The organism is Mycoplasmopsis mucosicanis (assembly GCF_006546935.1).
GTDB lineage: Bacteria > Bacillota_I > Bacilli_A > Mycoplasmatales > Metamycoplasmataceae > Mycoplasmopsis > Mycoplasmopsis mucosicanis.
This window is the reverse complement of the sequence record NZ_SMDN01000003.1, coordinates 1-57,671: the sequence shown is the minus strand read 5'-3', so window position 1 is coordinate 57,671 and position 57,671 is coordinate 1. Positions and strand designations below refer to the sequence as shown.

Here is a 57,671-nt window from a genome sequence, read left to right as displayed (position 1 = left end):
AGCAAAAAATTTATCTCAAAAACAAAGACATTACATCGCTAATTCGTGCAGACATTATCTCAAAAATTTCTTCAAACATTGCTGTTTATAAAAAAGTTCGTCAATATGTTGTTGATTTTGTTCAAAAAATCACCAAAGCAAATAAAGGTTACATTATGGATGGCCGAGACACAACTTATCGAATTATGCCTTATGCAGAGTTGAAAATATATTTGACTGCTAGTGCTCCTGAAAGAGCAAGAAGAAGAATTTTACAAAACTTAGAACTTGGATATAACACTGATTTTTATGAAGTTTTAGCCGATGTTGAAGCACGAGACCTCCGAGATTCATCAAGAAAAAATGACCCCTTAAAAATTGTTGAAGATGCACAAGTTATTGATTGCACACACATGTCATTTGAAGAAGTTGTTGAAGAAATAATAAGAAAAATCAAGGTAAAAGCTGATGAGAAATAATGTAATTGCAATAATTGGAAAGCCAAATGTTGGAAAAAGTACTCTATTTAATAGATTAATTGGCAAAAAAAGTTCAATAACTTATGATGAACCTGGTGTTACTCGTGATCGACTTTATGAAACCTTTGAGTGAGGCGGTAAAGAAATAAAAATTATTGATACTGGTGGTATTGAAATTGAAAATCGTCCTTTTCAGGAACAAATAAGATTGCAAGCATCAATCGCTATTGAAGAGGCCAATGTTATTATTTTTATGGTTGATGGTTCTAGTGAAATTACTAATGATGACCAAATGATTTTAAGTATGCTGCAAAAAAGTGGAAAACCTGTCGTTGTAGCAGCCAATAAACTTGATAACCCTGACAATTTTAATTGAGAATGATACTCACTTGGAGTTGACAATATTTTTAAAATTAGTGCTCAGCATGGTCATGGTGTCGGTGATGTACTAGATGAGTGTTTAGCAAATTTACATTTAGATGACCAAAAAAGCCAAAAAAACTTTAGACTTTCAATAATAGGCCGTCCAAATTCAGGAAAAAGTTCGCTTTTAAACCTTCTTTCAGGCGAGCAACGTTCAATAGTAAGTGATATTGCAGGCACAACTCGAGATGCAGTTAAAACTCTAGTAAAAATTCAAGACCATACATTTGAAATTGTCGATACGGCTGGTATTATAAAAAAATCAAAAATAATTGATGCTGTTGATAAATATGCATTAATGCGAGCTATTTCAGCACTTGAGGAATCAGATTTATCTTTAATAATGATTGATTCATCAAGAGAATTAAGTCATTTTGACTCAAGAATAATTGGTTATGCATTGGAAAACCAAAAACCGATTATTGTTGTTGTAAATAAATGAGATTTGATTACAAAAGAAACTAATACAATGAGCAATTTTGAAAAAAATATGAGAAACAAATTCCATTTTGTGCCTTGAGTACCTTTTTGCTTTATTTCAGTGCTCCATAAACAAAGAATTAACAAACTAATAGACACAATATTACAAGTAAAAAACAACCTTGAACGTGATATAAAACCATCATTGTTGTCAAATTTAATTAGAGAAACACAGTTAATTCAACCTGCTCAACCATATAATGGTGGAAGACTAAATATCTATTTTGCTCGTAAATACACAGACGCAAAAATTCCAACATTTGTTTTTTATGTAAACAACAAGAAGTTTCTTCATTGAAGTTATCAAAGATTTTTAGAAAACCAATTGAGACAAATGATAGATTTTACAGGTTGCCCGCTAAAACTTATATTTAAGAATAAATCAGGTCTTGAGTAATTTTTTGTGGTTATTTTTACCAAAACTACTCAAAAATGTGTGTAAAAAACAAAATATCTTGGTGTTTTTTACATTTCATACTAAAATATTTTCAATATAAATTAATTACTAGGAGAAAAATGACAAAAAAAGAATTTGTTGCTGAAATAGCAGAATTAATGAATGTTCCAGTTAGAAATGCAAGTGAGTTTTTCGACAAATTCATCTATGTATTACAAGATAATTTAGCTAAAGGTGAAAAAGTTCAATTAAGCACTCTCGGAACTTTTGAAACAGTTGAAAGAGCTGCTCGTGAATCGATAAATCCATTCACAAAAGCAAAAACACTAACACCTGCTAAAAAAGCTATTAAATTTAAATCTTCAAAATACTTAAAAGAAGCAATTAACTCTAAGTAAAATTGCTTAAGTAAGGTAAAAAATCAATAATTCCTGGATATGTAAGTTCAATTTCATATCCAGTATTTTTTATTTCTTCATATGATCAGGATTTTTTTCAATGCTCTGCAAAATAACTGGCTTTCACTAAATAAAACTCATCAACATTAGAAAAAAGTACTATAAAAAAAGCTATTCCTCCTTGTTCATAAACTCTCTTCAAATATTCAATCTGATGACTTAAAATATTGCTTGATGGAAGCCGATTTTCATTTGTCGTTTTGGCCTCAAAAGCAACAAAACTACCGTTTACACAACCTATATAATCTACTGTACTCTTTTTAAAAACATAAGCATTAATCAAATCTTTTTTGTCTGAAATCTTTTGAAATTTCACTGGCAAAGACTTCTTTTCAATCAAAGCTAAATTATTTTTGTCATAATACGAGATTGTTTGATTGATAATTTTTTCTAATAACATTCCGCGATTTTTATTCATGCTTAATATTAAACAAAATGAAACATAACTCCATAAAAAGGAAAAAATTATTAAATCAGTGTGATTTTGATTAATTTTATATTCTTTTATTAATATTAAAATTAAAATTTAAGTTATATATTAAAATTGAATAATATAATTAATTTATGATTTTTTTGAAGAAAAATAAGTTTTCAAAACGGCAAATTGGTGTAGATATAACAACAATTAGCCGTTTTGAGAATTGTGAATTAAACTTTATAAAGAGATTTTGTTCACCAGAAGAAGTAGCAGAATTAGAAAAACAAGTTGATAAAGCAACATATTTAGCAAGTTTATGAGCAATTAAGGAAGCTTTATTTAAAGCAAATAATTCACTAAGCAACTTCAATAAAATTACCATTCAAAAAATAGACAAAAAATGAACGTATAAAAATTATGCAATTTCAACCTCTCATGAAGGTGACTTGCTGATTGCTTTTGTTTCAAATTAAAAAGGAGTGTTATGAGTTTTACTTTTAAAATGATCTTTCTTTGATGACATTTTCTTTGATGTATGTGAAGATTAAATGCAAACGCTAGAAAGTATCGACGTCTAAATGATGAATTTCCGCTTCAAAGAAGAAGTGATTATTTACTCAAAAGGGTTAAGCAATTATTGTGATATTTCAATGTAAAAGTTGATGTTAGTGGTCTTGAAAATCTACCAAAAGCGCCAGCAATTTTGATGCCAAATCATAAATCAAATATTGATCCATTACTAATAATTGCTGCTTTGGAAAAGAAAGATTATTCACGTCAAGGTGGAAATAAAATTGCTACTTTTTTAGCAAAAATAGAGTTACAAAAAAGAAGAATTGTTAGAAACACATTAGAATTAATTGACACAGTATTTATCAACCGTGCAAATCCACGTCAGTCTGTATTAGCAATCAAAAAACTAGGCGACTTTGTAAAAACAAAAAAAACTTATGGAGTAGTATTTCCGGAAGGCACTAGAATTAAAGAAGATGGTTTAGGCGAATTTAAAGGTGGTGCAGTTGCAGTTGCTCAATCACATTATTTACCTATTGTTCCAGTTGCAATTTCCGATACTCGTGATGCGCTAAATAAACACAGACACAAAAAATTAATAATAAAAGTTGAATTCTTAAAATCATTAAAACCTGTTGAATTCATCAAAATGGAACGTCAATCAATAGCAAACAAAGTCAAAGAATCTATAGAAAAGGTATTGAAAAATGAGTAATTTATACTTAAACGATGAAGAAAAATTCAAAATAAATATTGATAATTTTGATGGACCTCTTGATCTATTGTTGGCATTGGTTCAAGATAAACATAAAGACATAATGGACGTTGATGTTGCTCAGTTAGCGAGTGCTTATCTTGAAATTATTCAAAATTTACAAGACAATGAAATCGATCTTGCTGGTGAATATCTAGTTATGGCTGCTACACTTCTAGCACTCAAAACAAAAATGATGTTATACACACCTGAAGAAAAACCAGAAATTGAAGAAGACAAACGAGAAATTTTACGTCGTCTTTATGAATACCAGCAATTCAAAGAAATTTCCAAAACATTGCGTGAACGCGAAGCGGCTAGAGGTGATATTTTTATCAAAACTCCAAGCGATATTGAACCATTTTTAATTGACGATGACAAAACTCAACTTGATGGCCAATCAAATCCACTTAAACTAATCACTGTCTTAAGAAAAATGTTCGAAAGAACATATGCAATTCAATTAAGAAAAACAAAACTTGAACATTTCCACCTTACACCTCAAGACCAAATGCCTTTCATAATGGATTTATTTAAGAATAATGATGAGGTTAAATTTGAACAAGTTTTTAATCAACCAACAATGAATCACTTTGTAATAACTTTTTTAGCACTCTTAGTTCTTGTTAAAACTCAAAAAATAGTGCTTGAACAAAAAGAGCAATTTGGCACAATAACATTTAAAAAAGGACCTGAATATGAAAAATAATATTTTGGAAGCATTGCTTTACATTCAAGGAGATGAAGGTTTAACCCTTGAACAAGTCAAAGAAATTTTTAATTTAAACACAATACCTGAAGCACGAAAAGTTATGAACGACTTCACAAAAGATTACAATATGCGTGATACTGCTTTAAAAGTTGTGAATTTTAATGAAATTTTCAAACTTGCAACACGTGAAACATACAAAGAATACATCACAAAAATGGTGCAAGTAGTCAAAAAACACAGACTTTCAAATGCTGCAATTGAGGTCGCTGGTATTGTTGCATATAAACAACCCGTCACACGTTCAATGATTAACAATATTCGTGGAGTTGCTAGCGAGCAAGTTATGAACACATTATTGGCTAAAGGTGTTATTGAAGAAGTCGGAATTTCAATGAGTCCTGGAAACCCTGTTTTATATGGAATTACAAACAAATTTTATGACTACTTCAGAATTAGAACAATGGCTGACCTTCCAAAATTGGCCGAATTTAATTATGTAGACGGAATTGAAAATGATACTGCTGAAGAGTTAAATTTCTTTGATTCTCAACGTGGAGATCAACTTTAATAGTGGTGTAGCCACTATTTTAGTTTTTTATGCAAAAACAAAGATATATTGCAACAAAAAATGACCACAATCGCAAAATACTTAAATTCATTCAATCAATTTATGCAAACACACCTATGTCTAAAATCTACAGAACATTTCGACAAGGTGACATCAAGGTTAATAACAAAAGAGTCAAAGACTTCAACTATATTATCCAGCCAAACGACATTATTGAAGTTTATGGAATTTCAACACTTGTTGAAGCTATCCCATATAGTTCTTCAACAAAGTTGCAAGCAGATATAATTTATGAAGACAACAACATTTTAATCGTCAATAAACCAAATAATATTGCAGTCCATTCTGAAGCTAACTGTCTTGATGAGCAAGTTCTCTCTTATCTAAATGTTGAATTTGAGAATGCATTTAAACCTAGTCATGTTGGACGTCTTGATAAGGCAACGAGTGGTCTTATGTTATATGCAAAAAATTACTCTTCTTTGGTTCAACTAAATAAAAAACAACATTCATTCACTAAGCAATATATATTCATTCCTGAGTGTGATATTAAGCCTAATATTTATGAGTTTTATATCGAAAAAGACGAAGTCAATAAGCGAATGAAAACTACTCAAAAATCAGTGTTTTCGCAAAAATCAATCACTAAAATTGAATACATAAACAACACATATTATGCAACACTACTTACTGGAAAAAAACATCAGATTAGGCTCTGTTGTGCTACACTAAATGCTCCAATAAAAGGTGATGTAAAATATGGTGCAAAAAGAGACAAAAGACTATACTTACACTCATATTTATTGAAGTTTGACTCACTTGAAGCAGATTTAGAATACCTTAACAACAAGGAATTTAGATCTCTACCAAATTGATAGAAAGGAAATTATGAAAAATATTACAAAGGAACAACTAGTTAGTATTGTAAAGAGACTTATGCTTGAACCTAGCAATGAAGTCATTGACCAAATCCTTGCAGAATGAAACTCAATTCAACGTTCGTTGGAATTTATGAATAAATTTAATACTGAAAACATAAAACCACTAACACACATAAATGAAAATTTATTCGTTGATTTTTTACGTGAAGATATTGTTAGCGAAGCAGATAGCATCACTAAACAACAAGCATTAAGCAACGCAGGTGATTTTGACAACGACTTCATCATCACTACAAAGGTGGTAAGATAATGGAATTGATTAATAAAGGTTACTTTATAGGTGCTCAAAAAGAATTAAAAAACAATAAAAATAATGCTGTTGCTTATGTTTATGAAAATTCATTAAAGCAAGGTTCAGGAGTACTTAGTGATGCAGTATTTACTATTAAGGACGTTTTTGCAACAAAAGATGCAAAAACTACTGCTTCAAGTAAGATTTTAGAAAACTTTAAACCCGGTTACAATGCAACATGTGTGCAAAAATTACTTGACGCAGGTGCTGTACCTGTTGCAAAAGTATATAACGATGAGTTAGCACTTGGCGGAACTGGCACATATAGTGCATTTGGTTTAATTAAAAATGTAAATGATCCTCAAAGACTTGCTGGTGGTTCTTCATCAGGTTCAACTGCAACACTTACCAAAAATATTTCCTTTGCTTTAGCTTCAGACACTGGTGATTCAGTTCGTCTGCCTGCTTCATACAATTCTCAAGTAGGTTTCAAACCAAGTTATGGAGCAATTAGCAGATATGGAATGTTTGCTTATGCTTCCTCAATGGATACAGTCAGTTATTTTGCTCATAACGTGAATGATATAGCAGTTGTTTCACAAGTTTTATATGGCAAAGATAACAAGGATTTTACGTCAGTTGATGTTGAAATCAAAGACATTGCACCTCTAAAACCAAATAAAATTGCTTTCCTTGATATTGATAATTCATTGCTTAGTGATTATGTTGCTCAAGAGTACAAATCATTGCTTAAATTTTTCCAAAATACACAAATTTCAGTAAGTTTGGTAAAACCAGATGTTGATTTACTCAATGCAGTTAAACCAGTTTATGACATAATTTCATACTCTGAAGCAAGTTCTAATTTGGCTAATCTCAACGGTATTGCTTTTGGTTCAAGAAAGAATGGTCAAAATTGAGAAGAAATTATGACAGCTACACGATCTCAAGGATTTGGCACAATGGTGCAACGTAGATTAACTCTTGGAAGTTATTTCTTGTTTTCAGAAAACCAAAAGGAACTATTCATTAAAGCTCAACAAGTGCGAAGATTAATCAAAGAATATTGAGACAAACTCCATGAAGAATACGACCTTGTTGTTTTTCCAGCAAGTGGTGATATTGCTCCTTTTATTGATTCTTCTAAAAATAAAAATTATGGATTTATGGAATATATTTTAACCACATCAAATCTTAGCGGTAATCCTTCTATTACAATTCCTTGAATTAAAAATATCAATAATTTAGGTGTGAATATTGCATTGCAAACTCCAATTTATCAGGATAAAAAACTACTTTCACATGCACTTTGATTTGAAGAAATTTTAGGAGGCAAAAATGAATAGTTTTGAAACAATTATTGGTATCGAAATACACCTTGAACTCAATACAAAAACCAAAATGTTTTCGCCTGCTAAAATTGACTTTAACGCAGTACCAAATACAACAATCAATCAAATTGATCTTGGATACCCTGGAACATTGCCTTTAATCAATAAACAAGCAGTCATTTTTGCAATAAAATTAGCAAAAGCACTAAATATGAATATCGATTCAGAAATGCACTTTGATAGAAAAAATTACTTTTATCCTGACTTGCCAAAAGGTTTTCAAATCACACAGTTTTTTAGACCAATTGGTTCAAATGGCGAAATTATTATTGATTTAGAAACCAATAAAAAAGTACAGATTGAGAGAATTCATCTTGAAGAAGACACAGCACGACAGCATCATGGAACACACACAAAATTAGACTATAATCGTGCTGGAACACCCTTAATTGAAATAGTAACAACGCCTTGTATTCGCAGTGCAAAAGAAGCAGTTGCTTATGTTTCGATGATACGTCAGTGTGCTCTTGCTCTTGGAATTTCTGATGCAAAAATGGAAGAGGGTTCTTTGCGTGCTGATATCAATATTTCATTGCGTCCTAAAGGTGTTGAAAAATTTGGTACAAAAGTCGAAATTAAAAACATAAATTCGTTTAGAAGTATTGCAAAAGCAATCGAAAATGAGATCGAAATTCAAACCAAAAAGCTTAGAACAGGTGAAAAAATACTACAACAAACTAAAAGATTTGATTTAGATACTCAAAGCAATATTGTAATGCGAACAAAAACTGGTGAAGTTGACTACAAATACTTTCCAGAGCCAAATATTCCATTCATAAAATTGAGTGATAAATTTATTGAAGATGTTAAACTTAGTGAACTTCCATGAGAAAAAGTGAAGAGATATAAAGAAAGCAACATTCAACAAATTTACATTAATTCTCTAGTTAATGACATTGATTTAGCTCAATATTTTGATTCAATTCAATACACCGATCGCGATAAATTGTCTAAATTATTCTTTGCTGAAGTTGTCTCACTAGCAAACTCATTGCAAAAAAATGTTGTTGAATTAGGAATAAAAACAACTGATTTAGAACAAGCAATCGGTTATCTAGATGAGGAATTAATTAGTGGTCGCTCATTTAAGAAATTAGTTCCTCTACTGCAAAATAACTCAAAAAATGTTTTAGAATTAATAAAAGACAACAAACTAGAACAAATTTCAGACACCTCTACAATAACAAAATGAGTAAATGAAATAATAGAACAAAATGAAAAAGTTGTTAGTGAATACACTTCAAGACCTGAACGTGTTCTAAAAATGATACAAGGATCATTAATGAAAATTTCAGGTGGTCAAGTAAATCCAACTAAAGCTATTCAAATTGTTGAACAAATATTGCAGGCCAAATTTAAATAAATTAAACACACACAGAGAAAACTGTGTGTGTTTTGATAATTTTTTCCTTTTTTTGATTAAATTAAACAATCGCTTTAATAATAGTTATGAAAATAAAAAATCTGTTTATTTTACCTACAATAACTGCTTTGCTCGTCTCAAACTCATGTGTTTTGAACTTTGAAAGCAGTCATCCAAGTTTTGAAATAACTGAATACCATGTTGCAGATGGAGACACAATTTATTTTAACGATAATGGACAAAAAGTTGGAATTAGAATACTTGGAATTGATACACCAGAAACCAAGAAAAAAAATAATAAGGTCGCAAAATATGAGAACTTTTTTGCTCAAAGAGCTGCTCAATTTATGCAAAACATCCTTAAAAATAAGCTAATAAATGTTAGAAAATTAAGCTCAGATAAATATGGCAGATGAGTTTGTGTTGTTAGAAATTATCAAGGAATTGACGTAGCAAAATTGCTTCTTGGTGCTGGTCTTGCTCGTGTTAAATATATTTCAAAGACAAGAAGCAATTTTGCTTATTGAGTAAATGACGAGTGATCTCAAAAATATTATGATGAAATAATAAAAATCCAAAACGATGCAAAAAGAAGTCGAAGAGGCTTTTGAATTCATAATGAAAAAGATGTATTTTGAAAAAAATAATTGATGATAGACGTAATAATTATGCTCATTTTTTTACCAATATACACATTTTTGAGTACTTTTGGTTAATTTATGTACTCAAAAAAGCATATTTTTTAATTTAACTAATTCTAATATAATTAAAAAGCAATTTATTAATTGCCTCTAAACTAGTGGGAGATATAAATCGCTAGAACCACATTTATCGAAAGGATAACTTACAAATGGCAAAATCTAAAGCTGATATTGTACGTGTTCGTAAATTACAATTTAAAGCTGGCCAAGCTAAACCAGGTCCAGCATTAGCTGGTGTTGGTATCAATATGCCAGAATTTACACGTGCTTTTAATGATGCAACACGTGATAGAGGGGATGAACCAGTTCCTGTACAAATCACTGTATATAATGACAAATCATTTGAATTTAAACTTTTTTCAGCACCTGCAAGTTACAAACTTATTAAAGCAGCTAAACTTGAAAAAGGAAGTTCAAATGCAAAAACAACAAAAGTTGGTTCAATAACTGTTGAACAATTAAAAGAAATCGCTGAATACAAACTTCCTGACCTAAATACTAATGATGTTGAAGCTGCAATGAAAACAATTGCTGGTACTGCAAAAAATATGGGTATCACAATTGAAGGATATGAAGAAGTCAAAGGAGACAAATAATGGCTAAAATTGGTAAAAAAATTAAAGCTGCTTGAGAATCATTTGACAAAACTGTAGCTTATGACCTTCCAGAAGCAATTGAATTAGTTAAAAGAACTTCATATTCAAAATTTGATGGTTCAGTAGAGTTAGTATTCAAACTAAACCTTGATGTTAGAAAAGCAGATCAACAATTACGTGGTGCTGTTTTACTTCCTCACGGTACAGGTAAAAATGTTACAGTTTTAGTTGTAACAAACAACCCTGAAAAACAAAAATTAGCTAAAGCAGCTGGTGCTGATCAAGTTGTAGATGGTGCAGCATTAGAACAAAAAATCAAAGAAGATGAATTTGACTTTGATGTTATGGTTGCTGACCCTGCTATGATGCCAATTTTAGGTAGATATGGTAAAAAACTTGGACCTAAAGGTTTAATGCCTAACCCTAAAACTGGAACAGTAACTCCAACACCTGAAAAAGCTGTTGAAGAACTTAAAAAAGGTAAAGCAAACTATAGAACTGATAAAGCAGGTATTGTACATACACTTATTGGTAAAGTTTCAATGGATAGTGAAAAACTAGTTGAAAATGCTCAAACAATTATTTCATTAATCAAAAAACTAAAACCTACCGCTGTTAAAGGAACCTATATGCAAAACTTAGTTGTTTCTCCAACTATGGGTCCTGGAATCAAAGTAAAAATCGAAAAATAATATTAAATACTGAACCTCATAATTGGTTCAGTATTTTTTTTGCTTTGCACTAATTTACTTATTAGATGCAATGTACTGAAATACCAGTGTATTTCAATATTTTTTTGTCTTAGTACTAAGATTCATAGTTTATAATTTTATAATTATGGAACAAACGATGTATAAATCATTACTTGGTATTAAAAGTAAATACGATGAATTCTTAAAACAATTATCTGAAGATAGCATAATCAATAACATCAAAGAATACACTAGAATCAATAGAGAAATTGGAAAAATTAAAGATATTGCCATAACTTTTAGCACATATTTAAATCTTGAAAATGATATAAAAGATGCTAAAGAAATGTTAAATTCAAAGGATGCTGATGAAATTGCATTTGCAAAAAGCATTATTGAAGAAAACGAACCAAAATTAATTCAATTAGAGTCAGAATTAAAAATTTTAATTTTGCCAAAAGACGAAAACGATGATAAAAACGTTATTATTGAAATTAGAGGTGCTGCGGGCGGCGATGAAGCCAATATTTTTGCAGGTGATTTGTTCAGAATGTACACAAAATATGCTGATGAAATTGGATTTAAATACAAAACAATTTCATCATCTCCTGCATCAGCGGGCGGTTTTAGTCAAATTGTTTTTATGGTCCGTGGTGAAAATGCTTATTCAAAACTCAAATTTGAAACAGGTGTTCATAGAGTTCAAAGAATACCAACAACTGAGTCATCAGGTAGAATTCACACATCAACAGTTACTGTAACAGTAATGCCTGAATTAGATGATAGTGTTGATATTGAAATTAAACCTTCAGAATTATCAATTGATACATTTCGTTCATCAGGCGCAGGTGGTCAAAGTGTTAACACAACTGACTCTGCAGTTAGAATTACTCACATACCAACAGGCATTGTTGTAACATCGCAAGATGAGAGAAGTCAGATTGCTAACCGCGAGGCTGCTATGAGTGTTCTAAAATCAAAACTTTATGACTTAGAAATGCAAAAAAAACTTGATGAAGAAGCTGGTTACAGAAAATTAGCAGGTCATGGTGATAGAAGTGAAAAAATTAGAACATACAATTATCCTCAAGATAGAGTTACTGACCATAGAATTGGTTTTTCAACATCATTAAAACAAATAATTGAAGGCAAACTTGAACCTATAATTCAAAGTCTGCTGACTGAAGAACAAAATCAAAAAATTGCTGCAAGTCAAATGAAATAATGCCTACAAAAGAAGAATTATTACAAGAAAAAAAACGATATGGTTTACCATTAACAATATCTTTTGAAGAAGAAAAAAAATTGGATTTAGGGATGCCTATTCAACAAATTATGGGTTTTGTTGAATTTTTAAATACGAGAATTAATCTCAATCACAAGGTTTTAATACCGAGATATGAAACTGAAGAATTGGTTGATTATGTTCTAAAAAATTTTATTAAAAATGATGCAAATTTTGATATTTTAGACTTGTGTTGCGGATCTGGTTTTATTGGTTTGAGTATTAAAAAAAATGCACCAAAAGTGAATGTTTCATTAAGTGATATAGATCCTGAAGCAATTAGTCAAACTAGAGAAAATGCGCTGATTAATTTCAATAGTCTTAAAGACATTGAAATTTACCAAAGCGACTTATTTAGCAATATTTTGGGCAAATTTGATCTGATTATTTCTAACCCTCCATATCTTGATGAAAACATAATTTTAGACAATCATAGTTCATTATTATTTGAACCACAACATGCTCTTTATGCTGGTGATGGCGGTCTATATTTCTATAAAAAAATACTTGCGGAGTATAAAAAATTTCTTAAGCCTGGTGGCAAATTAATTTTTGAAATCAATCCGCTGCATATAGAGTTTTGACGTCAAATTCCAGGTGCATCAATATTAAAAGATATTAATAAAAAAGACCGTTTTGTTATTGTATAATAACATTATGCAAATTAAAGATTTAGTAATTGAAAAAGTTCAAAAACACACAAAAATTAAGGTGCATTTGGACTCACAACTTAAAGAATTAAAAATCGATTCATTGACCTTGGCAGAATTAATTTTTGATCTTGAAGACCAATTGAAAATCAGAGTTAGTGATGAAGAGCTAATGAAAATTCAAACCATTCAAGATGTTGTAAATCTAATTGAAAATAGCAAAAAATAAGTCAATGACTTATTTTTTTATTTCTCTTGTAATTTGACCAAAACATTGAATTATGAGTACTTTTTGTCAATAAAATATTGGAGATAATAATTGCTTGTATTAAAAAGTAATGAAAGAAGAATCGCAGCAATACCGCTTTTAACAATCTCAATATAAGCGTATGAATTTCCTTCTTCTAGAAGATACATCATTCTTGTTGTTAAAGTTTGTTGTGGTTCTAATAGAGAAAATGAACCTGAAAAACTATTACCAACAGTAAGCAAAAATGCAGAAGTTTCAGCTACAAAGCAAGCCATAATCAAAAAATATGCGCTTGCAAAATTAAGTAATAATTTTCTAATATACTCATTTTTGAGTACTTTTCGTTCACTATTTGTGCCTTCAAAATATTTGTTTCAATGATTTATCATAAAAGGAGTCAATAAAAAGATAAAAGCTATAATACCAGCAAACATTGATAAATTATTTGCGTGAGAATTTCTAAATTTAAATATTTCAACAATAACAAAATATGCTACAAGACCATGAGTTAAAGAAGGCACTCCATTATTCAATGTTTTTATCGTATTGATTATTCTGCTTATAATATTATCTTTTGAATTTTTATGAATAAATTTAGCCAAAAGAAAACTTATCGGCATGATAATAAACGCACAAATTGAACCACTGATCAATGTATTTATCAATGCTTTTGTAGTCGAATCATCAAATACATATTGACTTGCATAACTATTAGATAAACTATATGCTGTGCTACCAAAAATTATTGTGAGTATTGCACCTATACCTATAAAAAGCAATGATGCAGAGAATGTTTCTTATCAAAAAAAGCGAATATCTGAACGTTGATATTTTTTATTGATTTTGCATTCTTTAACTATCTGTGTGAGTAAGAACAAAGAATTATCATTTGTTGAAGCATATTTGCTTATTCTGTCAATAATTAAATTAATAAAACCTATAAAAACAACCAAAAAGAAGGCGAGAGTAAATAAATATTCTCTTGAGCCTTTCAATGAATCAAAGCTAAAAAAACTTGTTGTGATACTTGAAGCAGTTGTTCTTACATTGGAACTTAAAAAATTATGTCCAAAGACATCTAATGTTTTGTTTGAAAACATAATAAAAGTTACTGCACTTGCTTCTCCTATTACTTTAACAAATGCAATAAAATAATCTTTCAACAAGTTGCTTCTTTGATTTTTCAGAATATATTTATAAATGATAGTAGAGGTTGAAATATTGTATTGTTTAAGAATATTTTTCTCTTTAAATTCAACTTTATCCAATGTTTTAATTAACAGTTTAGTAAGTACTACAGAATTGTATATAACAAACATCAAAATCAAGAAAACAAAGTTATACTCATGAGACGAATTTACAGAAATATGAGTATTTTTGGTCAAAAATATGTATATACCTAGAGCAAAAATTACACTAGGTAAACCACCAAAAATATTAAATATCAATGATAAAATGTGTTTAGTTTTACCATCACATCTAAACACAATAAATATAGAGGTCCGTAAAGATAAGCGAATACTGAAACACAGTGTTATGAATGCAACAATTATTGAGTAAAAAATACTCAACAAAATACCACCATTGAAGTTTTCAATTGAAAAATTTCAAAATAAATGATGAGTGCCCCATAATTTAAACGATTTCAGAGAGGCAAAAACAAAAATAACAACGAATAATAAAGAGGCAAAAACAAAAATAATACTAGCAAATAATGCTAGAATTCTGTCTTTTCTCAACATTTTAAAGGCATTTTTATTCATTAATATAAGTATAAAACATTATAAAATATTGATAATAAAATTGGGGGATAAATGGAATTAGTTGATATTTTTAACGATGATAATAAAGTTGTTGCAATTGGTCACGATCGGTGAGAAAAGTTAAATGCAAATGAACATCAAAAATTTGTATTTCTATGTTTATTCAATAAAAAAGGGCAATTATTGATACAAAAAAGAAATAAATTAAAGAAAATGTTTCCTGGAATGTGAGATTTGAGTGTTGGTGGAGCTGTACAAAGCGGTGAATCCTCATTTGAAGCAATACAACGTGAAACAAAAGAAGAAGCAGGCATTGAATTAATCACCAAATTCAAAAAACCATTTATTACTCTCTATCTAGAAAATTTTATATGTGATTATTATGTATTGCAGTCAGACATAGGTATTGACGATTTAAAGATGCAAATTGAAGAGATAGATGAATTTAAATTTGTTTCTCTCGAGGAAATAAAAACAATGATTGATAAAGGTGACTTTATGCCTTATCATTTAAGTTTTTTAAATTTTATTTTTGAAACTTATAAAACACCATACACAAGGTTGAATCACAAGGATTGAGTTTAAGCATGAAAAACAAAATAATTAGCGAACTTCAAGACATTGAACTATTCTATAAAGGTTTTCACAACACAACATATAAAGCAATGTATAAAGGTAAACAGGTTCAATATAGAGTTCCATTAAATGAACTGGCTGACCATTCTGTTGAAAAAGAGGTTTTATCAAAGGTGCCTAAAACAATTTTCTATGAAGATGGCTACTTTATTCGAGAATGATCAGATAGTAAAACAGCAGAAGAAGTTGAGTTAAACAATTCAATACAAAAAGCGATAATTAATAAAGTAAAAGAGTTTCATAATCTAGATGTAAGGGTTCCAAATATGGACTGATTTTACTATAAAAAGGGGTCAAAAAAATATCAACAATTAGTCCAAAAATACTCAAAAACGTGTGATTTGGTCACGGGACATTGTGATTTAGGACTTAAAAATATTTTAATAAGCAAAGACAACGAAGTTGAACTAATTGATTTTGAATGAGTAAGGAAAGTGCATCCATTTTTTGACGCAATAACACTTTATTTAAATGGTGGTTTTAGCAAAAAACTACTTCAAAATGAGTTTAAAATCTCATCCACTGAATTTAGTGAAATGGTTTATATTGCTAAGAAATTTAGAGAATATGCATATGAAAAAATATATAGCTCTAAAGAATTTTATAAGGATGCTAAACCTTTATCTGAGGGTTATACTAATAAATCGTTTGTTAAAAATGATATTTTTATGCAACAGAAAATAAAAAATGGTTTTAATCATCGTATTTCTTCAAAAATCTTCAATAAATTAGATTTTGTTCAGCCTGTAATCTTTGAAAACAAAGATATTGTGATTCGTAAATTCATTAAGGGATCGACACCTAATTTTAGCAATGCAAACATGCGTGGTGATTTAGCAAAAGTTATTGCTAAATTACACAAATCAAAAATAAAGCTTCCTAACAACGAAATTGCAAAAAGAATTGAACATTATGTATCCAAACTTCAAGACCATCAAAAATTCAATGAAACATTCGACAAAGAAACACAAAAAATAATAATCCAAAACTCTATGCTTTTACCAAATGAAGTACCAAGTCACAACGATTTAAACAGAAATAATATCCTGTGTGATATAAATGGAAATATTAAACTTATTGACCTAGAGTATGCGTCAATGAATTCAAAATATTTTGACCTTGCCTATCACTGCGCGGACATGGATTATGGTAAAAATACTGAACAAGATTTCTTAAACAAATATTCCGAATATACTCATTTTTCAGTAGTTTTAGAAGATTATTACCGTGTAAAAGCTATTGTGTGTTTTTATGGAATTTCTTGATCTTTAACTTATAACCCTAACTTTGATTTTGAGTGATTAATCAAGCATGTTAAGGATAACATTGGTTATTTAACAAAATAAAAATTACAGTAAAACTGTAATTTTATTTATATTTACCTGTAACTACATATCGCAATTCTTCACAGATGTTAACAACGTGGTCACCTGCTCGTTCAAGATTCTGAATTAATTTTAGCAAATGAACACGTTCAGCATTTTCGCTTTGAGTGTGCTTTGAGTTTGTAAATGAACGAATTAACTCTTCAATTATTTCATCAGTCATTTTATTTATGTGTACATCATATGCTGCAGTTTGATTGATTTTTTCAATATCTTCGCTCAATATTATCTCACTCAACATATTCATATTTTGCATAACGTCTGTGTATAATCGTTTTATTCTGTCTATAGAAGTGTTTGCGGGTTCAATATAAATCAATAAAAATCTGCAAATTTGTTTAGCATAATCGCCAATGCGCTCGAGTTCTTTTACAATAATAAAATACGATACACATCTACGCAGGTATCTACCTAATGGCTCTTTTGTAAGCTCAAAATTTATTTGTTTTTTAATTTCTAAATACTCATTATCAAGCTTCTGATCATCATTTATTATTGAGTTTAAGACGTCTTTATCAATTGAATTTAGAGCATTGTAGGCTCTTAGGTGTTGTTGAACTACTCGTTTAGCCATTTCAACAACAGATTGCTTGATAGCAAATACAGATTTAGTTAATATTGTGTTCATTTATTCCATCTTTCCGTTTATGTAATCAGAAGTCAATTCAACTTTTGGTCGTGTAAACATTTTTTCAGTCGTGTTGTATTCAATCAATTCACCTTTGTAAAAAAATGCAGTATTATCTGAAATTCTAGCTGCTTGTTGCATTGAGTGAGTAATAATTATAATTGTATATTGTCCCGAAAGTGAAGCGATCAGTTCTTCAACCTTGGTGGTAGCAATTGGATCAAGAGCACTTGTTGGTTCATCCATTAAAAGGACATCAGGACTAAGAGCAATAGCTCGAGCAATACACAATCTTTGTTGTTGACCACCAGAAAGTCCTTCAGCATTATCGTGTAGTCTGTTTTTGACTTCTTCTCACAATGCAGCTTTTTGCAATGATTCTTTTACTATTTTTTTAATTTGTTCTTTGTCTTTAATTCCATTAGATTTTAAACCGTATGCAACATTTTCAAAGATTGACATTGGAAATATTGCAGGTTTTTGAAATACCATACCAACTTTTGTTCTCAATTCAATGCGCGAAATGTAATTTGAACTTTTTGACTTTTTGCGAAAAATTTGTTTTAGTCTCTGTAGTCAATTTTGTTTATTTTTTACAATATTAAAGCCCCTAAATAGCAAATCTCCTTGCATAAAAACACCATCAATTTCAGCATTCATCATATTAAAACAACGCAGAAGAGTACTTTTTCCACAACCACTAGGTCCTATAAATGCTGTTACTTTATTCTCTTCAATATTTATATTTATGTTCTTTAATGCTTGCTTGTTTTCTGGATAAAAGAAGCTAAAATTTCTAATCTCAAAAATATGCTTACTCATAGTTGTACCTTCTTTGCATTGATTTTTTGTGCGCTTTTTTAACTATTTTTACTATTGGATCAATTAAGTATATACTGATTGTTAAGATAATAATTATTGATATTGTTATGAATGCAAACTTATATGAAATTGCAATTTTGTTGTTATATGACTCAGTTCCAAATAATTGATTGGCCAATATTGATGTAGTCAATGTTTGACCATATTGAGTTAGTCCAAAATTTGGATTAAAGTTCATTCCGAGTGTTAAAAACACAGGAGCAGTTTCGCTAATAATTCTACTGATTGCAATTATTGTACCAGTGATTATTCCGTTTAGTGCAGCTGGTAAAACAATTTTTCTAATTGTCTCAAATTTTGAAGCACCAAGAGCCATTGAGGCATTGCGTAATTCATCAGGAAATTTACTCAAAACTTGCTCTATTGAACGAGTATATGAAGGAATAATAACTAAAACCATTGTTAAAGCACCCGCAATTAAAGATGTTTTGCCAGCACCATAAAGATTAAATGTGTTGAGAAATACAACCAAGCCAAACATACCAAAAATTATTGAAGGCGTTGAACCTAAACAATCTAAAAAGAACTGAATCAATCGTCCATATCATTTATTTTTTGCGTATTCTGAAAGAAATAATGCACCAAAAAGTGAAATTGGAAATGCAATTATTAATGTTGCTAAAATCAATAATAATGTTCAAACCAGTGAGTTAGCAACACCATTTTTATAGACGTATAGATCATTAATATTGAAGGCTTTTGAACCTCAAAAAACAACATCATATAACAATCACCCTATGAATAAAAACACTAATAAAAGTTGAATTCATTCCATTGCTTCTCTATAAATATCAACACGCATTGATAGAGATTTAATTGTTGATGGTTTAATTTTGAACCAGTTGTTTACTCGCTGCTTAATAGTAACAAAAAACACTTTTATTGCATACACAATTAATAAGAATAAATAACTAAATATACTCAACAATAAATTTAACGTAAATACTGAAAAAGCAATAGTTTTGGTAAATTTTGCTCTATATATTTTGAGTTTATTTAACTTATTTTGATGGTACATAATTAAGTCAAATTTATTGTATGTTTTATTGCTTGAAATTTTATATACAGCAAGCACTAAAAACATAACCACAACAAACAAACTCAAACCCATAGCAAACGCAACTTGCACTGTACGAGGATCAGAACTATCAGTAAACATTAATGCTGCTATTGTTGTTGCTAGAGTCATAAAACTTTCACCAAAAAAGTTACTTAGAAATATATTTTTTGGAGCAAGTCTATTCAATATCATGGCGGTAGCCATTGTTTCACCAATTACTCGTCCAAAAGAAACAAGAACAGCTATCCAAATTCCACTTTTTATGTATTTTAAACCTACTTTATAGATTGAGTATGTTTTTGAATTTCCAAGAGCAATTGAAGCATCTATTAGGTGATTAGGCAATGTGAAAAGTTGATTAACAATTAAAGAAACCATTGTTGGAATCGACATAATTGCAAGCATAATAATTGCACTAATTATATTCAAATTTGTGTGTATACGTAAAATTGTTGATGTCAAAGGCCCTAGAGAATTAAGTGTAAAAACTCCAAAAATTATTGAAGGTACTCCAGACATAACTTCAATTATTGAGCGCACAATTTTTGATGTTTTTTTCAATCTAAATCGAATAACTACTGCAATTCTAATTGCAATTGGCAAAGCTAAAAATACAGCTCCAAAAGCAACAATTATTGAAATTAATAATGAACTTCAAATTCCGTAATTATTAAGATTTGAAGAGAGCAAAATATTTTTAAAACCACCATTTTGCAATGCTGGAAAAGCCTTATAAATAATGAATCCAAACATTGAAATGAGTGCCAAAACACTCAATGAACCAAACGAAAATATAATTGCTTTTGCAATATGGTTAGCAACTTTTTTTGACTTAATTACTGAATTCATCAGTCAAAAAATAAAATTTCGATACTAAAAAATTAGTATCGAAACTGTCGTAAAAATACACATCACACGAGCAAAATTGTGTAGTGTCCATTGAAATAGTATTGATTTGTTTTGCTAACCTAACATCAATCATATTTAAGTTTATAATACCACGAATGATATAAATAATTTAATTATTTTTTTAATAATTTATTTTATTATTTATATATGTTAAAGTTAGAAGTTAAATATAAAGAAAGAATAGACAAATATATTGCAGACAATAGTGATTTATCACGAAATGACGTAAAAGAACTCATTTTGCAAGGTGCTGTGTATCTTGATGACAACAAAATTCCAGTTAATAAACCAAAATATATTGTTCAGGAGGGCTGAAACATCACAATCACCAGACTTCTTGATAAACAAACTGATGTTGTTGCTACTGAAATGGTATTGGATATTGTTTATGAAGACGACTATTTAGTAGTGATAAATAAACCCTCAAATCTAGTAGTTCACCCTGCTCCCGGACACCATAACGACACACTAGTCAATGGACTTTTGCATCATTTTAAAACGCTTTCAAATGAAAATGGATTGCTTAGACCAGGAATTGTGCATCGTATTGATAAAGACACATCAGGCCTATTGATCATTGCAAAAAACAATGAAACACACATAAAATTGGCCCAAATGTTGAAAAATCATGAAATTAAGCGTTCTTATATTGCTATCTGTGATGGCTTAATCAAAAACAAAACCACTAAAATTAATCTTCCAATTAATAGACAAAGCAATGATCGCAAAAAAATGACTGTGCATAAAGATGGCAAAGATTCAATTACAACAGTTTATCTTCTCAAACACTTCTATTTAGATAAAGAACCTAAGTCACTAGTTCGTTGTGAACTACAAACAGGACGAACGCATCAAATTAGAGTGCATCTTAAATACATCAATAACCCTGTGTATGGCGATCCTGTTTATAATAAAAAAATTGATGATTTTAATCAAAGATTGCATGCATACAAACTTGAATTTATTCATCCGATGACTAATGAAAACATTAAAATTTATGCACCAATACCAAAAGAATTTAATGTTGCTGATTATGACTTTAATCAGTTGTTTATAGAGTAAAATATTAATATTAATAAAGGAGTACAATGTTTGACTTTTCACCAAATCAGGAACTAAACTCAAAAATTCTTTGAGAAAATGAACCAACAAAATTTAGAAAATTTATAATTGGTTCTACAGTTAGCTCAATAATAATTTCACTATTCTATTTTTTAAATTTTTTATTAGGGATTATTGACACATTCTATTTTGAGGGTAAATCATTCAAAGATTTAACTGGTGCAAATAGTTTTGACTTATTTTTTAGTATCTTATTAGTAGGCGCAGTTATTTATTTTTCAATAGATTGAGTTATAAGTGTTTTTAAGAGCTACAAAAACAAATCGTTTAGATTTTTGAGTAATAATACCTTAATTTTCTATGGCATTCTTTCATTTGTAGCGGTTTTACAACTAATTTCTCTTTTTTTTACTAAACTAAATAACTCAAATCAACAATTGAACCCTGTTCGAATAATCAACCTAGTTACACAAGTATTTTTAAATGTTTTATTGGTAGTCTTCTATTATGTGTTCTTTAGAAAAACTAAAAAAATCTATGTTTTGTTTGCTCAAGTTCATCAACATGAAGAAATGATGAAGCAACCTGAATACAAACAACTTGTTGAATCAGTACAAGATTTAATTAATAATGCAAATAATGCGGCTTCATCAAGCTCGGCTTCTCAATCTGAGTCACAACAAAACCAAAACGATGAAGAAGAAGCAATAATTGTAAATGCAGCAAAAGAAAAAGAAGATAAATATTACAAACGTCTTCTTGAATTGCCGAATGAAAAGCTTTTTGAAATTGCTAAAAAACTTTCAATTAGCGGATATGAAACAATGGAAAAAGAAGAACTTGCACGAACAATTATTACAATAACTCAAAATTCAAACAAGGAGAATCAATAGTGGTTTAACCACTATTATTTTTATTTATGTTCAATTTAGATATTGAAAAAACATTAAATAAATACAACTTTATTATCGGACTAGATGAAGCAGGACGAGGTTGTTGTGCTGGACCTCTTGTTGTAGCAGGTGTTGTGCTTCCTAAAAATTATCAAAACTCTCTTATCAATGATTCAAAAAAACTAACTCCAAAAATGCGTGAAGTAGCTTTTGAGCAAATTATCAATGATGCATTAGAATACAAAATTCTTTTTGCGTCAGCAAAAACAGTGGATTTGTTAAATCCAAAACAAACGTCAAGACTTCTAATGGAACAAATAGTGAAGCAAACCAAAAATATAGACTTCATAATCACTGATTTTGAAAAATTAAGCATTGAAAATATTCCACAACTAAATTTAGTCAAAGGTGATTCTCAATCATTGAGTGTTGCAGCTGCTTCAATATTGGCTAAAGTAAGTAGAGATAGATATATGTGTGAAATTGCAAAAATTTATCCTCAATATAACTTTGAAGAACATAAAGGTTATGGAACACAAAAACATCAAGCGCTTATTGAAAAATATAATGTGTGTCCGGAGCATAGAAAAACGTATAAAAATGTTAAAAAGGTATTAAATTTGCAATAAAAAACTTGTTTTTTGTTAGCATTATTAAAAGGAGAAAAAATGAATTTTGCAGATAAATTAAAACAAAGATATACAGTCAGAGAGTATGACACAACCAAAAAAATATCTTCAGAAGACTACAAAAAAATAATGGATGTTATTAATTCAGCACCAACATCATCTAATTGACACTCGTCAAGTGTTATTGTAGTAAGGGACAAAAAAATCCTTGAAAAATTAGGACAAGCAAATAAATACACTGGTTCAATTAAGACATGTGATATGTTTCTTGTTTTTGTTGCTGACTTCAATAGAATGCAAATTGCTCATAGAGATTTCAGTGAATATGAGTATGATAAACATTCAAGTGAAGCATACACTGTAGCAGTTGGAGATGCATTTATTCAAGCAACAATGGCTCAAGATGTTGCACAGGAATTAGGCCTTAGTTCATGTTTTTTAGGTCTTGCTCGAACAATGGAAAAAGATCTAATTGAAGCATTAAATATAAAAGGTCAAGCATTTCCAGTTATTGGTTTATCAATTGGTTATCCATTGAATAAAGGTGAAATCAAACCAAAAATGAATAGAATTTTTTGAAGACAAATATGACATCAATAGACTTGAAAGCGATATCAATTTATACGACCAAGAATTAGCAAAATATTTTGCTAAAACCATGCCAGATAAAAAACCATGAAGTTGAAAAGAAGCTACAATTAAATCTGCATCAAGTTATAGAATGGACACTAAATTAATTGAAGAAATTTGAGGATTAAAACTTCAAAAATAAGCTAAAAGGCTTATTTTTTTATAAAAAAACGCCTAAAAATAGGCGGTACATTTGAAGTTATGCTTCAATGGCGGCTCATCGCTATAAAAGTATATCAAAACTCAACATATCAAGACAAAAAATCCTAATTTAAAGCTTTGATATTTTATCTTGGTAAAATTAATCTGTGAGGTGAAAAATGAAAGAAATAATATATGACTATCCATATGTTTTTAAGGACAATGGAAACGATTCTGAAAATATTGTGTTTGTACACGGGTTCAATTCAGGACCACATACATTCAGTATTTTCGAAAAATACTGAACAAAATGCAACTATTATGCAATTCAATTCCCTGGAAACAATGGTGTAAAAGCAGTTAAGGGACATGATTTATCAGTACCACAATTTGCTAAATTACTAGTTGAATTTGTTGAGAAAAACAATCTAAAAAATGTAACATTAATAGGACACTCGATGGGTGGTGCAACAATTTCTCTTGCATACAAAATGAAGCCTAATTTATTCAAAAAAATGGTTTATATTGCTCCAATGAATAAAACTTCTTTATCAACTGCACCAACATATGAAAAAACCTATTTCCCAAAAACATTTGATGAATTTTTAGTGTTTTTAAGTGTGCTTTACTATGATATTTCTAAGTTTACATCAAATGAAAAATGAATGAGATTAACTAAAGCAACATTCGATGCTGATTCATTCAATAATGCAGATGTAGTTAGATTAGGTAAATCACTACCTGTCCTTGAATTGCATGAAAAAATTGAAGAAGGTTTAAAATCAATAACAGCGCCTACATTATTGATTTTAGGAGAAAAGGACGGTGTTATTGATCGTGATAATTGTCTAAAATATTTCAATGAAGTTGTTAAGGATGTAAAAACAATTTATATTCCGAAAACCGGACATATGATGTTTGAAGAAAACTGAGATGAATTTATTTCAATTTTGGAACCATTTTTAGATAAGTAATTTTACCAATATACACATATTTAAGTACTTAACGTAAAAAAGCTAGTTTGTATACTAGCTTTTTTTATTGCTCATTTTCAATTCTGGATACTGCAATATCAAAGTATTTTTTGTCTAACTCACAACCTAAAAAATTCCTGTTATTTCGTATTGCTGCAACACCTGTTGAACCAGAACCCATAAAACAATCTAACACTGTACAGCCTTCATTAGAATACATTAAAACTAACTTTTCCATTAATTCAACCGGTTTTTGTGTTGGATGTAAATAAATGTTTTCTTTAGCGACATTTAAAACATTGTTCAATGTATTGCTATACTTTGAACCTTCAAGTTTAATTCCCGAAGAATTCTTTTTTTCATTGTTTCAGATTTCTTTAAGATGCGAATAAGAAACAAAATCTTTTCATTTGTTAATTTGATATTTATCTATAAGTTGATTATAAAGTACTTCACTCAAAATACCAAAATGTTCGCCTGTATAATAGAATCAGAATTCAAGTTTTCTGTGACCTAATTCACTATGAATCTTCCTTCTCGGTTTATTGATGAATTTAAGCATTTGTTGCGCATATCATCGACAAAAATGGACAGACTTATCAATCTCAATACTTTGTGAAATATTGTTAAATATTCTTTTTGAATTCGCTTTTTCGTTGTGAATAAAAATAGCGATATTTTCAGTGAAATTAAGGGGCATTTTACTTGCATGAAAACCTTGTGCAGCATTGTTTTTAACTCAAATTAACTCATATTTGTAATCTTTGGTATTTGATAATATCATATTTGAATAAGTAGGGTTTTGACCAAAACACGCTATTGTTCCGCCATCTTTAATTATTCTATTAAAACGAGCAAACAAATCGACTCAATCAATGTTTGTATCTCAATCAATCTTTTTCTTTTGACCAGATAAAATCATTCCATTTATTTTTCCATAAGGTGGATCAATACATATGAAGTCAATGCTTTTGTCCGGGATTTCGTCTAAAAATACTCTATAATCAATATTTTTTATATTAAATGTTGGTTTCATATTTAGACCTTATCTAATGAAAATATTTTTTTTGGTAAATTTAATAGATGAAACACTGTAATTATCTACAATTTTTTGAACGTCATCCACCTGAATTTTAAATGTTAAAACAGAACTAGAATTCTTTCCTTTTTGTTGTTCAATAATGCCTAAATTTCTCATTAAAGCTTCAGTACCATTATTTAAAACAACACGAAGTCTAAAAACACTATTACTACCATCAGTATTTTTAAGTCTAATTGAAGAATTTTTTGTTTCGTATGTTGTGTTTTGATCTAGTTTTTCAAACTCTTTTCTTATTCACATTGTATCTAAAAAGTGTATATCATCTTCTAAAATGTCTTCGTCTGGTGAATTAATATAATCTCTAATAACATCAACTGTGTCGCGTTCTTTCTCAAATATTTTTTGAAAAAGTAGATTAATAGTTGTGTAATCAATGTTATTGATTATTTTGTTTATTTCCTCATTAATAACATTTTTAAAAGAATTTTTATCAATATTTCGATCAATTTTTTCTATTTTGTCTTTGTAGTTTTGCAATAACTCAAGTATTGATTTTTTTTCATCGCTTTCTCAATGTTGAATATTTGATACATACGAATCATTTAAATTATCAGTATCAATATCACTATAAACATTATTAATTGTTGTATTAATCAAATCAAATGTACCGTGATAACCGGAATTAGCATCATACTTTTTTGACTTAACAGAAATATTTATATTATTTTCAATATCCACAATATCTGGTCTATTAGAAGTGCCACCCAGCAAAACAAAATTGAATTCATTGTGAATTTGTCTGCCTAGTATTTTCTCCAATCTATTTCTTATGCTAATTGAGTTTTTTTTATCATTAAATCAATCAAGAACCTTAAATTCACCATTTGTTCCAATATTATGCGCTTGTCCTTTATTTAAAAATGCCATCACACCTCCTGTCTATCATATACATTCACTAAATTTGTTTAATTCTGATACCGCAATAATAAAATCGGCATAACCGATTTATTATTATTCATCAATTTCAATGTTATGGTAAACCTCTTGAACATCGTCATCATCTTCAAGTTTTGCAATAAATTCTTTGATTTTTTCAGTCTTTTCAGCATCAAATGAAACAGTTGAGTTAGCTCAATAAGTTATTTCACATTGAAGAAAATCACTGATACCTAAATCATTTTCAATGGCTTGTTTAAGTCCTGGAAATGCTTCAGGAGCACAAGTAATTAAATAAGACTCTTCACTGGTGTCAATGTCATTAGCTCCATTTTCAAGTGCAGTTAGGGTTATTGTATCTTCATCAATTAAATCGTGAGCTATTTCAAGAACACCAACAAAATCAAATTGAAATGGTACTTGTCCAGTTTTGCCTAAAACAGCGTTTTGGCGATTAAATAATGCAGCCATATTTGATTTTGTACGATTCATATTATCGCTTAATGTTTTAATTAAAAATGTTGCACCACCTGCGATAGTTGCATTGAAAAGTGTTTCTACAAAGCTTGCACCTTCTTTTGCTTCTCCTTTGGCTTTTGCTAATGCTCTCTCAATATTTGCTTTAGGCATATTTTTTGATTTTGCTTTAGCAATTGCTAATTTTAGACTTGGATTTGAATCGGGGTCTGCACCACCTGGTCCAGTAGCAACAACATAAATCTCTTTAAATAATTTTTGGAAAATTTTACCACGAGCTCTATCTTGAGCTCCTTTTCTATGTGCTATATTTGCTGAATGTGAGTGTCCTGCCATTTATTTCTCCTTTAAAAATTCTTCAATAGTTTTTGGTCGGTAAGCTTTTTGTCGTTTGTGATGTGTAGCTTTGTGCAACCCTTCAATTCTTAATTTTATATTACTATTCAATAAATCTAAATTATTATTTAAATAATTATCTAATTCATTATATGAAAAACCTAGTTCATCTTCATCACTTTGACCTTCTCAAAGTCCGGCTGAAGGTTTTTTATTAATTATGCTATCTGGTACATTAAGGAATTTAGCCATTAAGCGCACTTCGTTTTTAAGCAATCTAGATATAGGTAATATATCAACACCACCATCGCCATGTTTAGTAAAATAACCTATAAAAATTTCATCTTCATTGTCAGTTCCTGACACTAGATAATTGTGTTGTTGAGCTAATGCATAAAGAGCAGTCATACGAAGACGTGGTTTAATATTGCTTAAACTCATTTTGTTATTAACCATTGTAAAACGTGTAATTTCGTCAAAAGTTGACTTCAAATTTACTGTTATTGTTTCAAGATTAATATTGCTTTTTAATTCTTCAATGTGTGCTAAATCAAAACTCATATCATCAATAGGCATAATTACTCCAAGAGTATTATTTGGAAATGCTTTTTTAGCCAATGCAGCTACCAAAGCACTATCTATTCCACCTGAAATACCTACAACAATACCTTTGCAATGTGCTTTTTTTACTCTTTGTTTAAGTCAGTTAATTAAATAGTTGGTATAAGACTCAATTCTTTGTTGTTGAGGTTGAGAAACTAAGTCATTATTTTTTCTTAAACCAATTCGTGGAGAGGCCATTTAAACCTCCTTTCAAGACATATATATAAATTATATTTTGAAACAAAAAATACAAGACAATTAAAGCTTTTAATGAATATTTTAATTGAATTATTTGCTTAATTGTTCAGTTATAAATTAATTATTCGCTTTCTATAGTTGAATTTTGTCTCTGTTTAATTGCATTAGTTAAGTTGTTGTCTTTATATGCGCTAAATATTAGTTCTCTAATTTTAGTCATAAAATAGTCATCACTGTTTAGTTTTTCTCACATTGATGAGCTCATCTCGCACATATATTTGTATGTTTCGGGATCAATGGCTAAATTTGGCATCTTTAGATAACTTGAAAGGTCTTTTTCTTTGAATGTTTTAATGTGCTCTTGAATGTCTTTTCACTCAGCAGTCTTATTGAATTCATTGAACAAGTTTGCTCCATAAAATACTGAAAAACGTGTATTTTCGTTATTTATTGTGGTGGCAAAATTATTAAAATAATCATAATTAATTGAGTAATTGTCTTCAACAAATCATATGCTGTAGTTGATCTTGTAATCAATGTAATTCAATTGTAAAGCTTTAATTCTTTGTTCAATATTTGCACTTAGTTTTTCAATATCGCCAGACGATAAAACATCGCGTTTTTTAGCAAATATAAGATTTAACGTCTTTGAGTTTTTATCAATGAACGCAATAGAAGTTCTAAATCTTACAGTGACTGTTTTTTGTGTAATTTCTTCAGGCGATAAAAGTTTTTCATCAGTATTCTCGGTATTGAGATAGCGCAAAACAAATGATTTTTTAACATACTCAATACCTTCGTTTTCAAATGACTGACTAATTAAAAATTCAGCACACTCAATCAAAAATTTGTAGAATTTATTTTCTTGAGATCTAATGAAGGCTTGCTCCAGTTTAGTGATAAGGTTAAATGGTTGCAAATTAGAATCATATCTATATGGACAATTAATTATTTTTTGTAATAATTTAGGACCATTTCCATTTAATAATATTGAGTTTGCACGCAGTTCAAAGCTTGTATAATCCATAATTTCCTTTCGTAAAGTACTCAAAAATGAGTATTTTGGTAAAATGTTCTTCTTTATATTTACTTTAATTAATTATAATTAAAATATAATCATATAACTAAAAAAGTAGCTTTGCTACTTTAGAATTTGTTTTCAGGAATGTATAGTTTACCATCAACTGATGCTACATTAGATACAGTGATTAATGCATTTTTGTCTACTGATCTAACTTTTTTAATAAGTCTTGGAATTTGTTTGTAAAGTGTAATTGATGAAAGAATTTTTGTTTTTGCACCTGAATAACCACCTTCACCAACAGTGACTGTAAAACTATTAATTGTTTTTTGGTCACCAATAATTGCAGCTTTAATAGCACTCATATGAGGTGAGTAAATTTTACATTGCACAACTTTAAATCTAGGGAATAATTTGTTTAAAAATATCACAAAAATAAAGTTTGAAACAAATGTTGAAACAAAGTTAGGCGATAAATACATTGATGGTTTTCAAGCTAATGAATTAAGTGAATTAATTGCTTCAAGAGCTTTACCATATTCGAATGTACCTTTTACAGCAACACTAGCTGCTAATTGTTCAGGTTGAACATGTTTAAATGAATCAATTAACAATGAACCTGGTAAATATGAACCTATAAACACTGCTATAACCAATATTACTAAGTTAATATAACCATTAATTGTTCCGAAATTTTTACGTTTAACAACAGACATATATTCACCAATAATACCTGTTACACCTGCTGAACCACCTATAATAGCAATAACAGCAAAAAATCATGCTAGCACTGCACCATAAACAACACCAAAAATAATTTGAGCAATTACATTACCTGCGTCATTTCATGCAAGTGGAATTAATGATCACATTTGGCTTTTGTTTCCAAAATATTCTTTAGTGATATGATCTTTTAATTTTTCAGGTATATCATTGTGAGCAAAGTTACCAATTATATAGAGTTTATCAGTGCCTGGAATTTGTCCAATTAAGAATGATACAAGACTAGACACAACAAGAAATAAAATAGTTAAAAGTGTAAATATTTTTCCTGTTTTCTTTCAACCAAAAATAAATATTGGAATTGATAAGATTATGTACAAAATTCAGAATAATGCGTGGTCAATAACATTATAAATTTCAGGTGTGATTGATGGATTATTTTTTAAAAGTACGTTTGTTATACGTGCAGCTGCTTGACCAAAAGCAGCAGCACCAAAGTTATAAATCCCTGGATTTTTAACAAAAAATACACTGATAATACCAAATATAACTGCTAAACCTGAGGTAATTGTGGCAAGTTTTCACATTGGCATCGGAGCATAAAAACGAGATAATTTCAAAACAAAGTTTGACATTTTTGTATATTTGTAATTTGTGTTTTTACGTTCAACTCTTTTAACGACAGGATGGCCATCTTCTTGAGTAAAAATGTCTAAATCGGCATTATTAACTGTATTTTGTTCCTGATTTTGATCATCATTTACATGTTTAAAATTATTTTCTTTTTCCATTTTCTCTCCTTTCGATAGTATAAAAAAACACTAAAAAAAGCTTTAGTCTTCTATAATTATAATTCAAAAATTAGAATAATTTAATATAATATTAAATAGTTTAATTAAGGAGGCAAAATGAGCGAAAATAAAGAGTATGGCGCATCGAATATCAAGGTGTTAAAGGGACTTGAAGCAGTTCGTGTTCGACCTGGAATGTACATTGGTTCAACAGGATTACGCGGTCTACACCACTTAATTTGAGAAATAGTTGACAACTCAGTTGATGAATGTATGGCTGGTTATGCAAATTTTGTCTCAATTACACTTACACGTGATGGTTATGTTGAAATTGAAGATAATGGACGGGGAATACCGACGGATATTCACCCTGAAACTGGTCTTTCAACTGTTGAAACAGTTTTGACTGTTTTGCACGCTGGTGGAAAATTTGATACTGAATCATATAAAGTTTCAGGTGGTTTGCATGGTGTAGGTGCCTCAGTTGTTAATGCATTGAGTACAGACTTAGAAGTTTGAGTAAAACGTAATTCTAAATTGCACTATGCAAGATTTCAAAACGGTGGTCAAATTGTTAATCATCTACAAGTTATTGCAGACGTTGATCCAAATGATACAGGTACAAAAATTAAATTTAAACCAGATTTTAGCATTATGGATGAACACCCTTTTGACAAAATTGCAGTTATTGACCATGCTAAACAAATTGCTTATCTAAATAAAGGTTTAAGAATTCAAGTTAGCGATGAGCGAGATAACACTTCAGCAGAATACCGTTTTGAGGGTGGAATAATTGACTATGTTAAAGAACTTAACAAAGGTCAAAAATTAATTCACAATGATGTAATTTATGCTGAAGGCGAGTACTCATTAGGACAAGATCCTGCTGTATATGTTGAGGTTGCAGTTCAATATAACACAAAAATCACTGGCAATGTTGTAAGTTATGCAAACAACATTATTACTGGTGAAGGTGGTACTCATGAAAGTGGTTTTTACGATGCATTAGTTCGATTGATTAACTCGTATGCGTTGCTTAATTCTTACATCAAAAACGAGGACGAAAAATTAACTCGTGATGATATTAAAGAGGGTATTGTTGCAATTATTTCAATCAAACACACAGATCCAATATTTGAAGGCCAAACTAAAGGTAAACTTGGAAATAAAGATGCTAGAATAGCCGTTAACAAAGTGTTTAGTGAGTCTCTTGAAAGATTTTTAAACGAAAATCCTGCTGAAGCAAAATTATTAATTCAAAAAATGCTTGATGCACGTAAGTCGAGACTTGCGGGTCAAGCTGCTCGTGATGCTGCAAGACGAAAAACTGTTTTTGATTCAGGTTCACTTCCTGGAAAATTGGCTGATTGTTCTTCAAAAAATGCTGAGATTTCTGAGTTATATATTGTCGAAGGGAATTCTGCTGGTGGTTCAGCCAAAAACGGTCGAAACCGTGAAACACAAGCGATTTTACCTTTGCGTGGAAAAGTTATCAATGTTGAAAAAAACACTCCAAGCAAAGTTTTTGCAAACGCAGAAATTCTTTCGTTAATTTCTGCACTAGGTACTGGAGTTGGCGAAGAATTCAATATCAACAAATTAAGATATCACAAAATAGTTATTATGACCGATGCCGATGTTGATGGTTCACACATTCGAACACTGCTATTAACATTTTTCTATAGATATTTTAGACCTCTAATTGAGTATGGTTTTGTGTATATTGCTCAACCTCCTTTATATAGATTGCAGCAAGGTAAAACACTCAAATATGTGTATAGCGATCAAGAAAAAGATCAATTATTAGCTCAAATGAATGATGGACAAAAAGTTACTGTTCAACGTTACAAAGGTTTAGGTGAAATGGATGCTGAACAGTTGTGAGAAACTACTATGGACCCTGACAATAGAAAAATGTTACAAGTTCAAATAAGTGATGCTGCTCAAGCTGACTGAGCTTTTACAACATTAATGGGGGATGAAGTATTTCCGCGTCGTGAATTTATTGAAGCAAACGCTAAGTATGTAAAAAATATTGACTTATAGCATTTTTGCAAAAAGTTAAAATATTAGTGTTTTTTTATTGAAAAATTCATTTTTTATAATAAAATGTTTTTATAAATAGAAAAGAGGTAAGTATGTTTAGAGAATTAAATGAACAAGAATACAAAGAACAATTCCTTCCAGAACACAGCGATTATGTTATTGTTTTCCATGCAACATGATGTCCACCATGTAGATTATTTAAATCAACATTAGAAGAATTATCTGAAAAAGATGGTATTAATGTTGTACGTATTGATACAGACAAAAACAGAATGCTTTCGAATGAATTTGGTATCAAAACTCTTCCAACATGATTTATTATTAAAGGTGGCGAAGTTGTTGAAAAAGGTTCAGGATATATGCTATATGCTGAATTTCAAACAATTGTTAAAAAACATCTTTAATTTAAACAAAAGACCAAGATAAAAATGCAAAGTCGCACGTTAAAAACGTTCGACTTTTTTTGTTATCCGCAACTATATGTTTGCTTTAAGCGAAGAAAAATGTACAATGAAATGTATGAAATTTAAAAATAGTGATCATGAAGCGATTGAATATATTACAAAAAAATTGAGTGAAATAAAAATAACTTTATCACCTCATAATGAAGATGGTCGAATAAATTCTGCATTGGATGAACAAGAGATTATTAATCAAATAGCGATGAATAATGAATTGAATGATTTTTTTAATAAAAGAGGTATAAAACTAATAATTCCAAAGATCAGACATTGATTTGATTTGGCATTAGAGACTGATAATAAGCTTATTCCTATAAACATCAAAACAACCTATATTGATAAGGGTCGTAGCGATAATCTAAACTCAAAATTAGGTGTATATTTTGCATTAACAGGTAAAGCACCAGAATTTGATAATCAAATAAATTGAAGCAAATATTTTATGGAGCTTAAGCAAAATATGCAACCAAATAATGAAGACTATTATTTTATTGTGATAAATAAAAACGATACAAGCGATTTATTTTGAAATTCTCTTAAACAATTAAAATCATTAACTCCAAATGGTAATAACCTACCTTTTCAATGTGTTTGAAGCGACAACCGTCAAAAAATTGAGCGTACATTTGAACAAGCAAAGAAATTTATACTTGACAATTTTGCTGAAAGCATCAAAAAAAGAGCTCAAATCGAGCACGATTTCTTTGAATATTTTGAACAAAATATTGATAATTAGCAAAGCATCGCATGTAAAATGCTTTGAGAAAAGTGAAATCTACCGTCTTTTTTAATTCCTGCTTTTTCTCAATCAAAATTATTTAATTTATCCATCAGATCTTTGGTTTCATTGATATTGCTAAATGTGTAAATAGCTAACACTGCGGCATCATAGTGAATAAATTCGTTTTGTTTGAGATTTTCAAGCATATAAAAAGGATGTTCGTTTCTTGTTTTTGTATTTACAAAAATCATGTACTTAAAGTTTTTAGGTGCTTTAGGTACTGGTCTAATTCACTTTTTAGGTTCATATGTAATCTTTATAGTTTGTTTTGTTCGTTCAGTCTGAGAGTCGACTAAGTCAATTGGTCCTGAAGAAAGATTATTTTTAAAACCACTTGCACCACCTACTTTTATCACTACATCAGTAATAGACACAACCCTATTTCCAAAAATAATTTTGCCATTACTCAAAAAATAATCCAATTTTTGAGGATGGTTTTTTTGTTTAACAATTTTAACTATTGCAGTAGGAACGGCAGCATTTTGTCAAATGTTTTCAGGCATCTGTTCTCAATAAGTGATTGAAAAATCATGAAATATTTTTTTATTTAATTCTTTTGCAGATGAATTAGTAAAAATTGAACTTGAAACTATTCAAATAAGTTCTCCATTATCATTAAGATCATCAAGAGCCTTCTGTAAAAAGAAGTGAAATAGGTTGGGTTTATGAACAAGAATATTTGATTGTGGTTTTTGATATATATTTTTGAATTCTACATATGGTGGATTACCGATTATCACGTCTGCTTTAAATTTAGTTTCAAAGTATGATTTTACCAAAGCGCCTTTATGAGCAATGTTTTGGTCAATTTCTACTCCAATCACATTGTCATATTTTTTTATTAATTCAAAGTAAAAATTACCAGTTCCCGATGAAGGTTCAAGAACTAAATTAGGTTTGTTAAATGTAATTAAATTGACCATTTTTTTAACAATATTTAATGGTGTAAAAACCTGTCCTAAGCGCTCTTTATTCATATATATTTATTTTATATTAATGCATATTTTTTAGTCAAAAAAGACTGAAAAATTATTTAGTATAATAGAGCAATATGAAACTAATAAGCGACAATAGAAAAGGTCTGTATGGCCATAACATCATTGAAAAATATGAAGTTGGTATCGTTTTACAAGGTTGAGAAGTTAAGTCAGCCCGCGCAAATACTGTTCAACTAACTAATGCTTATTGTTTTTTTCGCAAAAATGAACTTTTTTTATGTAATGCAACATTCAAACAATTCATGCTTGTAAAATGTGATGAAACACAAGACCGCAAACTTTTAATGCATAAAAATGAACTGCTACGTTTGCAAAGCAAAAAAGATAAAATGGGTAATGCAACTGTTTTGCCTGTAAAAATTTATTTTGCTAATAATTCAAAAATTAAACTTGAAATTGCACTTGTGGTTGCTATGAATAAAGCAGACAAAAGACAAGAAATGAAGAAAAAAGATACTGAAAAATATCTTCGTAAAGTTATGCAAAACTACAAATAAAAACAGAGAAATCAATCAAAATCTCTGTTTTTTATTGAAAAACTACTTGTTTTGTGTAATTATCATTGGTTTAAACACAATTTCTGAAGGTTCATTAAAGTTGTTTTCTGCTTTTTTAGTTTCTTGTTCAGTTATGATTCCTTCAATGTGTTCACCAATCTTTTGATAGTCAATGAAAATTTTTGTTTTGTATTTTCGCTGAGTATCATATATTGAACTTGTACCTATATCAGTAAGGCGCAATTGATTATCGTTTGAACTAACTAAATTGATAAATGATTCGTGCGTTGAACACACAACATTAACATGTCCATTATCAATAAGGTATTTTTGAAATCGTTGAACTTCATATATTTTTTTATTATCTATTAAATATCGTTCGTATAAAACTCCATTTTTTTCGCAAGCTTGTCTAAATCCTGAAAATCTTAAGTCTTTTTGGCGTGGTGAAAGTTTGTAGTCGTCTGCATAAATAAGTTTTTGACCTTCTTCAATATAACTAATAAATTTTTGTGTTACCGAGAAGAAAGCATTCTCAACATCGACATCTATTCAGTTTAATCCTGTAATTTGTTCACCATAAATAACAAGCGTTGTTTCAAAAACATGCTCTTTAATATATTTAATAATTTTATCGTTGTCAAAACTTGGCAAAAATAGCACAATTGCATTTGGTTTTCAAGACATACAATATTTGATTATCTCAATAAAGTCTTCTTGCTCAGGTGTCGAGTGAATAATAAACACCTTTTTATTGCGATTTCTTGCACTTTTCTCAATACCAGTAATAATGTGGTTATATGCATTTTTAAAAGTTTCAGGAACAATTGTAAATATAGAACGACTTCTCCCTTTAATAAGTCTTGCTCCATTATTCGGATAATATCCATGCTCCTTAACAACTTTTTCAATTTTTCCACGAGTTTTTTTACTTACATAACCACCATTGTAGTATCTAGAAACAGTTGATATTGACACTTTAGCCAATTTCGAAACATCTTTATATGAAAAACTTCTCATAATTTAATTATATAAAATTATTACCATATTTTTTTGTTTCTTTTATAATATTTATGCTAATAGAACAATAACGTTGTAAACTGGTCAGGATGGGAACATAGCAGCCACGTCAATAGTGTTGTGTCTGTTAGCTTTTTTTTACACGTTTTTGAGTACTTTTAGCAAAATTGCTCTGCTTATAAATAAATTGATTAAACATAAAACGTCTGAAATTAAAAATTTTAATTATTGTGTGAAATATAAACAATGGAAGTTAAACCATATTTTTTGAGTTTTTGAATGCATGATTTTTTTGGTAACTTTATTTTATTTACATCATCAATTTCAACAACAACAAGGCCATTAGATTCTAAAAATTTATAAGAAAAAATAAGTTCTAAAACTTGGTTCAATAATTCCACTTCACGATAAGGCGGATCAACAAAAATATACTTGAATTTGATTCCTTGTTTGCTATTTAAAAAATTTAGTGCATCAGTGCAATAAACATCAGCATTTTTAATATTTAGCGAGTTAAGATTTTGATTAAGAATATTGAAAACTTTTTTTTTGCTCTCTACAAAGATGCATTTCATTGCTCCATTACTTAATGCTTCAATACCTAATGAACCCGAACCTGCAAAAATGTCCAAAACTATTGAATTTTCAATATCAAAACGCAGTGCATTAAAAATTGCTTCACGCACTGAATCTTTTGTTGGTCTAGTAATCTGCTCATTTGGTCTTTGCAATAGTCTGTGTCTATATTTTCCTGAAATTACTCTTAGCATCTAAACTCCATTTATTTGTGTTATTATTATAAATATGAATTATAAATTGAAAGTAAAACAATTTAATATTGTTCAGTTGCCTAACAAAGTTTTGAGAAAAAAATCTCACGATGTCCCTTGACCTCTAAATGATGAAGATAAACAACTCGCCGAAGCAATGATCTATCATATTGATAATAGTCAACAAGAGGATACTGAATATCAACCTGGAGTAGGTGTTGCGGCTGTTCAATATGGAATATTAAAAAATATGTTTTATATTAATTTTAGCGACCAAGATTCACCTCTTCTTGAAGGAAAGCAAAAAACATTGCGCGACTTGTTTATTAATCCAAAAATTATTACAAAAAGCGATTTTAAAGCTTCTTTAATTGAGGGTGAGGGTTGTTTGAGTGTTGGAAGCAATATCAAAAACCAACGTGGATATGTTTATAGAGCAAACCGAATAATTTTTGAAGCATACTCATATTTTCAAAATAAATGAGTGCGAGTAGATTTAACTGGATATTTAGCAATTGTTGCTCAACATGAATTAGACCATTTAAATGGCAAATTATTTATTGATCATATTAATAAATCAAATCCTTTTAAGCAGGTGGAAAATTCACGTTTAATAGACTAGCAAAGACACAAATGTGTCTTTTTTAATTATTAATTAAAAATAAATATATAATAATTTTTATGAATGACTTTATAACTAAACTTTCTAACTTTTTTGTAGGCAATCACAATTGATTAGCATACCTAGTAATAGGAATTTATGCAGTATTAATCTTGTTAGCTGTGCTTTGAGGTGTAACTAAAGGATTTTGACCTTCATTTATTCTATTGATGCTTACATTAGCCTACTCAATTGCAGGTGTAATCTTTGTATCTAAATTTAGCCTCATTGAGCATATCACACTGCCTGATGCGAAAATAAAAGAATATTACATGAAGTATAAAACAGAAATAGATGGTGTTGTGGCCGGTATTTTACTCCTTGTAATATTCATACCAGCACACATAATTTCTTTAATTATTGCTGATTTAGTTTCAACACTTTCACGAATAACTGTTAAAAAATTGAAAAAAAGAGACAAAAAAGTCGGTATTCATAGAATAACAGGTGCTTTGGTTGCACCAATAACCGTACTTCCTTTATCGATGAGTATTTCTAATATTGCAGGTGTTGGAGGACCTAATAAAGTAATTGAAATTAATGACAAAATATTAAGTGGCATATCTAATGGAAAAATTATTGGTATATCAAGACTAGTGCCTCTTTTTCAAACATTTATTGAACTTAAAAATCAAAACATAAAAATAGAAAAAATTAAAGACATTTCTGATGTTTTTAAAGACTCAAAGGTTGAATATGATGTGGAAAAAAATGCAGTTGTAGTAACACCTTTTCCAAAAAAATTAAACCCTGATCAAACAAATTCAATTAATGAAGTAACAAAAACAGTTGATGTATTAGTAAGCGGAATAACAAAAACTGATGAATCATTCAACGTATTCAAAAAAGAGTTAAAAAACATTCCAATAACCGATAATCAAAAGAAACAAGTTAAACAAAAAATTACTGAATTCGTTGATGTGGTAAAGAAACATAATCAAGACGCTGATAGCGTAAATGTTGATGTTGTTCTTCCACCTAATATAAACAAAATCGGAACCAATATACCACCTGAAAAACGTGATGCAGTTGCCGATGAATTAGCAAAAACATTTCTTGGAGATGATGTTGATCAAGAAACCAAAAAAATCGCTAAAAAATTCTTGTCGGCCTATCTAGATAATAAAAAAGTAAAAAAACACAAAAAAGCTGCTCAAAGCAACCAAATTTAATAATTAAGGATTAAAAAATGAATCAAAAAATAGATATATCACAAGATTTTGTTGCGAAAAAATTAAATATCAGAATAGATCAAGTACGCTCTGTACTTGATTTATTGTCTGAAGGCTCAACCGTTCCATTCATTGCTCGATATAGAAAAGAATCAACTGGTGGACTTGATGAAGAAATTATTCAACAAATCTCTGATTTATACACTTACAACATTGAGTTAAACAAGCGAAAAGAAGCAATAAAAACAATACTTGCAGAGAAACAACTTTTAACTAAAGACATTGAAAATAAGATTGATTTAGCTGAAACAAAAGCTGAAGTTGAAAACATTTATGAACCATTCAAAGTAGGTAAAAAAACAAAGGCTACTGAAGCAATTACGCTTGGTCTAGAACCTCTTGCAAAACAAATTTTTGAAAGCACATCTGAAAAATTCAATGTTTATAATGCTGCTAAAAATTTCTTAAACGACAAAGTTCCAACAATTGAATTTGCACTTGAACAAGCAAAATACATTATTAGTCAATGAATTTCACAAGACATTTCTACACGTGAATATGTTAAAAATCAATTACTTCAATTTGGTTTTATTGAAACAAAATTGAAAAAAGGTGCTGAAGACGAAAATGAAGTCTTTGCACAATATTACGATTTTAAAGAAGCAGTCAAATCAATACCAAACCACAGAATACTTGCCATTTCTCGTGCAGAAGATAAAAAAATTGTTTCTTATGACATTAAATTCAATGAAAAACACATTTTATACCATCTTGATTCATTATTTTTCAAAAACAAACGTACAGGAAAAATAATTCATGAAGCTCTGCAAGATAGTCTTGATCGTTTAATTTATCCTTCAATAATTCGCGAAATTAAAGCAGACTTATTCACACGCGCTGAAAAGGAAGCGGTCGAATTATTTGCAAACAGTCTTGAAAACATGTTGCTTTGACCAGCAGTTAAAAATAAAACAGTTTTAGCTATTGACCCTGCATATATTCATGGTTGCAAGGTTGCTGTTTTAGACCCTCAAGGCAACTTTTTAGAAAAAGATATTATTTTTCCAACACCACCTAAACTTAAAATTGAGCAAGCAAAATCAATAATTAATAGACTCATAAACAAATACAAAGTCAATGTAATTGCTATTGGTAATGGAACGGCCTCAAGAGAAACAGAAGAGTTCATCGCAAACCTTATTAAAGAACACAAATTTGACCAAAACACTGATATTTCGTATGTTGTCGTTTCAGAAGTTGGTGCTTCTGTTTATTCAGCATCTAAGATTGCAATTGAAGAATTTCCAGATTTTAGTGTTGAAGAACGCCCGGCTATTAACATTGGTAGACGTTTTCAAGACCCTTTAAATGAATTAATAAAAATTGAACCTCGTTCAATAGGCATAGGTCAATATCAACACGATGTAAACCAAAAAGATTTATCTAAAGCACTTGAGTTCAAGATTGATAAAGTTGTTAACCAGGTTGGTGTTGATCTTAACACTGCTTCAAAGGTTATATTAACTTATATTTCTGGACTTAGTGAAAAAACTGCGCAAAATATCATTGAACACAGAAACGAAATCAAAAAATTTAGCAACCGAAATGAACTTAAAGATGTTAAGGGTATTGGACCTAAAGCATTTGAACAATGTATTGGTTTTTTAAGAATTCATGACTCAAAAAACTTTTTTGACCGCACTTCAATACACCCTGAATCCTATGAACTTGCAACTAGACTTTGTGAGTTATTAAACATTGATTTAAACAATATTGATACAAGCATTCTTGAAAGTGCAAATATTGAAGAATTAGCAAGCAAACTTAACTCAAACGTCTATGACATCAATCTAATCTTAGAATCACTTAAAAACCCTACTAAAGACATTCGGGACAACAAAGAAGGTTACATTTTACGTAAAGATGTGCTCAATGCTGAAGATGTAAAAGTTGGAATGATATTAGATGGTTCTGTTCAAAGTATTACTGATTTTGGTGTCTTTGTGTATATTGGCATTAAACAAAATGTTCTTATTCACATTTCAAATTTGAAAAGAGATAAAACTCATTTTATTGAGCATCCTAAAGACATTTTAAAAGTTGGTGATAATATTAAAGTTGAAATCATATCAAACGACTTAGAAAAAAACAGAATACAGGGCAAACTTGTGTATTAATCAAAAAAACAATCAAGTTATTATAATGATTGTTTTTTTATAATTTTTTCCCTTTTAAATCAATAAAAACAATAATAAAGTATCATATTAAATATGAAAAAATTTATCAACCTTTACAACACAACTGAATACTCTTTTTTAGACTCACTCATTCGAGTCGATGAACTAGTAAAGCAATCAAAACAAAACGGTTTAGATGCCGTAATTTTAAGTGATCACAATAACCTTTTTGGTCTTGGAAGCTTCCTAAAATATTGTTCACAATACAATATAAAACCAATAGTCGGCGTTGATTTAGATGTTGATAATTATAGATTTATTTTGCTTGCTAAAAATTTGGATGGTTTTCAAAAAATCAATGAATTAATATTGGCTAGGTCACAAAACAAGTCAATAACTTTTGATCAATTATGCGACACAAATATTTTTGTTCTTGACCATCCTCAATTTGGAATATATGCGCAAACAAAACAAAATTTTCAAATTAATTCACCAAATTATTTTGTTTGTGATTTGGATTCTAGTATACCTAATGCATTATTCTATCGAAGTAATCAACTTTTTGATATTTCGCAGAATGATACACTTAACATAATTCAACAATTAGGCTCACACAAACTCAGTAATCAAACTCACAATTATTTTGACGAAATTACTGTAAATTCAGTACTTTTGGACAGAATTTACTCAATTATTGACCAGTGTAATTTCAAACTTGAACCAAAGAAATTAAACCTTGCAAAATTTGAAAACAATGATGACGAAACCAATGAAAAAATACTTGTTAGACTGCTAACAAAAGGACTAGAAAATATAAAAAACGAACTTCCAACAAACAAAAATATTTGACACCAACGAGTAAATTATGAGTTCGAAACAATTAAATCGCTAGGTTTTATAAACTACTTTTTAATTATTCAAGATTTAGTCAATTGAGCCAAGTCAAAAAACATTGCAATAGGGCCTGGTCGTGGTAGTGCTGCTGGTTCATTTATTTCATATTTACTTAATATAACTGCAATTAATCCATTGAAATATGATCTACTTTTTGAGCGTTTTTTAAATCCTGGACGTGTTTCATGACCTGATATCGATATAGATATTCAAGATGATAGAAGATTTGAGGTTTTTGACTACATCAAGGAAAAATATGGTTTTGAAAATGTTGCACTGATTTCTACTTTTCAAACACTTGGTGCAAAAATGGCAATCCGAGATGTTGGACGTGTTTTAGGCATTGATCTAACAGTGATCAATGCAATTTCTAAAACACTCGGGGCTAACGAAACTCTTAATGAAGCTTTGCAAAAAAACATCAAGTTTCAACTTGCTATTGAACCTTTTCAACCGCTGCTTAAACACGCATTAATTGTTGAAGGACTGCCTCGTCAACAAAGTTATCACCCGGCCGGGATCATAGTTGCAAGACAAAAAATAACAAATTATGCACCTTGCTCTCTAACAAACGATGGAAGTTTTCAACAAGTTCAATTATCAATGGATTATGTTGAAGACTTTGGACTTTTAAAAATTGACCTTTTAGGTCTTAAAACTCTTACAGAACTCCAACATATAGAGCAAAATTTATTGCCTACTCAAAAATTTGACTTTTTACTTAAACAAAATCCACTCATTTTGAATGACCAAAAAACATTTTTAAACTTAAATTTAGGCTTCACTGAAGGAATTTTTCAATTAGAATCGCCCGGAATGAATAAAACAATTAAAAAAATCAAAATTAATGCATTCGACGATCTTTATGCAATTATTTCGCTGTTTAGACCTGGTCCTTTAGCATACATAAATGAGTACGCATTCAATAAAGAAAACCCTAATTTAGTCAAAAAAATTCATCCAGCATATGATGAAATTCTCGCAAGTACATATGGAATAATGGTTTATCAAGAACAAATTATGATGATAGCTCAAAAAGTCGCTAATATGAGTTTTGTAGAAGCAGACTTTTTACGACGTGCAATAAGCAAAAAAGATGACTCAAAAATCAAGCAATATAAAGAAACTTTTATCAATGGAGCATTAAAAAATGGTTTAAGTATGCAACAAGTCAATCAAATTTATGCAAATATTGAACGATTTGCTGAATACGGTTTTAATAAATCACATGCCGTTAGTTATGCATATTTAACAATGAAAATGGCTTACTATAAAACCTACTATCCTTTGCACTTTTACACTGCTTTAATCACGAATTCTCGAGGTGATCAGGCAAAAATTGCAAAATATGTAGAAGAAATAAAAAAACAGCGAATAATTGTTAATTCGCCAGATATTCTACACTCAACACAATTTTGCACAATAAAAAACAATCAAATTTACTTGCCTTTTGACCTTATCAAAGGTTTTGGTCAAGAAGGCGTTAATAAAATTATGTCTAATATTGCACAATGAGGTCCGTTTAATCAAAATCTCAATGAAACAATATTGCGCCTTCGTCATGCAGGAATTACTGAAAGCTTATTAAATTTGCTCATTCGTTCAAATGTTTTTCGTGCTTATGGACACATGAAATTTATTGAAAACGCAACAAAAACACTGCTTGATTGCTATAAATTAGTGGCCAAAAATACATGAGAACAAGCACGACAAAAACTGCAAAAATCAGGTTATTTAGATATTATTCATGATGATGTCAAAAGAGATATTAACTATGAAGCAACCAATGAAATCTCATTATTAGGCATGACTTTTAATGCTTCGCCAACATCAATTTATGAAGCTAAATACGAATTTAATTTAAACACAATTCCAGTAGGTTACAGTGTCTATGTAGTTGCCCAATTAACTGCTAAACGAGTACTTAACGGAAAAAATTTCTTTGTTATTGAGCTAAGTGATAGCAACATAAAACAAACATTTTATCCAAGTTTAATCTACCTTGATAAATGATCAATATTTAAGCCTGGTGATATTTTAGAAGCTAAAATAGAAAACAAAAATCACAAACTTTTATTAAGAGATCTTAAACCTCTTTAGGAATATTATGCGCAAAAATACTTTTCTTTTAATTGATGGAAACTTTTTAATGTTTCAGTCTTTCTATGCATCATATGCAATGTCTAATGGAAATATGATGAATGACTACAATGGACGCAGCACAAATGGTGTGCATGTTTTCTTAATGACGCTATCTAAAATTATTGATTATGTTGAGCCAACTCATTTATTTATAGCATTTGATGCATTTGGCAAAACTAAACGACATGAAAAATATGATGACTACAAAGCGGGACGTACAAAGGCACCTGCAGAAATATTTGAACAATTTAAGTACATCAAAGAAATTTTAAGTGCATTCAACATTCAATGACTGGAACAAGTTGGAGACGAAGCAGACGATTTGATTGCAACTTTAGCGCAAAATAAAGATGCATTAAACATTATTTATTCAAAAGATCAAGATCTTTTGCAGCTTGTTAATGAAAACACTTATGTACTTTTTAAAGATAAATATGGTGAATTTGATTGCTATACAGACAATAATTTTGAATCATATTTTAATTTACAGCCATATCAGATTCCAGATTTTAAAGGCTTGGCAGGTGATAGCTCTGATAACATCAAAGGTGTAGTAGGAATAGGCAAAATTGGTGCCATAAAACTAATAAATCAATATGAAAATATTGAAAATATTTATAAAAACATAGATGAAATTAAAGGAGCAACAAAACAAAAGTTAATTAATGGAAAAGATGATGCATTCTTTTGCAAAGGCTTAACAATTTTAAACACACAAGTTAATATGAACACAAATTTAGATGATTATCTAATGTCAAAAATCAACAAAAAACAAGGAAACGCTAAACTAGATGAATTTGGTTTGCAAACGGCTAAAAGAAAGTTAGAAATCATATAAAAACATTTCCATTTTGTATGCAAAATACCATTAATTTGTGGTATTTTTCTTTTTTTTTTTTTTTTTTTGCTCTGTCCTTATGTTTTTTTGATAAATTTACCGAATTTATAATTTCTCCAATTTATTAGAGGAGAGATATAAATGAGAAAAAGAAAGTTTGCAATATTGTCGATTCTTACAGTTAGCTCAATAGCTACACCTGTTTTATCGGCTGCATGTAATGATATTACAAAATCAACCAAGGACTATACAAAACTGGTTATGGTTTCAGTAGAAAATGCAAGTCAAAAATTTGCTAAAGATATTCAAAAACAAGACATCAGAGTGTTTTCTACAGATAAATCGTTAACTTTGCAGCTTAGCGATGTAGTAGTTTCAAAAGACAACAAAAAAATCACCATTGCTATCAAGGTTGTTGACAACTCAACAAAAACTGAAACAACTATAACAAAAGAATTGAGTGGATTTAAGACACAAAACAAAACACCTATAGCAAAAGATTACAATAAATTAGTTAGTGTTTCAGTTGATGATGCTTCAAGCAAGCATGCTAATGAGATTAAAAAAGAAGATGTGAAAATTTCTTCAAATGATAAAGATTTATCATTTGAAATTTCTAGTCTAAATGTTTCAGAAGACAAAACAAAAGTTATAGTTGTTATCAAGGTTGTTGACAACTCAACAAAAACACAGACAACTATAACAAAAGAATTGAGTGGATTTAAATCAGAAAAACATTCAGAGCCTATTGAGCCTAAAATAACAGATGAAAAACAAAAACAACATCAAGCGCAAGTTGAGCAGGCTTATAAAACATTTAAAGAACACACAAAAATTAATATAAGCAAAAAATCGTGAGAATTTCTTTCAAAAGCTTCAGATAAATCAATAATTTACTATGATTCCAAAACTAAATCATTCTATGAAAAGCCTTTTGACACAAATAATATTGATGTAGATAGAAATTTATTGTTTAAATTGGACTCAAATGCAATTGTTCCTGAAGACTTAAGTGTAGCACTTCCAGAAGGCGATCAATCAGATAGTCATATTTACGATAAGGTATCTTTAGTAAAACAAGATGGAAAATTTGGCATCAAATTTAGAATTAGCGAATCTAAATTAGATAAACACACATTGCCATTACCAAATAAAGTTGAGCAATCTAATTTATTTAGTATTAAAGATCCAACTGAACAAGAGGTTGATCAAGTATTAAATAACTTAACAATAGATTATCCAAATAAAGCAAATACAAGTGTAGAAGATGTTAATCCATTAAAGTTAATTTTACCTAGACTCAAAGGTTTTAATGACGTTAAAGTAATTAATATAGAAAGAAATCCTTTAGAGGGTAAAGTTATTGTCGAGGTTAAACTAACCTGAATGATTGGTAACGACAAACTTGAATCTAAATCTAGAAAAATTGAGATTAGTGGATTTAAGAAACTAACTTTTGATGAAATTCTTAATGGTATTCAATTAAATTATGAAGGTGAGAAAGTAAAAACGTTGCCTTCTCAAGTAACTAATGACAAAATTAAAGTGCTTAAAGATGCACTACCATTAGATGATTATATTAATGTATCATTTAAATTAATACCAAATGATGCTGCTGGTTCATTAACTATTGAAGCAACCTTTAAAATAGGCAAAGAATTAAGAGTTAAAAACTTTTCAATAGATGGATTTAAGAAAATCGCCACATTAGAACAAATACTAAATGAGTACAGTGGTCCTACACTTAAAAATAATAAAGATAGATCACAAATATTTACCTCACAAGTAGAAAAGGAAATGATTGAACTACCAGCAATCGATTCTAATACACATATCAGTGTACAAATAGAAAAAGTAGAGGTAAATAGAAGTGATGTCTCGAAACTTAATGTCACATTAGTGTTTTCTAATTCACAAACTAAAGAATCAAAAAAGAAAGTATATGTTTTAGAAAGCTTTAAAATAACTGGAGATGTTGCAACTCAATTAGCCGAAAACAAAATGGTTCCTTTATTTGTTTTTAAAGGTGAGCAAAATGCAAAAGATAAAATTAAGGAATATCTTAAAAATGGACAAAACCGTGTTCTACTAAAATTCCAGAGTGGCAAGTTTTATACAAAAGACCCAAAAACTAAAAAAGATATCGAACTAAAAGGATTAGTGTTTAATCCAGAACTAGAAAAAGACTGACCTAATTATGGAAAGATAATAATTACGCATGGACGATTTAAATCATTAGCATCTGCTAATGCTGAAAGCGGAAAAGTCTTAAGTCGTAATAATGATGGTGTCGATTTAGTGCTAGAAAACAATAATGTAAAATTAAAATTCAAAACACTTCAAAGAGGTAATATAGTAGGTCCTAAAACATACGAAATTGTTTTATTTGACTCAACTACCACACCACATACTTCAAACAAAACGAAATAATTCCATATTCAATTATTACCATTAAAACACAACAACACAATAGTTATATGTTGTTGTGTTTAAATGAATTTCATATAATAATCTGTCTTGAATGTTAAAAAATATGCAAAAATGTCTTATTTTAAGGTATTTTTGCATTTTAATAATATCTATACTATATGAAATAATTAAAAAGAATATACTTTTAAGCACACAAAATAATACAAAAATATGTATTAAGGAATATTAAAATGAGAAATAAAAAATTAGCATGACTTTCAGTACTAACAGTAAGTTCTATAGCAACACCTATGCTAGCTGCTGCATGTAATGAAACAAAAGACTACAATAAATTAGTTAATGTAAAACTAAAAGATCAATCCGCAAATAAATTAGCAAAAGATGTAACAGCAGATGATATAGAAGTAAGTTCTACTGATAAAACTTTAAAACTTAAAGTTACATCTGTTAACGTTAGTGCAACTGATAAAAACTCTGTTACAGTTATTATTCAAGTAAGAGACTCTTCAAGTAAAAAAACTCATACTATAACAAAGATTCTTAGTGGTTTCAAAACTGAAAAAGGACAAAATAACTCTAATGAGGGGGGGGGCAAATAACAACAGCGGTCAGGGAGGTCAAAGTACACCTGCACCACAACCACAACCAGAACCACAAAATCCAGGTGATTCTTCAAATCCCGATACTACACCTCAACCTGGTCCTGGTGATGGTACTCCTGCACCTCAACCTCAGCCAGAAAATCCTGGTGATTCAAATCCTGATACTACACCTCAACCTGGTCCTGGCGATAATAATCCTGCACCACAACCTCAACCAGAAAATCCAAAAGATCCTAATGATGGTACAGGCAATGATTCAGGAAGCGAAAATAAAATAGATCCTGATGTTAAAGAAGCATATGACATTTTTAGTAAACATACTAAATTATTTAAATCAAAAAAATCATGAGACTTTTTCTCTAGAGCAAATGATGGTGTTCCAATTTACTATGATTATAGAAAAAAGGCATTTTATGCTGAAAAATATGATAGTAAAGACCCTGATAAAGAAAGAACACTTTTATTCTCATTAGAAGAAGGACACTTTCCAAAATACAGTTATAACGCTTCATGACCAGATGATAAAGATGAACACGGAAAAAATGATATATTCAACAAGGTAAAATTAGTTAAGTTAGAAGATAAATTTGGTTTTAAATTTAGAGTTTCAAAATATGAAGGTGGCAAAAAAAATACATTCCCTAATCCAACAATTGTACAACAATCAGAATTACAGGAATTTAAAGTTCCTTCAGCAGATGATGTTAAAGGTGTATTAGATTCAATTGAAATTAAATACGAAAATAAAGAGAACGTTGAAGAAAAAGATGCAACAAAAAGTGGTGTGAAAGTTCCACCAGAAGCTAATGGATACACTACACATGTCGAATCAGTAACACCAAAAATAGGTGAAAGAAAGATAGATGTTGTTATTTATCTCACATATAAAATTGGAGACGACACTGTAGAATCTCAGAGAAGAACAATTGAAATTGATGGTTTCAAAAGCAATGACCTAGCTTCAAAAGTTAAAGATGTGGTGATTGTTTATGAAGGTAATAAAAAAGATAAATTACCTTCAGAAGTGACAGAAAAAGAATTAAAAGCAAAACTAAACAACAATGATTTAGAGTCAACAATTAGTGTTTCTTATTCATTAAAAGCTGATGATTACAAGGGGGAATTGAGTGTTAATGCAACATTTTCAACCAATAATAATTCTGTAGAAATTCCTTATATATTAAATGGTTTCAAAATGAAGGAATTTAATCTCAAAGACTTTATTAATAAATATCCAAAACCTACCTTGGATAGTAAAATTGAAAATAATAAATCAAACACACCTGCTATAAGTGTAGGTGCTGATAAATTTACATTAAAACCAGCTGAAGATGGTGTACCAGTAACCATAAAAATCACAAGCGTCGCTCCACAAGAAAATGATAAAACTAAGCTTGATGTGACTGTAACATTTACCAACACATTAAACAATACAAAAGAAGAAAGAACCTATACCTTTGAAGGTTTTATGCCTCAAAAGGAATACAGAGATAATAAAGCATTCAAAGAAGCAGAAAAAGGTAATTTATTCCATTACACTGCTTCCGAAGCAAATAATAAAGCTATTTTAGAGTTTATTAAAAAAACCGAAACCGAAAAAAAACCTAAACATCCTCTTTTAGCGATAGATGGCCAAGATATCTATTTCTACCCCAAATCAGCAAAGAAAAAAGTTCAAGGACTAAAATTAGACCCTAGTGCAAAACATATATTAACTCATACTGGAAAAAACACCGTTGCACCTGCGTTTTTAGAGGGTGGAAAAAAACCATCTAATCAAGAAAAAGGTCTAGAACTTGTTAAAACTTCAACATCTGTAGAAATCCAATTCAAACTTGTTTTAGCAGGTGAGGGTTTTAAATATGATAGCAAAATATATAAATTCAAACTTTTCGACCTAAAATCTGATACAGGCAATTCTTCTCAATCTAACCCTGGCAGCTCATCAAGATCAGAAGACGACGAATAATAACATCAATCTACTATTATGAATCGCAAACATAAATTACTAATATTTAGTTCATTAGCAACAACAATTTCAGCAATTGTTGTTGCTTCTTGTTCTAATAACTCTAAAAAACAAGACACTGTATCATTACACCTTAAACCAGATAAAAAATTATTTATAAGTGAAAATAATTTATCTATGTTAGAGAAAACATTGTTTGAATTTAGTAACAATACTAATAATGTTTATGTTGACATTGAGTTTACAGGTATTACTAAACTACCAAATAATGACATAGAATTAAAGTATAAGTTAATTAAAAACACAGGCGAAAAAACCGAAGAGAAAGGTTTAATAATTAAGGCTTCTCAATTATTATCAAGTGAACCAACAGTACAGGATAAAAATAAAAAACAACAAGATAGTAAACAATCAATACCAGGAGCAACAGAACCAAATAATCAAGGTAAAAGTTCATCTGAACCTAAAGATAAACCACCTATTATAGATGAAGATGAGGATGGATTTATAGTCCCTGATGATGAAGATTCTTCAGACGAAGAAGGTGAAGTACCTCTTGACCCTGATGATGATCCATATGAACCAGGTAGCGATGAGAATGATGAAGAAGACATCGATAGCGATGACTCAAGCACACCTCCAAATCAAGGTATTAAACCTTCGCCAGGCGAAAAGCAAAAACCACCACGTGAAAAGCAAAAACCTTCACGTCCAAGAAATCCTAATGGACATTCAAAAGGTAAAAATAAGAAACCACCTAAAGTTAATATTAATGAGAAACTTGGTAAATTTAGTGCAACACCTAAAACTGAAGATAAAATCAGACTAGCATCATGAAATGTTAAGAATTATGGTAATGATGCTCCAGTATCAAAAGGACAAGCTATTGCATCTGTTATTTATGTAAATAACTATGATGTTGTAGGTCTAACCGAACTTGATGGTGACAATGTACCTAACATATTGGTCGATCTATTAAACGATCTTGAGAAAAAAAATAATAGAAATAACACTTGAAAAGCTATTATTTCAGATAAATATGATGCACTTAATGGTAAGGGCCAAGCAGACGGTTATGCTGCATTCATCTATAAAGATAATATTGTTTCGCCTTTAGTTCTAGGTGATAAGAAGTCAGGCAGATTTTATGATAATTCTGAAGGATTTGAAACTAAATATGGTGGATCAGTAAATCAATTTAATAGACCGCCGTTCTTAGTTCAATTTGGAGTAAAAACACCTAAATACCAAAAAGTTAATTTCACATATATGCTTTCACATTTAGATGGTCCAGGTACTGGAAAAGATTCTCCTGAACCAAAAGCAAATGGAGTCAAAAAACAAGGTGCTTATGAAGCTAACGAAGCATGAAACATTAAAAAAGTTTTTGATTGAGCTAAAAAAATAACCAACGGTGATGATGATTTAATATTCCAAGGTGATACTAATATTCATAAAGGCAATCAGTCTAAAGTATTTGGTTGAACTAAAGACTATGGTGCTGTGATGCCTCTTGATGAAGATAACATTTTAACATCACTAAAAGCAAATAACAACGGTTATTCAGAACCATACGACAAAATCATTCACTACTCTAATATGAACTATACCAATGCTACCACATTCAGACTCTATGACTTTGTAAGATATTCAAACATTTTCCAGTATGCTCCAATTAACTCATATGAAGACTGAGTTAAATATGTTAAAGGATATAATAGTAAACGTTATTCACAAAGCTATGTTTACCACGGAATTTCAGACCACTCTCCAATAAGTTATGACTTAATTTTGGACAAAAACGACGCACATTAATTAATGCACCAATGGTGCATTTTTTAATAAAAAAATGGCCTAAGCCATTTTGCTAAAAGTACTCAAAAATGAGTATATAAGGAAAATTATACCTTAATGAGTGAATGTATTTCAATACCTTCCTCAGGGTCAAATTTTGCTCGTCCATTGAGGTCTTCAAGTTCAAGCAAAAGAATAATTTTTTTAACTGTTGCTCCTTGCTCTTTAAGTAGAGTCACAATGGCTTTAGTTGTACCACCGGTTGCTAAAACATCATCGATAATAGCAACGCTTTGACTTTTTTTAATAAAACCATCTTGGATTTGAAGTACATTATTTCCATACTCTAAATCATAGTGTTTGCTAATTACTTTGCCAGGCAATTTACCTGGTTTACGCACCATTATAAAAGGTTTTTTAAGTTTTGCAGCAGTAGCAGTACCGAATAGAAAACCACGTGCATCAGGACCAACAATAACATCGCAATCTGTGGCTAATTTTGCCATCTCATTAATTGTGTAGTGCAATGCTTCGCCATTGGCCAACAAAGGACTAATATCTTTGAATAAAATACCTTTGCGTGGAAAATCTTTAACATCACGAATATATTTTTTTAAGTTCATATTTCCTCTAAATTGTAATAGCAACATCTTCAAAGAACTCTACAATATCATCGACTTGAATATCATTGAATTTTTGAATAGTCATACCAAAATCTTTACCTTTTTCGACTTCTTTTACTTCATTGGTATCGCGTTGAAGGGTAGCAATAAAACCTTCATGAATAAGTTTTCGTCGTCTAAATATTTTGACCTTGCAGCCAATTTTTACAATACCTTCATCAAGCATAGTACCGGCAATTGTTCCAACTTTTGAGAAGAAGAATGTTTTAATAACATGACCTGAGCCAATCTTTTTCTCTTCATAAACAACTGCTTTTTCACCATCTAATCAAGCTTGCATGTCTTCCATAACTTTGAAGACAACATCATAATGAGCAATCTTTACACCTGCTTGTTTAGCACTTTGTTTAATGTTTGTGCTTGCTTTAATTCTAAAAGTAATGATGATTGCATCTGAGGTTTGTGCTAGAAGTAGATCTGAATTTGAAACCTGACCTGTCTGTGCACCAATAACTCTTATAATTGCTTCATCATTTTGCATTCCATCAATACTTGAACGCAATGCTTCAGATGTTCCTTGAACATCTGAACGGATGATGACATTGAGTACCTTTTTATTTTCATCTTCAGCATTCTGAGAACGATTGAATAACAATTGTTTTTTGTCAATTTGTTGTTTTTCTTGAGCAATTTTTTTAGCATATTTTTCATCTTCAAATGAGATGAAACGATCGCCAGCAAGCGGTGAAATGTTAAGACCAGAAACCACAACAGGCATACCGGGTGTAGCACACTCAATTGGCATTCCACTTGTGGTTTTAAGTGATTTTACTCGTCCATATGAACTACCAGCCACGATAAAGTCACCTTTATAAAGTGAACCATTACTGATTATTAAGGTAGCAACCACTCCAACACCCTTGTCAGAGCGAGATTCAAGAACCACACCGGCTGGATAACGATCTTTATTTGCTTTAAGATCCATTAAATCAGAAAGAGCAATAATGTTGTCTAAAAGCAACTCAATACCTTCACCGGTTTTTGCAGAACCATAAATAATCGGAACATCTCCGCCATATTCTTCAACAATAACATCATTTTCAGCAAGTTCACGTTTAACACGTTCAATATCTTTGGTTGGTTTATCCATCTTATTAACAAAAACAATCATTGGAGCTTTTGCAGCTTTAGTGTGTTGAATTGCTTCTTTAGTTTGAGGTTTAACACCATCATCGGCTGCTACAACAATAATAACTATGTCAGTGACTTGAGCTCCACGAGAACGCATTTCAGTAAAGACTTCATGGCCTGGTGTATCAATAAAAGTGATGGTGCCTTTGTTATTGCTTACTTGATATGCTCCAACATGTTGAGTGATACCGCTTGATTCACTTTGAGCAACTCTAGATTGGCGAATGTAGTCAAGCAGTGTTGTTTTACCATGGTCAACATGACCCATAATTGTGATAACAGGAGGTCTTTTTGACAATGATTTTTCATCATCAATGAACTCAACTTTGTTTAAAAAGTTAGATGCATCAACATTAATTTCTTTTTTGAAGTCTAAATTGTGTTCAAGACACACTTCAGCGATTTCTTCTTCATCAAGCATATGGTTAATTTGATACATTTTGCCTTTCATCATAAAGCGTTTAATCAAATCATTTGGATTTAGACTAATTTTGTTAGCAAATTCACCAAGTGGCATTGCATTTGTGAAGATAAAAACACCGTTTTTAACTTCGGTTTTGATGTTTTTTAGCTGCGATTCAACATCTTTTTGATTGGTTAATCTATTCTTTTTAGACATTTCGCCTCCTTGAGTTCTTTTTCTATTTGTGCATAAGTTTCCTTTGTAACGTTGGTTCTGAATGCTCTATTAAGTGCTTTGGTTTTGAGCACACATGCTCAATTTTCTTCACTTAAATATAAATAACAGCCTCTACCTTTTTTTGTCTTATCAAGGTCTAGACTTATTGTGTTTGTATCTTTTTTATAATCAAATCTTATGAGTTCATCGACAGGAAGAATTTTTCCCGAAACTATACATTTTCGTGTAGTTTGGTTCATTTATTCACCTCAATCTTCATCATCCATAAAGTCGTCGATATCAAAGTCATCAAGACCAAAACTCGAAAGATCTTTATCGACTTTAAAGTTTTCTTTAATAGATTCTTTAACTCTTTTGTAGTCTTCAGCATCATTTTTGTATTGCTCTTTTTTTGCATTTTCACGTGTTAATTCTTCAGCAATATCATCAATGGTAATTTCTTTTGATTGCTCTTGTTTTTCTTTTTTAGCTTCACTTTCACTGTGTTTTTTGAATAGTTCATTGAAATCTAAGTCAAAACTGGTTGTATCAATACCTTCAAATTCATTTTCCTGGAAACTTAACACATCAGCATCAAAGTTATCTGCTTTAACATTGACTTTATTCATGTCAAATAGTGAACCATTGCGTTTTGGTCTCTGAGTGTGTCTGTTTGTATTGAATTGTTGGTTTGGTTTTTTGTTTGGTTCAAATTTTTTGCTGTTGTTGAACACGATACCTTTTGAAAGAGCATCAGTGTTGCTAATAACCTCAAGGTTGCAACCTACAAGACCAGCAGCAAGCAATACGTTAATACCTTTTCGACCTATTGCAGGTGTTAGTGAGTCTTGAGGCACAATAATTCAATAATTTTGTCTGCTTCCTTCAACATTGTTGTCTTTAGGAACTACATCAATAACTTTAGCTGGACTCATTGCTTGAGAAATGTATTTTTTAACATCTTCATCGTATAAAATAACATCAATTTTTTCACCTATTTTTTCGCAAATTGAATTGATTCTATTACCATTAGGTCCAACAACTGCACCGTATACATCATAGTCAGCAGGTGCCAAATCGCTTGGTTTTAGTGCAATTTTAGTTCGTTCACCCGGTTGGCGTATTGACGCAACAATTTCAATAAGACCATCTTGAATTTCGGGAATTGAAAGTTTAAGTAGTTCTTCAACATTTTCTTTTGTGTCCACTGAAACTTGTACTTGACTTAATTTGCTATCTTCTTCAACACTGGTTATAGTTGCATGACCATATGCACCAGGTTTCACATTTCTCTTGCTTGAAATGTATGCAGCGGGTAAGAATGCAGAAGTAGATAACAATGATTCACTTTCAATTTGCACATTTCATGAACCATCAGCATTTTTGGTTGAATATCTAATACCAACTCGTTGTCCAATTTTGTCTTTAAAACATTCATAAACTTTTTGTTTTTTGAGTGCTGAAATTTCTTGCAAAATTGATGAGTGTATTTTCTTAAGTATGTTTGGATCTTTTGTATTTTCTACTGCTTTATCAAGTGCTTTAAGATCAAGGTCAATTGAAATAACATCGTCTATTTGTGCATCTGATTTAATTTTGCGTGCATTTGTGAGTGAAATATAAGTTAAAATTAACAATAATTTATCATTATCATCACCATTTGCGTACTCATCAGCCTCTTGATCATCAATAACAATACATGTCTTGATAATTGGTTTTAGTGTTTTGGTTTCTTCGTTTAGAATGTATTCAACCTCAATATCTTGGTCAATTTTTGACAAAATACGAGTGGTTGCACCGCTAAAAATACGGACAATATCATTGATGTCTATTTTTTGATTTGTTTCATAGTGTTTAGCAATGTTGTAGAATACAGCATCTTGGTTTGCTATTGTATTTTTAGACATAAGTACTCCTAAAATTTAAAGTGTCTTTTTATTTTTATAATGTTTGATTTATTAACATCGATTTTTCTTATATTGCCTTTTTGATTTCATTTAATCTTAATGCTTTGATCATTATCTTCAAGTAGCAATGCATTGTATTTATTGACGCCGTTTTCATTTTTTTGTAAAAATATTTCAATATCCTGGCCAATAAATTGCGGCAATGAAGCAAAATCAATATCATCATTAAGCCCTGGAGAATGAATTACTATCGAATCAAATCTCTCAATATTTGCATTTTCATCAAGAAATTTATTGATTTTGATGCTTGCATCATTGATGTGGTTTAAATCACTGTGTGATAAAGTAATATCAAGTATTTGCATACCATCTTCAACAGTTTCTTTAGCATCTATAACCTCGTTAAAGTGTTGAGCTAAAAGCAATTTTCAATTCATAAACCCCCTATAAAATAACAAAGAGTTGCGTGTGCAACTCAATATTATTTGACTTGTGCTTAAATTATAGCACGAGAAGGTGGATTTTGCAGGTAAAAATAGTAAAAAGCGTTTTGCAAAAAAACTTTTTGCTTTATAATTAAATCGATTTTTTCAGTTTCGTTATGAAACTAAACAAGAAAAAAGAGGAGGCTTATAATATGGCAAATATAAAATCAAAAGTTAAAAACATTGCTAAGTCTGAAGAAAACAGATTGAGAAATAACGCAATGAAAACTAGAGTTCGTAAAGCAATCAGAGCTGCTAGAGAAGCAGTTTTAGCTAAAGATGAAAAAGCTAAAGAATTGGTACAAAAAGCACATTCAATTATTGCTACTGCAGTGCAAAAAGGTGTTTTCCACCCAAACAAAGGTGCTAGAAAATCATCTCGTCTAGATAAATTTGTTAACGAACAAAATGCTAAAACAAATGCTTAAAATAAGCGTCCAATCTTAAACAACCGCAAGGTTGTTTTTTCCTGAGTTTCGGAGTAAAAAACAAAAAGTGTAAAATTGACTGTTATTTTAAGTCAAAATACACTTTTTGTTTTTTCTATATACAATTTTTTACAATTTCTAGAAATTCATTATACGTTTCTTCAT

General features: G+C 30.0%; 58 protein-coding genes, 1 other RNA gene and 1 pseudogene (1 of these 60 running past the window's edge). 40 read left to right on the top strand and 20 right to left on the bottom strand.

All coding sequences use genetic code 4. From position 1 onward, the window contains the following. The 3 genes in view from cmk to E1I18_RS01130 are tightly spaced (at most 53 nt apart) and all read left to right on the top strand, a layout consistent with a single transcriptional unit that may run on beyond the window. Nucleotides 1-458: the 3' portion of a (d)CMP kinase gene (gene cmk, locus E1I18_RS01140; RefSeq protein WP_141483776.1), read on the top strand. It extends 220 nt beyond the left edge of the window; the window shows 458 of its 678 coding nt (coding positions 221-678); the start codon falls outside the window, past its left edge; the stop codon is at nt 456-458. Further along, nucleotides 448-1,758, top strand: coding sequence for a ribosome biogenesis GTPase Der (gene der, locus E1I18_RS01135; protein WP_141483775.1), 1,311 nt, complete (start codon nt 448-450; stop codon nt 1,756-1,758). The genes cmk and der overlap by 11 nt, the downstream gene beginning before the upstream one ends. Nucleotides 1,759-1,811: 53 nt before the next feature. Then, complete coding sequence (locus E1I18_RS01130) at nt 1,812-2,156, top strand: HU family DNA-binding protein (protein WP_308495575.1); 345 nt, start codon at nt 1,812-1,814, stop codon at nt 2,154-2,156. Here the strand turns inward: E1I18_RS01130 and recU are convergent. Then, the gene (recU, locus tag E1I18_RS01125; protein WP_141483773.1) at nt 2,149-2,634 is read right to left on the bottom strand and encodes a Holliday junction resolvase RecU; all 486 of its coding nucleotides are present in this window, start codon (nt 2,632-2,634) and stop codon (nt 2,149-2,151) included. The genes E1I18_RS01130 and recU overlap by 8 nt on opposite strands. Nucleotides 2,635-2,780: 146 nt before the next feature. Between recU and E1I18_RS01120 the strand changes: the two genes are divergently transcribed. From E1I18_RS01120 to E1I18_RS01055, 14 genes and pseudogenes are all read left to right on the top strand, one after another. Next, nucleotides 2,781-3,107, top strand: coding sequence for a 4'-phosphopantetheinyl transferase superfamily protein (locus tag E1I18_RS01120; RefSeq protein WP_141483772.1), 327 nt, complete (start codon nt 2,781-2,783; stop codon nt 3,105-3,107). Nucleotides 3,108-3,169: 62 nt separating this feature from the next. Next, a complete protein-coding gene (locus E1I18_RS01115) occupies nt 3,170-3,862 on the top strand; it encodes a lysophospholipid acyltransferase family protein (RefSeq protein WP_235888472.1) in 693 nt (230 codons plus the stop codon). Continuing rightward, nucleotides 3,855-4,610: a segregation/condensation protein A gene (locus tag E1I18_RS01110; RefSeq protein ID WP_141483770.1), complete on the top strand. Its 756-nt coding sequence runs from the start codon at nt 3,855-3,857 to the stop codon at nt 4,608-4,610. Before E1I18_RS01115 ends, E1I18_RS01110 begins: the two co-directional genes overlap by 8 nt. Beyond that, on the top strand, nt 4,600-5,181 hold the full coding sequence (scpB, locus tag E1I18_RS01105; RefSeq protein WP_141483769.1) for an SMC-Scp complex subunit ScpB: 582 nt from the start codon (nt 4,600-4,602) through the stop codon (nt 5,179-5,181). Before E1I18_RS01110 ends, scpB begins: the two co-directional genes overlap by 11 nt. Nucleotides 5,182-5,210: 29 nt before the next feature. After that, on the top strand, nt 5,211-6,059 hold the full coding sequence (locus E1I18_RS01100; RefSeq protein WP_141483768.1) for an RluA family pseudouridine synthase: 849 nt from the start codon (nt 5,211-5,213) through the stop codon (nt 6,057-6,059). A 10-nt stretch (nt 6,060-6,069) separates the two neighbouring features. Next, nucleotides 6,070-6,372: an Asp-tRNA(Asn)/Glu-tRNA(Gln) amidotransferase subunit GatC gene (locus E1I18_RS01095; RefSeq protein ID WP_141483767.1), complete on the top strand. Its 303-nt coding sequence runs from the start codon at nt 6,070-6,072 to the stop codon at nt 6,370-6,372. Continuing rightward, on the top strand, nt 6,372-7,700 hold the full coding sequence (locus E1I18_RS01090; RefSeq protein WP_141483766.1) for an amidase family protein: 1,329 nt from the start codon (nt 6,372-6,374) through the stop codon (nt 7,698-7,700). The genes E1I18_RS01095 and E1I18_RS01090 overlap by 1 nt, the downstream gene beginning before the upstream one ends. Beyond that, the gene (gatB, locus tag E1I18_RS01085; RefSeq protein WP_141483765.1) at nt 7,693-9,108 is read left to right on the top strand and encodes an Asp-tRNA(Asn)/Glu-tRNA(Gln) amidotransferase subunit GatB; all 1,416 of its coding nucleotides are present in this window, start codon (nt 7,693-7,695) and stop codon (nt 9,106-9,108) included. The genes E1I18_RS01090 and gatB overlap by 8 nt, the downstream gene beginning before the upstream one ends. Nucleotides 9,109-9,194: 86 nt before the next feature. Further along, a complete protein-coding gene (locus tag E1I18_RS01080) occupies nt 9,195-9,755 on the top strand; it encodes a thermonuclease family protein (protein ID WP_141483764.1) in 561 nt (186 codons plus the stop codon). 203 nt (nt 9,756-9,958) lie between these two features. Next, nucleotides 9,959-10,390: pseudogene (gene rplK, locus E1I18_RS01075) on the top strand (50S ribosomal protein L11); the annotation flags it as partial. 14 nt (nt 10,391-10,404) lie between these two features. Next, entirely contained in the window at nt 10,405-11,097 is a 693-nt protein-coding gene (gene rplA / locus E1I18_RS01070) for a 50S ribosomal protein L1 (RefSeq protein ID WP_141483762.1), read from the top strand. A 145-nt stretch (nt 11,098-11,242) separates the two neighbouring features. Then, entirely contained in the window at nt 11,243-12,322 is a 1,080-nt protein-coding gene (prfA, locus tag E1I18_RS01065) for a peptide chain release factor 1 (protein WP_141483761.1), read from the top strand. Beyond that, the gene (gene prmC, locus E1I18_RS01060) at nt 12,322-13,032 is read left to right on the top strand and encodes a peptide chain release factor N(5)-glutamine methyltransferase (protein ID WP_141483760.1); all 711 of its coding nucleotides are present in this window, start codon (nt 12,322-12,324) and stop codon (nt 13,030-13,032) included. Before prfA ends, prmC begins: the two co-directional genes overlap by 1 nt. Before the next feature lie 7 nt (nt 13,033-13,039). After that, on the top strand, nt 13,040-13,261 hold the full coding sequence (locus E1I18_RS01055) for an acyl carrier protein (RefSeq protein WP_141483759.1): 222 nt from the start codon (nt 13,040-13,042) through the stop codon (nt 13,259-13,261). Between the two features lie 50 nt (nt 13,262-13,311). Here E1I18_RS01055 and E1I18_RS01050 read toward each other — a convergent pair whose 3' ends face one another. After that, nucleotides 13,312-14,061 (bottom strand): hypothetical protein, encoded by a 750-nt coding sequence (locus E1I18_RS01050; protein WP_141483758.1) that lies wholly within the window; start codon nt 14,059-14,061, stop codon nt 13,312-13,314. 18 nt (nt 14,062-14,079) lie between these two features. Further along, a complete protein-coding gene (locus E1I18_RS01045) occupies nt 14,080-15,045 on the bottom strand; it encodes an ABC transporter permease subunit (RefSeq protein ID WP_141483757.1) in 966 nt (321 codons plus the stop codon). A gap of 51 nt (nt 15,046-15,096) precedes the next feature. Here E1I18_RS01045 and E1I18_RS01040 point away from each other — a divergent pair, with 51 nt between their 5' ends. Further along, nucleotides 15,097-15,630, top strand: a complete 534-nt coding sequence (locus tag E1I18_RS01040; protein WP_141483756.1) for an NUDIX hydrolase — start codon at nt 15,097-15,099, stop codon at nt 15,628-15,630. Between the two features lie 2 nt (nt 15,631-15,632). Further along, entirely contained in the window at nt 15,633-17,027 is a 1,395-nt protein-coding gene (locus tag E1I18_RS01035) for a phosphotransferase (RefSeq protein WP_141483755.1), read from the top strand. A 22-nt stretch (nt 17,028-17,049) separates the two neighbouring features. Here E1I18_RS01035 and E1I18_RS01030 read toward each other — a convergent pair whose 3' ends face one another. Genes E1I18_RS01030 through E1I18_RS01020 form a run of 3 tightly spaced genes read right to left on the bottom strand, consistent with a single transcriptional unit; the run spans nt 17,050 to nt 20,485 of the window. Next, nucleotides 17,050-17,694: a phosphate signaling complex PhoU family protein gene (locus E1I18_RS01030; RefSeq protein WP_141483754.1), complete on the bottom strand. Its 645-nt coding sequence runs from the start codon at nt 17,692-17,694 to the stop codon at nt 17,050-17,052. Continuing rightward, nucleotides 17,695-18,516 carry a phosphate ABC transporter ATP-binding protein gene (locus E1I18_RS01025; RefSeq protein WP_141483753.1) on the bottom strand — a complete coding sequence of 274 codons (822 nt, stop codon included), beginning with the start codon at nt 18,514-18,516 and terminating at the stop codon, nt 17,695-17,697. Then, on the bottom strand, nt 18,509-20,485 hold the full coding sequence (locus tag E1I18_RS01020) for a phosphate ABC transporter permease (RefSeq protein ID WP_141483752.1): 1,977 nt from the start codon (nt 20,483-20,485) through the stop codon (nt 18,509-18,511). Before E1I18_RS01020 ends, E1I18_RS01025 begins: the two co-directional genes overlap by 8 nt. 207 nt (nt 20,486-20,692) lie before the next feature. Here E1I18_RS01020 and E1I18_RS01015 point away from each other — a divergent pair, with 207 nt between their 5' ends. The 6 genes from E1I18_RS01015 (at nt 20,693) to E1I18_RS00995 (ending at nt 24,874) form a co-directional block, all read left to right on the top strand. Further along, on the top strand, nt 20,693-21,607 hold the full coding sequence (locus E1I18_RS01015; RefSeq protein ID WP_141483751.1) for an RluA family pseudouridine synthase: 915 nt from the start codon (nt 20,693-20,695) through the stop codon (nt 21,605-21,607). A gap of 26 nt (nt 21,608-21,633) precedes the next feature. After that, complete coding sequence (locus E1I18_RS01010) at nt 21,634-22,500, top strand: hypothetical protein (protein WP_141483750.1); 867 nt, start codon at nt 21,634-21,636, stop codon at nt 22,498-22,500. A 26-nt stretch (nt 22,501-22,526) separates the two neighbouring features. After that, nucleotides 22,527-23,129 carry a ribonuclease HII gene (locus E1I18_RS01005; RefSeq protein WP_141483749.1) on the top strand — a complete coding sequence of 201 codons (603 nt, stop codon included), beginning with the start codon at nt 22,527-22,529 and terminating at the stop codon, nt 23,127-23,129. 39 nt (nt 23,130-23,168) lie between these two features. Then, a complete protein-coding gene (locus tag E1I18_RS01000) occupies nt 23,169-23,729 on the top strand; it encodes a nitroreductase family protein (protein WP_235888471.1) in 561 nt (186 codons plus the stop codon). Continuing rightward, entirely contained in the window at nt 23,674-23,901 is a 228-nt protein-coding gene (locus E1I18_RS03800; protein ID WP_235888470.1) for a hypothetical protein, read from the top strand. Before E1I18_RS01000 ends, E1I18_RS03800 begins: the two co-directional genes overlap by 56 nt. Nucleotides 23,902-24,079: 178 nt before the next feature. Beyond that, nucleotides 24,080-24,874, top strand: a complete 795-nt coding sequence (locus tag E1I18_RS00995) for an alpha/beta fold hydrolase (RefSeq protein WP_141483748.1) — start codon at nt 24,080-24,082, stop codon at nt 24,872-24,874. A 64-nt stretch (nt 24,875-24,938) separates the two neighbouring features. Here the strand turns inward: E1I18_RS00995 and E1I18_RS00990 are convergent, their stop codons facing one another. The 6 genes from E1I18_RS00990 to E1I18_RS00965 form a co-directional block, all read right to left on the bottom strand. After that, a complete protein-coding gene (locus E1I18_RS00990) occupies nt 24,939-25,910 on the bottom strand; it encodes a DNA-methyltransferase (protein WP_211334691.1) in 972 nt (323 codons plus the stop codon). Between the two features lie 9 nt (nt 25,911-25,919). Then, complete coding sequence (locus E1I18_RS00985; protein WP_141483747.1) at nt 25,920-26,843, bottom strand: hypothetical protein; 924 nt, start codon at nt 26,841-26,843, stop codon at nt 25,920-25,922. A gap of 84 nt (nt 26,844-26,927) precedes the next feature. Then, a complete protein-coding gene (locus tag E1I18_RS00980; protein WP_141483746.1) occupies nt 26,928-27,665 on the bottom strand; it encodes a YebC/PmpR family DNA-binding transcriptional regulator in 738 nt (245 codons plus the stop codon). Next, nucleotides 27,666-28,466 (bottom strand): NAD(+) synthase, encoded by an 801-nt coding sequence (gene nadE / locus E1I18_RS00975; protein WP_141483745.1) that lies wholly within the window; start codon nt 28,464-28,466, stop codon nt 27,666-27,668. A gap of 121 nt (nt 28,467-28,587) precedes the next feature. Beyond that, on the bottom strand, nt 28,588-29,493 hold the full coding sequence (locus E1I18_RS00970; protein ID WP_141483744.1) for an HpyAIV family type II restriction enzyme: 906 nt from the start codon (nt 29,491-29,493) through the stop codon (nt 28,588-28,590). A 119-nt stretch (nt 29,494-29,612) separates the two neighbouring features. Next, the gene (locus tag E1I18_RS00965; protein ID WP_141483743.1) at nt 29,613-31,001 is read right to left on the bottom strand and encodes a DUF2179 domain-containing protein; all 1,389 of its coding nucleotides are present in this window, start codon (nt 30,999-31,001) and stop codon (nt 29,613-29,615) included. 117 nt (nt 31,002-31,118) lie between these two features. Here E1I18_RS00965 and gyrB point away from each other — a divergent pair, with 117 nt between their 5' ends. The 3 genes from gyrB (at nt 31,119) to E1I18_RS00950 (ending at nt 34,244) form a co-directional block, all read left to right on the top strand. Further along, nucleotides 31,119-33,047, top strand: a complete 1,929-nt coding sequence (gene gyrB, locus E1I18_RS00960; protein ID WP_141483742.1) for a DNA topoisomerase (ATP-hydrolyzing) subunit B — start codon at nt 31,119-31,121, stop codon at nt 33,045-33,047. Between the two features lie 92 nt (nt 33,048-33,139). Beyond that, nucleotides 33,140-33,451: a thioredoxin family protein gene (locus E1I18_RS00955; RefSeq protein WP_141483741.1), complete on the top strand. Its 312-nt coding sequence runs from the start codon at nt 33,140-33,142 to the stop codon at nt 33,449-33,451. A 115-nt stretch (nt 33,452-33,566) separates the two neighbouring features. Continuing rightward, complete coding sequence (locus E1I18_RS00950) at nt 33,567-34,244, top strand: restriction endonuclease (protein ID WP_141483740.1); 678 nt, start codon at nt 33,567-33,569, stop codon at nt 34,242-34,244. Here the strand turns inward: E1I18_RS00950 and E1I18_RS00945 are convergent. Next, complete coding sequence (locus E1I18_RS00945) at nt 34,241-35,266, bottom strand: N-6 DNA methylase (RefSeq protein WP_141483739.1); 1,026 nt, start codon at nt 35,264-35,266, stop codon at nt 34,241-34,243. The two genes, E1I18_RS00950 and E1I18_RS00945, sit on opposite strands and share 4 nt — an antisense overlap. 74 nt (nt 35,267-35,340) lie before the next feature. Between E1I18_RS00945 and smpB the strand changes: the two genes are divergently transcribed. Beyond that, on the top strand, nt 35,341-35,784 hold the full coding sequence (smpB, locus tag E1I18_RS00940) for an SsrA-binding protein (RefSeq protein WP_141483738.1): 444 nt from the start codon (nt 35,341-35,343) through the stop codon (nt 35,782-35,784). A gap of 42 nt (nt 35,785-35,826) precedes the next feature. Here the strand turns inward: smpB and E1I18_RS00935 are convergent, their stop codons facing one another. Beyond that, the gene (locus tag E1I18_RS00935) at nt 35,827-36,804 is read right to left on the bottom strand and encodes a LacI family DNA-binding transcriptional regulator (protein WP_141483737.1); all 978 of its coding nucleotides are present in this window, start codon (nt 36,802-36,804) and stop codon (nt 35,827-35,829) included. 50 nt (nt 36,805-36,854) lie between these two features. Between E1I18_RS00935 and ffs the strand changes: the two genes are divergently transcribed. Then, an RNA gene (gene ffs, locus E1I18_RS00930) (signal recognition particle sRNA small type) lies at nt 36,855-36,944 on the top strand. Nucleotides 36,945-37,025: 81 nt separating this feature from the next. On the opposite strand, the gene rsmD is transcribed toward ffs, so the two are convergent. Then, entirely contained in the window at nt 37,026-37,574 is a 549-nt protein-coding gene (gene rsmD, locus E1I18_RS00925) for a 16S rRNA (guanine(966)-N(2))-methyltransferase RsmD (protein ID WP_141483736.1), read from the bottom strand. 34 nt (nt 37,575-37,608) lie between these two features. Here rsmD and def point away from each other — a divergent pair, with 34 nt between their 5' ends. The 9 genes from def (at nt 37,609) to E1I18_RS00880 (ending at nt 52,274) form a co-directional block, all read left to right on the top strand. Beyond that, nucleotides 37,609-38,196, top strand: a complete 588-nt coding sequence (gene def, locus E1I18_RS00920; protein ID WP_141483735.1) for a peptide deformylase — start codon at nt 37,609-37,611, stop codon at nt 38,194-38,196. Between the two features lie 59 nt (nt 38,197-38,255). After that, on the top strand, nt 38,256-39,407 hold the full coding sequence (locus tag E1I18_RS00915) for a hypothetical protein (protein ID WP_141483734.1): 1,152 nt from the start codon (nt 38,256-38,258) through the stop codon (nt 39,405-39,407). A 17-nt stretch (nt 39,408-39,424) separates the two neighbouring features. Then, on the top strand, nt 39,425-41,584 hold the full coding sequence (locus tag E1I18_RS00910; protein WP_235888469.1) for a helix-hairpin-helix domain-containing protein: 2,160 nt from the start codon (nt 39,425-39,427) through the stop codon (nt 41,582-41,584). Between the two features lie 93 nt (nt 41,585-41,677). Then, nucleotides 41,678-44,578 carry a DNA polymerase III subunit alpha gene (gene dnaE / locus E1I18_RS00905; RefSeq protein WP_141483733.1) on the top strand — a complete coding sequence of 967 codons (2,901 nt, stop codon included), beginning with the start codon at nt 41,678-41,680 and terminating at the stop codon, nt 44,576-44,578. A 7-nt stretch (nt 44,579-44,585) separates the two neighbouring features. After that, complete coding sequence (locus E1I18_RS00900; protein ID WP_141483732.1) at nt 44,586-45,458, top strand: 5'-3' exonuclease; 873 nt, start codon at nt 44,586-44,588, stop codon at nt 45,456-45,458. A gap of 141 nt (nt 45,459-45,599) precedes the next feature. Next, nucleotides 45,600-47,888 carry a lipoprotein 17-related variable surface protein gene (locus E1I18_RS00895; RefSeq protein ID WP_141483731.1) on the top strand — a complete coding sequence of 763 codons (2,289 nt, stop codon included), beginning with the start codon at nt 45,600-45,602 and terminating at the stop codon, nt 47,886-47,888. A 230-nt stretch (nt 47,889-48,118) separates the two neighbouring features. After that, on the top strand, nt 48,119-48,487 hold the full coding sequence (locus E1I18_RS00890) for a hypothetical protein (protein WP_141483730.1): 369 nt from the start codon (nt 48,119-48,121) through the stop codon (nt 48,485-48,487). Beyond that, nucleotides 48,468-50,459: a lipoprotein 17-related variable surface protein gene (locus E1I18_RS00885; RefSeq protein ID WP_141483729.1), complete on the top strand. Its 1,992-nt coding sequence runs from the start codon at nt 48,468-48,470 to the stop codon at nt 50,457-50,459. Before E1I18_RS00890 ends, E1I18_RS00885 begins: the two co-directional genes overlap by 20 nt. 18 nt (nt 50,460-50,477) lie before the next feature. Next, the gene (locus E1I18_RS00880; protein ID WP_141483728.1) at nt 50,478-52,274 is read left to right on the top strand and encodes an MnuA family membrane nuclease; all 1,797 of its coding nucleotides are present in this window, start codon (nt 50,478-50,480) and stop codon (nt 52,272-52,274) included. A gap of 86 nt (nt 52,275-52,360) precedes the next feature. Here the strand turns inward: E1I18_RS00880 and E1I18_RS00875 are convergent, their stop codons facing one another. The 5 genes from E1I18_RS00875 to E1I18_RS00855 are packed head-to-tail and all read right to left on the bottom strand — an operon-like array spanning nt 52,361 to nt 57,030. After that, nucleotides 52,361-52,876, bottom strand: coding sequence for an adenine phosphoribosyltransferase (locus E1I18_RS00875; RefSeq protein ID WP_141483727.1), 516 nt, complete (start codon nt 52,874-52,876; stop codon nt 52,361-52,363). A gap of 7 nt (nt 52,877-52,883) precedes the next feature. After that, nucleotides 52,884-54,686, bottom strand: coding sequence for a translation initiation factor IF-2 (infB, locus tag E1I18_RS00870; RefSeq protein ID WP_141483726.1), 1,803 nt, complete (start codon nt 54,684-54,686; stop codon nt 52,884-52,886). Beyond that, nucleotides 54,665-54,946: a YlxR family protein gene (locus tag E1I18_RS00865; RefSeq protein WP_141483725.1), complete on the bottom strand. Its 282-nt coding sequence runs from the start codon at nt 54,944-54,946 to the stop codon at nt 54,665-54,667. The genes infB and E1I18_RS00865 overlap by 22 nt, the downstream gene beginning before the upstream one ends. Further along, nucleotides 54,947-56,593, bottom strand: coding sequence for a NusA N-terminal domain-containing protein (locus E1I18_RS00860; RefSeq protein ID WP_141483724.1), 1,647 nt, complete (start codon nt 56,591-56,593; stop codon nt 54,947-54,949). 8 nt (nt 56,594-56,601) lie between these two features. Further along, a complete protein-coding gene (locus E1I18_RS00855; protein WP_141483723.1) occupies nt 56,602-57,030 on the bottom strand; it encodes an LSm family protein in 429 nt (142 codons plus the stop codon). Nucleotides 57,031-57,230: 200 nt separating this feature from the next. Here E1I18_RS00855 and rpsT point away from each other — a divergent pair, with 200 nt between their 5' ends. Beyond that, nucleotides 57,231-57,506 (top strand): 30S ribosomal protein S20, encoded by a 276-nt coding sequence (rpsT, locus tag E1I18_RS00850; RefSeq protein WP_141483722.1) that lies wholly within the window; start codon nt 57,231-57,233, stop codon nt 57,504-57,506. Nucleotides 57,507-57,671 lie beyond the last annotated feature (165 nt).